This window comes from Bradyrhizobium sp. (assembly GCF_004799445.1).
Taxonomy (GTDB): domain Bacteria; phylum Pseudomonadota; class Alphaproteobacteria; order Rhizobiales; family Xanthobacteraceae; genus Bradyrhizobium.
Map to the genome: position 1 here is coordinate 1 of NZ_SSNA01000100.1, position 56,361 is coordinate 56,361.

A 56,361-nucleotide genomic window follows, 5' to 3' on the forward strand; every position below is an offset into this window, starting at 1 on the left:
GAAATCACGCGGCTCGCCACCAGCCTGTTCCAGATCAACAGCACCACCAGAGCGCCGATCGTCGAGGTGATGTAGCCGGCGCCCTGACCGGGGTCGTAGTGGCCGATGCTCTGGCCGACGGCGGTCGCCAGAAACGCTCCGGCGATGCCGAGCGCCGTGGTCAGGAGGAATCCACTGGGATTGTTCGGGCCCGGCGAAAGCAGCCGCGCGATAATCCCCGCGACGAAGCCGACGATAATGATATGCAACATCGCAGTCGTCCTTTTCTGAAAAAAGCAGGGTTTCAAAAAGCTGAAGTTGACCGCCTCAAAGCCGGCCCGCCAATTCGCTCTCGGTCGGCAGCCGTCCGTCCGGCGTCAAATGGTTGATCACCTCGGGCAGTTGCTGGCTGAGGCCGCTCAACAGTTCCTCGCGCGACAGGCCGCTTTGCGCCATCAAGCCGTTGATCTGATCGGCGCCGAGCGCGGTGGCGAGATCGCCGGGCGAAATTGGCTTGTTGGGGCCCGCGCTCACCCATGAATTGGCGGTGTCGCCGTGGCCGCTCTGCTGGAATTGCCTGAGCAGGTCGCCCAATCCGCCGCTGATGACGCTGCCGGCCGCGCCGCCCGCGAGCAGGCCGCCCAGTCCGCCCTTGAGAATATCACCCAGACCGCCGCCAACACCGCCGGCCATTCCGCCGCCGGGCGCCGGCGCTGGTGCTGCGCCGGGTTGGCTGCCGCCGAAGTGCTTGACCGCCTTGTAGGCCAGCAGTGCCAGGATCGCCATGGTCATCGGCGACATCCCGCCGCCCGATGACGGGCTCGGATTGCTGGGACCGCGCGGACCGTTCTGCATTCCGTTGAGTATATCGAGTAAGCCCATCGTCATCTCCTGCCGAGTGCTCGCCCCGCCTTCGCGAAACATATCGGCGCGGTATGACGCTTACAAGGCGAGCCGCCACAAGCTTGCGGTGCGTCGAGAGGCGGCGCGCGGTAAAGTCTGCTATCGAATGGCTTCTGGCAGAAGGATGGCGGGATGATGCTGGATCGACCGATCGGCGTGGCCGGGGCTGGCAGCATCGGCTGCTTTGTCGGCGGCATGTGTGCGGCGGCCGGTCGTCGCGTCGCGTTGCTGGCGCGTCCGCGCGTGATCGAGGAGATCGAAGGCCATGGGCTGACGCTGACCAGCTTCGAGGACTCGCAGCGGCACGTCGCGGCGAACCGGTTGACGCTGTCCGACGATCCCGCGGTTTTCGCCGACGCCGGGGTGGTGCTGGTCACCGTCAAGAGCGCCGATACGGCAGAGATCGCCGACGTGATTGCGCGGCATGCGCCGTCCGATGCCGTGGTCGTCAGCTTGCAGAACGGCATCGGCAATGCGGCGGTGCTGCGCCAGCGATTGCCCGGGCACGTCGTGCTGGCGGCGATGGTGCCGTTCAACGTGATCGCTGCCGGCGAGGGGCGATTTCACCGCGCCACCTCGGGCGATATCGTGATCGAAGCGGACGCTGCCGACAGCGCGGCCCGGCTTGCGGTGCCGGGACTGACGATGCGCGCCACGCGCGACATCGCCGGCGTGCAATGGGGCAAGCTGCTCCTCAATCTCAACAACGCGCTCAACGCGCTTTCCGGTTTGCCGCTGCGCCAGCAGCTCGCGCAGCGCCCGTGGCGCAGGCTGTTCGCCGACCAGATCGCCGAAGGGCTGACGGCGATCAGGGCCGAGGGCATCAGGCCAGTGTCGTTGACGCCGATCCCGGCAGGCTGGGCGCCGCATCTGCTGCGGCTGCCGGACGCGATGTTCGACATGGCGCTGGGGCGGGCGATGAAGATCGATCCGCAAGCGCGCTCGTCGATGTCAGAAGATCTGCAGCGCGGCCGGCGCACCGAGATCGATTATCTGCAGGGCGTCATCACCGAAATCGCCGACCGCAGGCAGCTGCAGGTGCCGCTGTCGCGCCGCATCGTCGCGCTGATCAAGCGCGCGGAAGCCGCGGGCCAGGGTTCGCCGGCGCTGACGCCGGAGCAAATTCGATCAGACACGGTCTGACACATAACCGGCGATCATCGCCGGCTTTGATTCCAACACTGCTGTCGAATCGGCGGTAGCGACCGCAAGCATCCGGGTTTCTTATTGTTGCGAACGGAGCGTTGCGGCGTGCTGCCCACTCGTCGGGCGATGGCGATCTTTGGGCAGCCGGTGCCTCAACGAAAGACCCGCCCGCCTCCAGTTCCGCTACGCGCCGTCTCTCGACTTGGCGAAGGTCCAGTTCCCGCGAGTTGGTATACAATATTTCTATTGGTATACATTATTCCTAATCGTTGCGAAAATGACACAATGTTTCCCGCGCAGCAACATGAGTGTTGCACCGCAGTATGTCATTGACATGCCATATCTTTAAGCAATCGACGTCCGAAGATCTTCGCACTTGCGATATTTTTGGCCCCTAGCTGATCACATTGACGGCATTAACCAACGCAGTCAGTTTGTTACCGGCTCTTTCCAGGGGTCGTTCTACGGGGGATGACGATGAAGAAGTTTGCACTGGGCGTGGCCATTGCGGCCGTGGGGGTCGCTACTCAATCCATTCCCGCATATGCGGACAAGCTCGACGACGTGTTGTCGCGGCTCGATGCGATCGAGCAGAACAACAAGAGGCTCGCCAAGGAAAATGCCGATCTCAGGGCGCGGCTGAACAAGGGTGAGTCTGCCAGGAGCACCGCGCCGGTTGCTAATACCCCCGCCGCGCGCGCCGCCAGCATGACGGCTACGCCCACCCCGCCGCGGTCGCTCACGGCGCCCGAAATCGACGTCAACGGCCACGGGTTTCTTGAGCACAAGAAAGGCAACCCGCTCACCTTCTACACCCCGGGCGGCGAGATCACGGGGTACGGCAACATCGACCTTTCTGTCGACGATACGACGAAAGCCTTCGGAGGAAATATTGACACCAACCCCGCCTTTACTGGTGGAAGCGAGCCTTTCCCGGCCGGAAATTTCGGCTGGATGCCGGCGATTTCGTCGAACAGCTCCTATCTCGGTGTCCGCGGCTTCCAGAATCTCCCCAACTTTCCGGCTAACTTCGTCTATCAGCTCGAAGTCGGCTTCGACGTTTCTTCGACGCCCGGCCTGAAGCAGACCAACAGCCAGGTCAGCGAAAACACCAACGGCTCCCTGTTCAACCGCAACACCTACATCGGCTTTGCATCGCCCGAGTTCGGCGCCATCAAGATCGGCAAGACCACCGCGCCCTACGAAAACTCCACCGGCGGCTTCAATCCGTTCGCGGGCCAGATCGGCGACATGCGTGTCGTCATGGGCAATACCGGCGGCGACAACCGCGTCGAATTCGGCGGCCGGCTCGATCACTCGATCTGGTACGAATCGCCGACGATCGCCGGATTCCAGTTCAATGCGTTGTTCTCGCCGGGCCAGAACCGCAGCACCATCAGCGACAATATCCCCGCAGGAGGATCCGATTGCGCCGGCGGCAACGATCCCACCAGCGGCGGACTTTTTCCGAATGGCTGTAACGACGGCGCGTTTAGCAACGCCTACAGCGCCAATTTGAGCTACACCAACGGACCGTTCTACGCCACCGTGGCCTACGAGCGGCACACCAACGTCAACCGGCAGAGCGACATCTCGGGCATCTACGCAGTCGGATCTTCCGCCCAAACGACCTTCCAGCTCGTCAATTGCCCGGTAGGGGGCGCGGGATGTTTCCCCAATGCCGCTCAGCTGGCCGCCTTCAACGCGGATGTCGCGGACGAAGACGCCTTCAAGGTGGCGGCGCTGTATACCTTCTCGACCAAGACCACGGTCGGCGGCATCTTCGAAATGATGCACCGCTATGTGAGCCCGCTCATTCAATTCCAGAACGAGCGCACCCGAAACGGCACCTGGGCGTTCCTGACCCAGGAATTGACGCCGCAAGACAGCGCCAGCTTCGGCTGGGCGCACGCGTTCAAGGGCAACGGCGATCCCGGACAGCATAATTCTGTGCCGACCGCCACTCCGATTCCCGGCTCGCTGGGCACCGACTGCGGCGCTGGCTGCGGCTTGACCGCTTTTGCAAACGACAACGCGGCAGACATGGTCACCTCGACCTATAAGCACAAATTCGGATCGAACCTGACCTGGTACACCGCGGTGGCGGCGACCATCAACGGACCGAACGCCCACTACGATCTGGGCGCCGGCGGACACGGCGTCACCACCGACTGTCACTCGGCCTTCGGCGCATCGGGCGGCCTGGTTTCCCAACCGCATTGCTGGGTCGGCCCCACCCTCGCCGGGGTCTCGACCGGCCTCCAGTGGAGATTCTAAGTCATGACAAAACATATTTTGCTGGGCGCAATCACTGCTTTGGTTCTCGCTCCGACGGCTGTTTCAGCGGCTGATTTGCCGATGAAGGCGGCGCCCATTCCCGTCGCGATCTACGACTGGACCGGCTTCTATATCGGTGTGGCCGGTGGCGGATCTTTGGGGACGAGCAACCACATCGATCCGTTCGGAGACGCCTATACGCGTGGTTACAATGTCAAGGGCGGTCTGGTCGGCGGCACGTTTGGTTATAACTGGCAGATGTCGAGCTTTGTCTTCGGCGTGGAAGGCGACGCGTCCTGGGTCAGCGAGATCGGCACCAACCCCGATGATGGACCGTTCGTTGGCAATCCGGCCTTCGCGAGTTCGACCAAGGAAAATTGGCTCGTAACGGCTCGGGCTCGCCTCGGATACGCCGTCAACAACCTGTTGTTCTACGGCACTGGCGGCTACGCCGGGGCAGGCGTAACGGCCAGCGTCAAGGACACTGGCACCAACGCGCTCATCGTCTCATCGTCCAGCACCCGCAGTGGCTGGACGGCCGGTGGCGGCCTCGAATGGGGTTTTTTGCCCAACTGGTCGGCCAAGTTCGAGTGGCTCTACATGAAGTTTGACAGCCCGGGTTTTAACACGCTGAATTTGGGACCCGGCACTCGCGGTTCGGTGCCGCTGGACGACAACGTGGTCCGCGCCGGCATCAATTATCGGTTCGGCGGTCCGGTGGTCGCGAGATACTGATTGCTCCAGCTCCAATGACTCAAGAAGCCCCGGCAGCGCCCGGGGCTTTTTCATGCAGCCATGTTCACGCAGCCTTCGCGGTTGCTTGAGACTGCGAAGGTCAACTTCCGATCATGAGCGGAAATGGCCGCCTGCTGTCTCGATAACTTCTATTACCCGTGATCCGACTGGTCCGGCCAATACGGCAAGCGAGGGATTTGATCGGACGCTGCTGGACCAAATCCCCGCACAGAATTTTCAGAAGGGGTGATTGGGGTTGGAGATAGTGTTGCCGGGGTAGCGGCCGTCGCCGTAGAGACCGCCCCAGCCCGAAGGGTAATTGCTGTATCCCTGGCTGTAACCCCATCGGAGAGCATCCTGGACGGGGAGGCGTGGGTCCGCCGATGCGTATGCATTGACAGGGGCGCTCTGCGTCGCGCCCTTGGCAGGGTGGATGTCGCGCGCCATAGCCGGGGCCGCGAGCGTGAGCGAAAGTGCCGTCGCTCCAATCAGCCCGAACTTGGTCATGATGTTCTCCTTTTGGGTTTCATGCATGAGATACGCGAAGGCGACACCCGTTCGTTCCGGAATATGCTCTCACGTTAACGTGCCAGGCCCTGCAAAGTCATCAACAATACGCAGCGGCAAAGCAGATCCGGCCACCCCCACCATGTAACCCCCCGGTCTGCAAATTAAACTCCTGCCGTTTCTAAAATTCGATTTATGCTTTGTCGGGCCATGCTCAGGGAAGACGCGACTATAGTCGCATCTTCCCGGATGATCCCTGAGTTGCTGCAGTGCCGTCGAAGAACATGGCCTTGCTCGCAGGCCAGACTGGCAGTCTGTGTGAGCGTCGTTCGCTTCGGTTTTGCAAACGGCAAAGGCGACCGTGCGGTCGATCCTCATCAGCCCCGAAGGAGCCGTTGAGGTGATCCCCGGCGTCATCAAACGCAGGTTCGCGATAAGAACTTATCCGCTCGCTATTCGAGGACGGCCACCGGAGGCAGCCCATGCTTCCCCGCAAGCGGCAGAGGTGAAATCGACCTAGCTTCGCTTGGCCTTGCTCGAAGAGGAGCCGAACAGCGCCTTCTTCAGGTCCTTGATTCCTTCGGAAAGCCGCGGCCATTCGCAGGAGAAGGAATGCGGCGCGCAGCTCGTGGTTTTCATCCGCTTGACGTCGCTCGACGCCGGCTGTGGCTTGCCGGTACTCCCGGTACTCCCGGTACTCCCGGTACTCCCGGTAATGCCGGTCGTCAGGGGCGCCCTTTCGGTTTCATTTTTCAGCGAAGCCTGAAGTTGCTGCTGTTGCTTCGCTGCGAACGCCGCCGCGATGCTGCTGCGCCGCTGACTGTCGAGGTAGGCGGTGTATTGTTCGTCGATATGCCTCTGCTCTTCGGGCGTCGGATTAGGCCCCGCGATATCGAAATTGCGGTTCTGCATGAAATCGAAATAGCTGTAGCCGCCGCCGGGCTTTCGCCGTCCGGCGAATTTCGCGTTGCACGCCGACAGCGCCGCGGTCCTGGCTTCTTTGGTCGCGGCCTTCTCGGCGATGTCGGCGCATTCCTCGAAATCGGCCGGCGCGCGCGAACCCCACCACTGCGCCTGCGCACGCGAAGGCTGCAGCACGACGCTTGCGGCGATCGCGGCCATCGTCAAGGCGAAGGTGCGTGATGCGATCACGAACAATTTTTCCCAAAGTGGATTCGAATGACACTGATTCCATGGATTGTCGCCATTATTGGCCGGCTTGTCACCCCGAAACCGGCGCTTTTTTCGCGCGGTCGCTGCGAGCCTATTCCTCAACCGTGGCGGGCGGGACACAGCGGAAGGCCGATCCAGAACAAAAGCAGTCTCAAACAGCACCGATCACGCCGGTCGCGAACGGGGCGGTCCACTCGGCCGCCTCGTTTGCCTGCTGCAAGGAATGCCATCGGCCACCATTTCCAGGAGATTCCGAAAGCCGGGTCACGCGGCCGGAATCGCCGGCGGGTCACTGCCGAGGCTAGTTGCCGAACACATTCCCGCCTTGCACCCGGCAGCTCTCGCCGCTGGTCTTGACCGAGTAGAATTCGTGTTCGCGACCCGTGATCATGCTGGTGACGCGGGTGGACTGGGCGCCGCCCGCCTTTCCCGTCACCACGCGTGCGCTGCAGCCCTGAAAGCCGGAGTCGAAGGTGACTGATATCTGCATCGCCCCGGCGTTGCCGCGCGGCATGCTCGCGCTCATCGTGTTGCCGTGAAAATTGACCGATCGGGACGAACTCTCGCCCTGAACCGCGTCGCGATTTCCCGATCTCGTTCCACGCCTGTTCGTCACCGACATGCTGACGCGGCTAAACGCATGTCCGGCCTCGCTAATATAGACGGAAAGCTGCCCCGATCCCGTGACCGCTGTCGGCTGTGCGTCCCTGTCGGTGGTTTGTATCCTGTCTTCCTGCCAACTCACGATCACCGACTTGCCGTAAAGTTGCGACGGTGCGGCCAGCGTGCCGGACGACGCCATTGGCAGCGCCACGATCGCGGCAATGACAGGGTATGACAGCCGGCGCAGGCTCCGGCGATTGGCGCGCAATTTCATCAATGATCTCCGTTTCACACAATGACTTTCCCACGCATCCCCTGAGGGATCGCAGAACGATTTATTCGCAATAATTCTTTCCGTTGAATGAGAAGCATTTTCCGCCGCCTGACGGAACGGCCCGGCGAGGCGCCGGGTCCTTTGTCGCGGTCCGCGCCTTCGGCGCCGGCTCCTGGCGTTTCTCGCATGCCCCGCCGGAGTTCAGGAAGAAGCCGCTGCCGCAACCGATCTGAACGCAGCGATCACCTTCCGCGCGCTGTCCCTTTGCGCAGTTCAGCGGGCACACGCGATCGGGCCTGTTGCGGACGGCATCCAGCGCATCGAGGCTGGCCAGCTTGATGTCGAACCGGGTTTGCGCGTTCTTGTTGAAGAGATCGAGCGCCTTGCTGGAGCTGTCATCCCAATTGCCGTCAACATTCCCCGCATTGCAGCCGACACGCTTCAAATGGGCCTGCAGCAATCGGGCGACGTCGGCCTGGTCGATCCGTGGCGCCGGCGGCGGCTGCTGCGGGATCGTCTGGTTCGGCGTCAGCGACGCGACCTTCTCGGCGTCTTCCCTGGCAGCGCGCCTGGCCTGCTCGACCTGGCGCTGGGCCTCCGCAATCGCCTGACGCTTGGCTTCCTCGACCTGCTGCCGGGCGGCTTCGGCCTGTTGCTGTGCCAGTTCGACCTGCTTTCGCGCTTCGTCCAGTTCCTTCTTGGCCTGTTCGGCCACCTGCTTGCGCGCTTCCTCGAGATCCTTCTTGGCCTGCTCGGAGAGCTTCTGCTTGGCCTCGGCGGTCTGGCGCGTGCTTTGCTCTTCGAGCTGCTTGCGCAGTTCCTCGGCTTTCAGCGCCGCCTGCTCTTCGGCCTCCCGCCGCGCATCGTCGGCCTTGCTGCGGGATTGTTGCGCGGCCGACAATTTACTGTTCTGCGCGCGGGCGAGGTTCGCATAGAGGCCGCTGGGGTGGCTTGCGAGAAACGAATCCCAGGCTTGTTTGGTCCCGATCTGCGCGGCGAGTTCGTAGTCGACACGCGCGCCGGCTTCGGGATCGACCGGTTTTGCGGTTTGCGGAACCAGCGCCATGGTTTCGCCGCCGAGCGATCCGTAGACGAATGGCTCCTGGTGATTGCCGGTACTCTTCAGCACGTCGTCGCGAACCCGGCCGAACGCCAGCCGCAGGTCAAGCCCGGGTTCGGTGATGTATTTCACCAGAGCGGTCGCGAACGGACTGTTGTCGCCGTCGCCGTCGCTCGCCACCGCGCCGGCCTTCGCCGCGTAGGCGATCAGCGTGTCCGACATCGCCGGCTCGATCTTCGCGAGCCCGCGCCCGATCGAGCGGCTGGCGACGCTGCGCTTCATGGTCTTGGCGAACGGATTGTCGCGGCAGGCGTCGAGGATGACCAGCTTGAGGCGCTTGGCCGGATCGAGCGCCTTGAGCACGCGGTCGAGCGAAACGGTTTCATCCTCGACGTCGAAATCGCTCAACAGCCTCGCGTCCGCCGGCACCAGATAGTTGGTGCCGTCGACCTCGATGCCATGGCCGGCGTAATAGACCACCGAGATATCGGCATCGCGCGATACTTCCGAGAATTCGCGGATGACACGGCGCAGGTCGGAGATGCCGAGATCGCGCTCATTGTCGACGATATCGAAGCCAGCCTTCCGAAACAGCGAAGTCATCGCGTCGGCGTCGCGCGCCGGGTTGGTGAGCTTCGGCACCTGCTGATATCTGGACATGCCGATGACGAGGGCGACCCGCTTGTCCGCGAGCGCCGGGTCGGCGGAAATGCACCAAAAAAATCCAAGAAAAAACAGCAATGCGGACCGCACCGCAGGCCCCCAATATTCCTATTGTCTATCCATACCAAGCACAGCCCTGGCCGGCAAGTTGCCGGTCCGGCCATTGACCATTTGGGATATCGGCCTCCTGCCCCCGTGTAAGTGAGATAGCTCACGGACGGCTGCCGGCCCATCCGTTTCATAGGCGCGTTGCGGCCGGGCGGTGCGCCAACGCCCGTCGTCGCAAGCCGAATACGGCGTCAGCCTGCTCGCAGGTGATCGGGATTCGCTGTAATCGTTCCGCTGTCCCACAACCCTCGCGGGTTGTCATCTTGGGGAGTGATCGAGATGATTCGCTATTTCGTTTGGATGTTGGTCTGCCTGGGCTGCTCGACAGCCGCCGTCGCCGCGCCGGAGCAGCGGCTGGGCGCTCCCCCGGCCTGCCTGTATCAAAGCAGGTCCTACAGCGACGGAGCCTATGTCTGCGTTCAGAAATCCCTGATGCAGGTCTGCTCCTCCGACGGGACCCACGCGACGTGGAAACCCGTTCCCGACAGAGATATCAATGAGCGGTGCACGGCCCCGATGACGCTCGATCATCCGCCCGAGCAGCGCGTTCACCGCACCCGGCGGCATGCCTTGCTTCGCAGGGTCCATCCGGTAGCGGATGGGTCTGCGAAGTGCTTCATGTTCAACGGCCGGCAGTATTGCGAGTAGCCGAGGCCCGGATGGGGCCGCCTTTTCGCCATCAGGCGGCTGGCCGGGATCCCATCCTTGCAATCTCGCCGGCGTCGGCAAGGCCCTCGACGTTCCAGCACAGCTCCATGACCTTCGCCGTCTGCTCCTTGGGCAGGATTCCTCCGGCGAGATCGGTGAATTTGCGATCGAGGTCCTTGTCGCTCATCGGCTTCTCCAGGCTGCCGATCGCGTGCTCGACGCGCTTCTTGAGCACGCGGCCGTCGTTGAGCTCTATCGCCATCTCGACCTGCTCCGGCTTGATCGACGGATCGATCACGGGCACGACCTTGCCACGAAGCTCGATGACGGCCGGATCGCGCACGGCGCGGTCGCTGAATTGTTTTTCGCCGCCGGCGCCTTCGATCAGCGCCACCGCAACCGCATGGTAGATGCTGAATTTGCCTTCCAGGCCTTCCTGGGGAGTCTTCTTGCCGGTCAATTCCAGCACCAGCGGATGCACCTTCAACTCGATCCGCTTCACCTGGTCGGCGGTGAATTTCTGCTCGACTCGAAGCTGGATCGCGGCGTCGATGGCCGGATGCAGCACGATCCCGCAGGCGAACGGCTTGTAGGTGTTGAGCGCCGCCTCGTAGCGCTGGCCGAGGCCCTCGGTGATTTCGCGATAGTCCTGCTTGGTGCTGATGGTATTGGCCCAGCCGCGTTTGGCCTCGATCATGCCGTCGGAGCTGGTGTAGTTCTTCGCGGCCAGTAAGGCTGCGAAAATGCCGTTGCTGGCCGCGCGGCCCGGATTGAAGCTCTTGTTCATCGAGCCGAAGGATTCCCGCAAGCCCACCGGCTGCGACGCCGCCAGCCCGAGCGCCCAGACCATCTGCTGCTCGTCGAGGCCGAGCAGCTTGCCGACCGCTGCGGCCGCGCCGAACACCCCGGCGGTGCCGGTGATGTGCCAGCCGACGTCATAGTGGTTCGGATAGACCGCGTTGCCGATCCGGCATTCGGTCTCGACGCCGAGCACCAGCGCGTTGAGAAAATCCTTGCCCGACACCGGCTGCATTTCCGACAGCGCCAGGATCGCGGATGCGACCGGGCCGGCCGGATGGATGATGGTCTTCAGGTGGGTGTCGTCATAATCGAAGATATGGCTCGAGACGCCGTTGATGAAGGCCGCATTCATGATGTCAAACCGCTCGCGGCGGCCGAACAGCGAAGCCTGATGCGGCCCCGAGAACGGCGCGAGCGCCGATGCGGCGATGTCGACCGTCTGGTGGCGCGAGCCGCCGATGGCGACGCCCACCCAGTTCAGCAGGGTCCGCACGCCTTCCTTGCGAACGTTGTCCGGCAACTCATCATATCGGGCGGTGACAATGTAATGGGCGAGGATCCGGGTCACATGCGGCGGCGCTGCCGAAGGCGCGGCGGCGGGCTTTTGAGGCTCGGTGGAGGTCGCCTGCGCCGACGCCGTCGCTGATGTCAATCCTGCGAAAACCGGAAGGGTCGCTGCGGCGCGCAAAATCGTCCTGCGGTCGGTGAACGGCATGATACGTCCTCTTGCTTCTTTGTTGAAAAGACCATTCTCTTGGTACAATCGAATAAGCAGGAAATATAGGGTCGAATTCGATGACGCGAAACCCGAACATGCGCGACGCCATCCTCAGCGCCGCCGAGGCGCTGTTCTCCAGCAGCGGCTTCAATGCCGTCTCGATTCGCGACATCGCGCAGGAAGCCGGCGCCAACCCCGGCAGCATCACCTATCACTTCAAGAGCAAGGATGGTCTGCTGCTGGAGATCTACAAGCGGCATTGCGGACCGATGAACAAGCGCCGCATCGAGCTATTGGTCGCGGCGATGCGGGTGCGCGATTTGCAGAACAGGCTCGAGGCGATCGTGCGCGCCTACGTCCAGCCGGCGTTTTCCTCGAGCAGCGATCTGGCGGGCGGCGGGGCGCGTTTCACGCGGCTGCGCGCCGTGATGTCGGCTGAAGGCAATCCGGTGGTGGGGCGCATCATCGCGGAAATCTTCGACGACACGACGCATGCCTTCATCGATGCCATCCAGCAAAGTCTGCCGCATCTGCCGCGCGCGACGATCGTCTGGCGCTGCCAGTTCCTGCTCGGGGCGCTGTACTACGCCCTGGTCAATCCGGAGCGGGTCTCGCGGCTTTCCCGCGGAGAATCCGACGGCTCCGACATCGCCGAAGGCATCGAGCAGCTGGTCTCCTCGACGGTGGCTTCGCTGCAGGCGCCCGACCCGAACGATCTGCGCGGTGAAGCCACCATGGGCGCGCGCCGGGCGCCGGTGCGCGCCAGACCGGCGAAGGCCAAACCGGACGTTTGAGACGCCTGGTTCCGGTCGGCGATCGCGCACCATGCTGGCGTGCCAGGGGGCTGGCGGGATAGGATATCGCTCACCAACATGGCGCGCCGCAGGCCGGATGGCGCCGGATGGCAGGGGAGAGCCGGACATGCTTCTCATATTTGTTCGTCACGGCAGTGTGGCGATGTTGCTGGTAGGCGTGGCGGCGGAAATACTGGCCTGGCTATCTGGCGCCATCTCGCTGCAGCCCGCCTTGATCCTGCTCGGCGCGCTGCTGTTCTATCTGAGCGAATACGGCATGCACCGTTTCGCCTTTCATGCGCCGCCGCTGTCATGGCCGCCGGCGCGCAAATTGCAGCACCGCCTGCATTACGACCACCACGTTGAGCCGAACCGGCTGGATCTGCTGTTTCTGCCGGCCTGGTTTCTGGTGCCGAACCTCGCGGTCGCCGCCGGGCTGTTCGGGTTTTTATTCGGGACGCAGGCCGCTTTCTCCGCGTTGCTCGGAATGACGCTGGCCATCCTGCATTATGAATGGGTGCATTACGTCGCGCACATTCCCTACCAGCCGCGAACGCGGCTCGGCCGCTGGATCAAGCAGTACCACCTGCGCCATCATTTCATCAGCGAGAAGCACTGGGTTGGCGTCAGCAATCCCGCGCTCGACGGCGTGTTCGGCACCCTGCACGGACCCGACGCCGCCGAAAAAAGCACCACGACGCGCCAGCTCTACTGAAGGCAGGCCCGGTGGCGGTTAGGCGCTGCCGAAAAATGGCATAGGAACAACCCGGCCGCGACGGGAACGTTCGCCGAGGACTGGCGATCCGGCGGTCGTTCTGGTATGGAGCGGGCAAGCGCCGCTTTTCGACAGCGCGCGCTTCGGTCCCGTAGCTCAGCCGGATAGAGCGACGGTTTCCTAAACCGTAGGTCGCATGTTCGAGTCATGCCGGGATCGCCAATCCAGCCGAACGTCGAGCCGGATTCAGTTCGGACCAAAGGCCGGGATCGAATTCGCAGCCGGATAACGCTTCCGTGACCGGACACGCGATCGCCTTTAAGATTAACGGCAGGTTTAAGAATTAGTGGCAGACAGATATTCCGGACGCGGAGTTATCGAATGCCGAGATTTGGAATTGGCGCTAAGCTGCTGGTGTTTTCCGTCGTCATCTTTGTCGGCTACGCTTTCCTCGCCGGGCTCGCGAGCCACAAGATTCACCAGACCATCAGCGCCGAACGCGTCGAGATGGTGCGCCGCCTCGACGAAACCGCGGTGTCCATGGTCAAGAGCGCCTATGCGCGCATGCAGAGCGGCGAGCTCACCGAGGACGCGGCCAAGACGCTGGTCAAGGACCAGCTGCGGAAGCTGCGCTACGGCAACGGCGAATATTACTACGTCCATGATTATGACGGGGTCAACGTCGTGCATGGCGCAAAGCCCGAACGCGAAGGGCAAAACTTCTACGGCTTCGTCGATCCGAACGGCAGGCAAATCATCAAAGAGCAGATCGAAGCCGCGCGCAGCGGCACCGGCGCCGTCATCGCGCTGAGCCCTCTGGCGCGCGCCGGCTCGAATGACCCGGTCACGAAGTTGAGCTATGCGATCGCCTTCGACCCCTGGCGCTGGGCGATCAGCACCAGCGTCTTCGTCGACGATATCGAAGCGCGCTTCGCCGAAGTGGCCTGGCAATTCTTCTCGATCGCGGTCGCCGTTGGCCTGTTCATGATAGGCTGTGCCTATTGGTTGTCGCGCCAGATCACCCGGCCACTCGGCCGTCTGGTGCAGTTTACCGAGCAGCCGCTGTCCGATGCGCCGTCGAGCGAATTCATGCGCGATTTGCGCCTCAAGGACGAAATCGGCACCGTGGCGCGGGCGCTCCAGGTGTTCAAGGAGAAATCGGCGGAAGCCGAACGCCTGCGCGCCGAGGTCGACGTTCAGAAGAGCCATGCCGAAGCGTCGCGCCGCGAAGCCCTGGTCGGCATGGTGACGACCGTCGAGACCGAAACCGACAGCGCGGTCGCCGGCTTCGACAGCCGGATGACGGCGATGACCGAAGCGGCGGCGGTGATGAGCCGGTCGGCGGGATTGGTCGGCGCCAGCTCCCAGACCGTCGCGGCGGCCTCCGCGCTGGCCCTCGCCAACGCGCAGACCGTCGCCAGCGCCACCGAACAATTGTCCAGCTCGATCCACGAGATCAGCCTCCAGGTCAGCAATGCGACCAAGGCCACCACCGTCGCGGTGGGCCGCAGCGACCAGGCGCGCACCACGATCGCCAGTCTGGCCGAGGCGGTTGCCCGGGTGAGCCAGGTCACCACGCTGATCTCCGAGATCGCGTCGCAAACCAATCTCCTGGCCCTCAATGCGACGATCGAGGCGGCGCGCGCCGGCGATGCCGGCAAGGGCTTTGCCGTGGTCGCCAGCGAGGTGAAGAATCTCGCGACCCAGACCGCCCGCTCGACGGAAGAGATCAACCGCCAGATCAACGAAATCCAGAGCATCACGCAGGAGACCGTGCGCGGCATGGATGAGGTCAGCGGTACCGTGCGCACGATCGACGAAATTGCCAATTCGATTGCCGCGGCGATCGAGCAGCAGCATGCCGCGACGAGCCAGATCGCCCGCAACGTCACCGAGACGGCCAACGGCGCGCGCGAGGTTTCAACCCGGATTGCCGAGGTGTCGGGCGAGGCGACGCGCTTGGGTGACGAGGCGGGGCGGGTTCACAGCTTCGCGGCCGATGTCACCGGCGCGGTATCGTCGCTGCGTCGGGTCATCGTCAACGCCGTGCGCAGCTCGGCAGCCGCCTAAAGCGGCCGTTGCAGACGAGATGAAAGCCGTCACCCCGCAGCCGCTCAGCATCGAGATTGCCAAGGCGGGCCAGGTCTCCGCGCTCCTGAACCGCCCCGCGCAAGCCCGCGCATGCTTTGTCTTCGCCCATGGCGCCGGCGCCGGGATGACGCATTCTTTCATGGAGACGGTCGCGCAAGGTCTTTGGGAACGCGGCATCGCGACCTTGCGCTATCAGTTTCCCTATATGGAGAAGGGCAGCAAGCGGCCGGATCCGCCGGCCATCGCGCACGCCGCCGTGCGCGCCGCGGTGGCGGAAGCCGGGCTGCGCTGTCCGGGCCTGCCCTTGATCGCGGGTGGCAAATCATTCGGCGGCCGCATGACCTCGCAGGCGCAGGCGGCCGCGCCGCTCGACGGCGTTGGTGGTCTTGCGTTCCTGGGCTTTCCGCTGCATCCAGCGGGCAAGCCATCCAGCGACCGGGCTAAGCACCTCGCCGACGTGCATATCCCGATGCTGTTCCTGCAGGGCACCCGCGACAATCTCGCCGAGGTGGCGCTGCTCGAACCCGTGGTCGAGCGCATCGGGCCATCGGCCAGGTTGCATCTGGTCGACGGCGCCGATCATTCCTTCCACGTGCTGGCGCGGTCGGGGCGCAATGACCGCGACGTCATGAATGAAATTCTGGACGCGTTCGCTGTGTGGGTTGGCGAGATTTGACGAAAAGGTCAGCCGCTCAGCAGCCGCGGCAGATGCTGTGCAGCTGCCGGTTCAGCGCTTCGTCCTCGTGCTTCATCTGCTCCAGCGATTGCATCGTCTTTGCTTGAGGAGCCATTTCAGGTTTCCGCTTCGCGGCGAGCGCCGCCTCCTGACGCGCGTAACACGCCTCGCGCTCCGGCTTGGCCTGGATGAACCGGCATTGCTCCACGGCAACAGCGGGAGCGGTGACGAGCATGAGCACGGCGCACGCCAGAAGGGATATCATCACGCCCATCTCCGGCGAGACCTTGTTCCTGACGTGCATGGTGCGGCATCCTGTGTGGCGATGATCCTGCTTTTGCACGGTCGTTCAGCCCTGGTACAGCCCCTTGTCGCGGGCCTGACGGATGGCAAGCGCCGCCAGCATGTCGAGCATCGGCGTCGACAGTCCCGCCGCCCTGGCGAACGCCGCCGGTGCCCGCACCAGCGCATCGATTTCCATCGCCCGGCCGCGTTCGTAATCCTGCAGCAGCGACGGCTTGTGGTCGGGTGCGGGTCCGGAGCGGGTAACGCGCTTGACCTCGGGGAAACAGCTTTGACTGACGCTGTTGGCTTCATCGAGCAGGCGCGGCACGATATCGCCCAGCGCGGGATCCTCGCGGACCGCTTTTGCGGTTTGCCCGGTCACCAGGCACAGCACCGACATCGACATGTTGGTCAAGAGCTTGGACCAGATCGCCTCCCTGATCCGCGGCGTCACGGGTGACTGGATGGAGGCTTCATTAAGCACCGCCCTCACGCCTTCGATCCGCGCGCTGGCGCGGTCGTCGCATTCCCCTGCCAGCAGCATGTTGCGCTCGGGCGAGAGGTTCATGACGATGCCGGGCGCGATCACCTCGTTGGCCGAAAAGATCACGCCGCCGATGATCCGCTGCCGCGCCACCGCCTGGCGCTACCGGCCGCCGGGATCGAGAAAGCCGAGCTCCGGCACCGGCCGATGACCGGGTGAAATTCCGATGTTGTACCACCAGGGAATGCCGTTCTGGGCGAACACCACAGCCGTATCGTCGCGCAGCAGCGGCGGCAGCCCGGCGACCAGGCTTTCGAGCGCGTTGGCCTTCAGCGTGCTAATGACGAGCTGCTGCGGACCCAGCGCCGCCGGATCGTCCGAAGCCTTCACCCGCGCGGAAAATTCGGTCGCCCCGACCCGCAGCGTCAGGCCGTTGGCCTTCGTTGCCTCCAGATGCGGCCCGCGCATCACGCAGGAAACCTCATGCCCTGCCAGCGCCAGCCGGACCGCAAAATGACTGCCGACGGCGCCCGCGCCGAAAATGCAGATGCGCATGGGAGGAGGGTGTCCTGTTGAAGACGAGCAGCCCGGGATTCCAGTTTCCACAAGCGCGGCCCACAGCGCAACCGGTTCCTTGATCGGGTCATACGGCCGGTGCTGGTGTCGCCAAGATAGCCAAATCTCCTCAGCCAAGGCATGATCGCCGACCCATCATCCGGGAACCCACTTTGCCCGCCAATACAATCGAAGAACCCGCGCGCCGCGTGCCGCTCTACGGCGAATATGACGTCGCCGTGCTCGGCGGCGGGCCGGCGGGGATCGCCGCTAGCGTGGCAGCGGCGCGCGCGGGACGGCGCACGTTGTTGATCGAGCGCTATGGCTTTCACGGCGGCATGGGCACCGCCGCCGGTGTCACCAATTTCTGCGGGCTTCACGCCAATGTGTACGGCCAGATGCATCGGGTGGTGCAGGGCGTCGCTTCCGAACTGTTGGCGCGGATCGACCGGCTCGGCGGCCTCAACGCGCCGCATCTGATATTGGGAAAAATCCTGGCGCAGGCCTATGACACCGCGGCCTACAAGATCGCGGCCGACGATCTCCTGGCCGTCCACAAGGTCGACATGCTGTTTCACGCGCTTGGCGCCGGCGTCGTCATGCATGACGCGACGCGCATCCATGCGCTGATGGTCGAGACCAAGGCCGGCCGTCAGGCGATCACGTCGGACATCTTCATCGATTGCTCCGGCGATGGCGATCTTGCGGCCTGGGCCGGTGCGCCCTATGAGATCGGCGACAACCACGGCAGCATGCTCTATCCCTCGATGATGTTCCGGCTCAACGGCATCGATCCCGACAAGGCCGGCGAAGCCTGGCGCACGATCCCGGCGCTGATGGAAAAAGCCGAAGCCGCGGGCACGCATCGTTTCCCGCGCAAGGCCGCGATCGTGCGGCCGCAGCGCTCGCCAATCGAATGGCGGGTGAATTTCACGCAATTGGCACGCCAGGACGGCAGCGCGATCAACGGGCTCGATCCCGACGATCTCACGCGCGGCGAGATCGAGGGCCGCCGCCAGGCGGTGGCCGCGTTCGAATTCCTGCGCACGGTGCCCGGGTTCGAGCAATCCTACATCGTCGACCTGCCGCCGCAGCTCGGTATCCGCGAAACCAGGCGCATTGTTGGCGGCTATCTGCTGTCGGGCGAGGACGTGCACGGCTGCGCGTCGTTCGACGACAGCATCGGCGTCAACGGCTGGCCGATGGAATCCCATGTCGCGGGCGATGTGATCTTCACCTTCCCGCCGATCCCGGACTCGCGCGGCTTCAACGAGCTGCCGTATCGCATGCTGATTCCCGAAGGCCTCGACAATCTGCTGGTGGCCGGGCGCTGCGCGTCGATGACCCATGACGGCCAATCCGCGGCACGCGTCTCCGGCGCCTGCTTTGCGATGGGTGAGGCCGCCGGCACCGCCGCCGCCCTGGCGCTGGATGGCAATGCAAGCCCTCGCGATATCGCGGTGAGCAAATTCCAGGACCGGTTGAAACAACAGGGGGCTTTCATCGGGCGGGATCAGGCCGTGCCGGAGGGGCTCTGATCAGCGAGTTCCGAAATGACCAATCACGTTTTCGTCGTCCCCGCGAAAGCGGCACCCATACACCGCGATTTGTCTTTGGGGCAGGATGGCAGCGACCAACTTTCATGATAGCCGACGGTGGTTATGGGTCCCGGCGTTCGCCGGGACGACCCCGGCGGGTTTGGAACAAGACGAAGGAAGCTAGATGGTATGGTTTTCACGGGTCCCTTTGGCCGTCCTTCTGTTGCTCGCAGCCGCGGGAGTCACGCGGGCCGACGATGTGCTGAAGGCCAAGGTCGGCGTGCTCAGGCTGTCGTCGTCGGCGCCGGTGTTCATCGCGCAGGACAAGGGCTATTTCCGCGACGCCGGCCTTGCTGTCGACTTGAAGTTCTTTGACGCCGCGCAGCCGATCGCGGTCGCGACCACGTCGGGTGACGTTGATTTCGGCGTCACCGCCTTCACCGCGGGACTCTATAACCTCGCCGGCAAGGGCACGCTGAAGGTGATCGGCGGCATGAGCCGGGAGAAGGCGGGCTATCCCCTGATCGGCTATTTCGCCAGCAACAACGCCTATGCTGGCGGCCTCAAGACGCCCAAAGATCTCGCGGGGAAACGCATCGCGGTCACACAGGTCGGTTCCAGTTTTCACTATTCGCTCGGCCTGCTCGCCGACAAATACGGCTTCCGGCTTGCCGACATCAAGGTGCTGCCGATGCAGTCGCTGTCGAACGCCGCGGCGGCGCTGAGAGGCGAAACCGTCGATGCCGCGCTGCTGCCGGCCTCGACCGCGCGCAAGCTGATCGACGATGGCGGAGCCAAATTACTGGGCTGGGTCGGCGACGAGACGCCGTGGCAGCTCGGTGCGGTGTTCGCTTCGCCGAAGACACTCGCCAACAAGCCACTGGTGGCGAAACTTCTGGGCGCACTGGAGCGCGCCGACCGCGAATATCATGACGTGATCCTCGCCTCCGTCACCGATGGCAGGGCGGCGGTCAACGACACGACCAGGCCGCTCCTGGAGATCATCGCGAAATACACCAATTTGCCGCTTGAACAGGTGGTCGGCAACTGTGCCTATATCGATCCCGACGGCAAGCTCGATGTGAAAAACGTCGCCAACCAGATCGAATGGCTGCAGGCGCAGGGTTTTGTCGACAAGGGATTTGCTGTCGACGCGATCATCGCCAGGGACTATGTGAAGCCGGATTGATGTACCACGTCATTGCGAGCCAACGGGTCGTGCGAAATGCGCGCCCGATGATAAGCTCCGCGAAGCAATCCATGCGCCGGATAAAGAATGGATTGCTTCGTCGCTTCGCTCCTCGCAATGACGCCAAGTAAGGCCGGATACGGGACGAGCGCCGCAAACGGAACACATATGGACCTCATCGCCGACCACATCACCCACCGCTTCGGCGCGCTCGAGGTACTCGACGACGTATCGTTCACGGTCGGCGCGGGCGAGGTGGTCGCGGTCGTCGGCCCGTCCGGCTGCGGCAAGAGCACGCTGCTGTCGATCCTGGGCGGGTTGCTGCAGCCGAGCGCGGGGGCCGCGGAATTGCGCGGCGCGCCGCCACCCGAAAGCCTCAATCCGCTGACCTTCGTGTTCCAGGATTTTGCGCTGTTGCCCTGGTGCACGGTGGAAGAGAATGTCGAATTCCCGCTGCTGGACAGCGGCCCGACGCCGGGCGAACGCAAGACGATCGTCGACGACGCCCTGCGCCGCACCGGCCTTTCCGATTTCCGCGGCACGCTTCCAAAACAACTCTCGGGCGGCATGCGCCAGCGGGTCGGCATCGCCCGGGCGCTGGCCGTGCGGCCCGCGATCCTTTTGATGGACGAGCCGCTGTCGGCGCTGGATTCGCAGACCCGCGAATTGCTGATGGAGGATTTTGTCAGGCTGCTCGCCGATGGTTCGATGGGCGCGGTCTATGTGACGCACAATCTGGAGGAAGCGGTGCGGCTGGCGGACCGCATCGTCGTGCTGTCGCGGCGGCCCGGCCGCGTCCGCGAGGTGGTGAACATCCCGCTGACGCGCACCGAGCGCGGCGACATCCAGGCATGGGAAAAGCTGCTCGCGCTGCAAAGCGAGCTGTGGTCGCTGATCCGCGAGGAGGCGATCGACGCCGAGCGCGAGGTCCAGCATGCTTGACCGCGCCCATGACCAGGCCGGCCCTGCGCCAGCCGGTAAGGCCGAGCTGCGGCCGGTCGCCTTTCGCGGCGCGGGTTTTTCGCCCAAGGCGGGCCGCCATGCAGGCTGGATTGCGCTGCTATTGGCAATCGGGCTCTGGCAAGCGGCTGGCAGCGCCGGCATCGTCAATCCGCTGTTCCTGCCGACGCCCGTTGCGACCCTGCGCGCGATCTGGCAGCTCGCGGTCTCGGGCGCGCTGTGGCAGCACCTTTCCTATTCCGTCATGCGCATCGTCACGGGCTGGATTCTGGGGACGGTCGCCGGCATTATTGTCGGCTTCGGCATTGGGCTGTCGAGTCTCGCGCGCTCCGTCGGCATCACCTTCATCTCGGCGCTGTTTCCGATCCCGAAGATCGCGCTGCTGCCGCTGCTGATCCTGTGGCTCGGGATCGGCGAGGAGCCAAAGATCGCCACCATCGCGCTCGGGGTGTTCTTTTCCACCGCGATCTCGGTCTATAGCGGCGTCGACGCGGTGCCGCGCAACCTGATCCGGATGGCGCAGAGTTTCAATGTGCCGTTCCACGCCATCGTGCGCCGGGTGATCTGGCCGGGCGCATTGCCGTCGATCCTCGCAGGCTTCCGCATCACCGCCTCGATCGCGCTGCTGCTGGTGGTGAGCGCCGAAATGATCGGCGCCGAATACGGCATCGGCGCCTTCGTGCTGCAGGCCGGCAATCTGATGCAGACCGATCAGCTGCTCGCCGGCGTCGTCGTCCTGTCGCTGTTCGGCCTGGCGGTCGGGCGGCTGATCAACTGGGCGGAGACGCGGTTACTGCACTGGCGGTGACTTTTGCTCCCTCTCCCCGCTTGCGGGGAGAGGGTTGGGGTGAGGGGGATTCTCCGCAAAGCCGGACTCGCGGAGAGTCCCCCTCACCCGGAGACTTCGCTATCGCTTCGTCTCCGACCTCTCCCCGCAAGCGGGGCGAGGTGAAGCGACTCTGACCTTGCGAGGCCCGTCTCACGCATTGCCGCGGTCTTCGCGGAACAGATCGAGCTTCTGCTGCACCGGGCGGTCGGAGAAACTGAACAGCACGGAGTCGGTGTCGGCCTCGTGGGTGACCCACTGCCAGCTCGGCACCACGAACAGGTCGCGCGGGCCCCATTCGAAACTCTGCTCGCCGATCCGCGAACGTCCCTTGCCCTCGATTGCCGCGAACACCGTGGCATCGGTGGCGCGATAGCGCGCCGTCTTGAAGCCCTTCGGCAATAGCTGGATGAAGGTGCCGATCGTCGGCATCGCGAAATCGCCGGTCTCGGGATTGGAGAATTTTAGCTTCAGGCCGTGGCAGGCGTCCCATTCGTCGCGCAGCTTGGCCTGTTCCAGCGCCTCGCGGGTGTAGGCATAGGGATAGTTGAAGATCGGCGAGGTCTTCGATTTGCGCTTCTCGTCGACCGGCAGCAGGTTGTGGCCATAGCGGGCGAAACTGTCGCCGGCCGGGCGGGTGATCTTCTGCTGATCTTCGCCGGCGGTTTCCGCGAACGAGGCGTCGAAGAACTGCACCATCGGAATGTCGAGGCCATCCAGCCAGAACATCGGTTCGGAGGTCTCGTTGGAATGGTCATGCCAGGTCATCGACGGCGTAATGACGAAGTCGCCGGGCTCCATCGCGGTGCGCTCGCCATCGACCGAGGTGTAGGCGCCCTTGCCCTCTAGCACGAAGCGCAGCGCCGACTGGCTGTGCCGGTGTGCCGGCGCGACGTCGCCGGGAATCACCATCTGCACGCCGGCAAACAGCGACGTCGTGATTTTCGATTGCCCGCGCAGCCCGGGGTTTTCCAGTACCAGCACCCGCCGCTCGGCTTCCTTGGCGGTGATCAGCTTGCCGGCTTCGGTCATGTAGTCGCGGATCGCGTCGAATTTCCACAAGTGAGGGCGGCAGGCGCTTCTCGGCTCCGGCGTCACCAGATCGCCGAGCACGTTCCACAGCGCGGAAAGATTTTCGCCGTCGATCTTCTTGTAGAACGCCTCGCGTTCCGGCGTCTTGGTTACGGCTTCCATGGCCAGCCTCCCTGCGGTTCTTGTTGCGTCGCTTGATTGACAGCATACTTACAATATGGCTAGCGTCAATCACGGCCACGCCAAGGCCGGCGAGAAAATTCCAGGGAGGTTTGAGATGAAGCTGCACGGCTATTTCCGCAGCAGCGCGTCCTACCGGGTCAGAATTGCATTGAACCTGAAGGGGTTAAATGCGGAACATTTGCCGCATCACCTGCGCAAGGGCGAACAGCGCGAGCCGAGCTATCTGGCGATCAACCCGCAGGGGCTGGTGCCGACACTGCAGGACGACCGCGGCACGATCCTGACCCAGTCGCTCGCCATCATCGAATGGCTGGATGAAACCCACCCGAAACCCCGGCTGTTGCCGAAGGACCCGCTGCGCCGCGCCCGCGTCCGCGCCTTTGCGCAAGTGATCGCCTGCGACACCCATCCGCTGCAAAATCTCAAAGTGCTGTCGCGGCTGCGCGAGCTCGGTGTGGGCGATGAACAGGTGACGGGCTGGGCGGCATGGGCCAACCGCGAAGGTCTTGCGGCCTGCGAACAGCTGATCGCCGGTGAACCCGGTCCGTTCTGCTTTGGTGCGGCGCCCACGATCGCCGATCTCTGCCTGGTGCCGCAACTGGCCAATGCGCGACGCTTCGGCGTCGATCTGGCCGCCTTTCCGCGCCTGCTCAGGGCCGAGGACGCCGCCAAAGACCTCAAGGCGTTCGCCGACGCCGCGCCGGAGCGACAGCCCGATGCCGAGTAAGCCAGCCACCGTCACCATGGACGCGGTCTACTCCGCGCCGGGCTATCTGTTTCGCCGGATGCAGCAGATCGCGGTCGCGTTGTTCATGGAGGAGTGCAGGCCCTTCGATCTGACGCCGGTGCAATATGCCGCGCTGGTCGCGATCCGCACCCATCCGGGGATCGACGCGACGCGGCTCTCCGCGGTGATCGCCTTCGACCGCTCGACGCTGGGCAGCGTGATCGAGCGGCTGGAGGCGAAGAACTATGTCGAGCGAAAGCCGGCGCGTGAGGACAAGCGGGTCAAGCTGCTGCACCTGACCCGGATCGGCGCCAGCGTGCTGCGCGAGATCATGCCGTCGGTCGACCGCGCGCAGGCGCGCATGCTGCAGCCGTTGAAGCCGGCCGACCGCAAGGCGCTATTGGCGCTGCTGGCGCAACTGGTCGATCTCAACAACGAGGCGTCGCGGGTGCCGTTGCGCGCCGAAGACGCGCTCGAACATCTCGGCAAGGCGAGCTGATGGCATCCGGAGGCGCGCGGCCGGTATTAATCGCGGGCGGCGGCATCGGCGGTCTCGCCGCGGCGCTGGGCCTCGCGCAAAAGGGCATTGCGTCAATCCTGCTGGAAAAATCGGCGACGCTGGGCGAGATCGGCGCCGGCATCCAGCTCGGTCCCAACGCCTTCCACGCCTTCGATTATCTCGGCGTCGGCGAGGCCGCGCGCGGCATGGCGGTTTATGTCGACCAGATGCGGCTGATGGATGCGCTCACCGCCGAAGAGATCACCCATGTCGATCTGGGCGAGGCCTTTCGCGCGCGATTCGGCAATCCATACGCGGTGGTGCATCGCGGCGATCTGCATGGCGTGTTCCTGCGGGCATGCCGGGGCCACGCGCTGATCGATCTGCGCGTCAGTTCCGAGGTTCTGGGTTACGATCAGGACGGATCGTCGGTGACGGCGCATCTCGCCACCGGCGATCGCGTCACCGGTTCGCTTCTGATCGGCGCCGACGGGCTGTGGTCGAATATCCGCAAGCAGGTCACCGCCGATGGTCCGCCGCGGGTGTCCGGCCACACCACCTATCGTTCGGTGATCCCGACCGAAGAGATGCCGGAAGACCTGCGCTGGAACGCGGCCACGCTGTGGGCCGGCCCGAAATGCCACCTCGTGCACTATCCGCTGTCGGGCTGGAAGGTGTTCAACCTCGTCGTCACCTATCACAACGATGCGCCAAAGCCGGTGGCCGGGCAACCGGTTTCCGAAGCAGAAGTCATGAAGGGTTTTACCCATATCCATCCGCGCGCGCAGAAACTCATCCGCCACGGCAAGAACTGGAAGCTGTGGGTGTTGTGCGATCGTGATCCGACCGAGCGCTGGATCGACGGTCGCGTCGCGCTGCTCGGCGATGCCGCCCACCCGATGCTGCAATATTTCGCGCAAGGCGCCTGCCAGGCGATGGAAGATGCGGTGTGCCTGTCGCACATGCTGGGCAGCCACCCCGGCGATCACGCCAGCGCGCTGGAGCAATACCGCGCGCAGCGCTTCCCGCGCACCGCGCGCGTGCAACTGATGTCCCGCGCCATCGGCGAGCACATCTACCACCCGGCCGGCGAACACGCCCGCCTGCGCAACGCCATCATGGGCGCGAAGACCTCCGAGGATTGGTACCGCGACCTCGCCTGGCTCTATGGCGGCACGGGGCTGGAGGGGTAGGATTCGTCATGCAGGCACGACTTTGAATCGTCATTCCGGGGCGCGAGCGTAGCGAGCGAGCCTGGAATCCATAACCACCATCGTGAGTATGGATTCCGGGCCTGCGCCAAGAGGCGCATCCCGGAATGACGAAAAATAGGTTGAGCTCTAAACCCTTAGCAGCGCCTGGCGGTCGATCTTGCCCGTTCCGGTTTTCGGCAGCTCGTCGAGGAATTTCACCTCGCGCGGATATTTGTAAGGCAACAGCTTTGCCTTGACGAAATCCTGCAGCATCTTGGTCGCGTCGCCCTCGTCGAAGCTGCGGCTGTTCATCACGACCACGGCCTTCAGGGTCATGCGCCGGTCCGGCAGTTCGAGCGCGAACACCGCGCATTCGCGCACTTGCGGATGTTCGGCGAGGCAAAGCTCGACCTCGAGCGGATAGACCCATTGGCCGGAGATCTTGATCAGGTCGTCGGCACGGCCGCGGAAGAAGTGAAAGCCGTCGGCATCGCGCACGAAACGGTCGCCGGTGTAGATCCACCCCTTCTCGCGGATGGTCTCGGCGGACTTGTCCGGCCGGTTCCAGTACAGCGGCGTGTTGGAATCGCCGCGCACCCACAGAATGCCTTCCTCGTTGTCGCCGACCTCGCGGCCGTCGCTGCTTTTCAAGGCAATTTCATAGCCGGGCACCCGAAGCCCGGCGGCGCCGAGTTTCTTCTTTTCCGGCCGGTTGCACAGATAGATGTGCAGCACTTCCGTGGAGCCGAGGCCTTCGATGATCTCAAGGCCAGTCAGCGCCTTCCAGCCGTTGAATACCTCGACGGACAGCACCTCGGCGGCGGACAGCGCCATGCGCAGCGAGGAAAAATCGGTATCCGCCGCGCCTTCGGCTTTGGTCAGGGACGTATAGAGCGTCGGCAGTCCGAAAAACACGCTGGGACGATAACGCTCGATCGCCTCGAAGATCGCCTGGGGTTTCGGCTGGCCAGGCAGCAGCAGGGTCGCCGCCCCCGCGGCGAACGGAAAGGTGATGGAATTGCCGAAACCATAGGCGAAGAACATCTTCGGTACGGAAAAGCAGATGTCGCTGGATTCGAGCTTCAGAACGTTCTGCGCGAAGGCCAGATCGCTATAGGCCATGTCGTGCTGCAGATGGACGATGCCCTTGGGCCGGCCGGTCGAGCCCGACGAATACATCCAGAACGCCATCTCGTTGCGATCGGTAGCAGCCTCGGCCAGATCGGCGGGAAATGCCGGCAGCCATCGCTCCGCGACGATGATGTTCGGCACCGCCTGCTCGCTCGCCGTGCCGTTGACCACGATCAGGGTGCGCAAGGCGGTATCCGCGCAGGCCGTGCGGTCGAAACGTGCGCAAAACTCGGCGTCGGCAACGGCGACCGTGGCGGCGGAATCCGACAGGTAAAACTGCAGCAGGTCCGGCGGCGTCAGCGTGTTGATCAAAAGCGGCACCAAGCCGGCGCGAACCGCGCCGAAAAACGCCGCCGGATAGGCCGGCGTATCGTCCAGAAACATCAGAATACGGTCGCCGCGCTTGAGCCCGAGCGAGAGAAAGCCGTGGCCCCATTGCGAGGCCTCGGCGCAAAGCTCACAATAGCTGCGCGTCCCGGCAGGCCCGGTAAGTGCCAGCCGGTCGCTGCGGCCGTTGCCGAGATTGTCGAACAGGATGCGGCTCGCATTATAGGTTTGCGGAATCGAAAAGCCGATTTCGCGCGCGCCGGGACTGTCGGCTGCGACCTGATCGATGATCTCAGGCGGCCTGGACGACATCATGCCTTGCCTCCGCCTGCGGAAAGCCGCCGCGATGCCTCGTAGCCCGCCATGAAGCCGGGCGACATCGCGCGCAGGCGCGCGTCATCGATCCGCCCGGAGCGGGTGATGTAGCTATAGGCGAAATCCATCAGCTCGAGCTGCATGTGCTCGGGGAATTGCGCATACCAGTCGGCGCTGGTGCGCGCCGCGGTTACCAGCTTCTTGACGATCGGCTGGCGCTCGCGCATGTAGCGGCCAAGTGCTGCGGCCACGTCGAGCTCCGCTTCCAACGCCTTGGTGAGCGCGATCGCGTCCTCGATGGCGAGCCGCGTTCCCGATCCGATCGAGAAATGCGCCGAGTGCAGGGCGTCGCCGATCAGCACCATATTTTTGAATGACCAGCGCTCGTTCCAGATCCACGGAAAATTGCGCCAGACCGATTTGTTCGACACCAGTTCATGGCCGTCGAGGGTGGCGGCGAACACCTGCTCGCAAATAGCTTTGGATTGATCGACCGTCTTGTCGGCAAAGCCGTAACGCTGCCAGGTCGGCAAATCGCATTCGACCAGGAACGTGCTCATGCCGGGCGAATAGCGGTAGTGATGGGCGTTGAAGGTGCCGAGGTCGGTTTTCACGAAGGTCTGCGACAGCGTTTCGAACCGCTTCGTGGTGCCATACCAGGCGAATTTGTTGGCCGAGTAGGACAGCGAGGTGCCGAAATCGCCCTCGAAGGCGCGGCGCACCAGCGAGTTCAGGCCATCGGCCGCGACGATCAGGTCGTAGCCGGCCAGCTGGTCGACGGAGGTGATCGGCGTGCCGTAGCGCGGTGCGACCCCGACCGAAGCCGCGCGCGCCTGCAGGATACCGAGCAGCTCGAGCCGGCCGATCGAGGAAAAGCCGACGCCGTCGATCTCGACGCTTTCGCCGCGCAAATGGAGCGTGATGTTCCGCCAGCTCTCCATCCTTGGCGTGATCGCATCGACCGTGTCGGGATCATCGGCGCGCAGGAATTCGAGCGCCTGCTCGGAGAACACCACGCCGAAGCCCCAGGTGGCGCCGGCAGCGTTCTGTTCGAACAGATCGATCTGCGCGTCGGGGTGGCGCTTCTTCCAGAGATAGCTGAAGTAGAGGCCGCCGGGGCCTCCGCCGATGACGGCGATGCGCACGCCTTCCCTCCCTGATCGACAGTATACTGACGAATTGGCCCGAGAATAATCCGTGCCGGGCGACCGCGCCAGAGGAATTATTCGACGAATGCGGCATCTCGCAGCCTCTCCGGCATACACGCCCGTCTGGCGAGACTGGTGCCACAGCCGATCGGGTTCGCACCCGAAGCAGATTTTTCGCAACGCCGTGCCGCATCAATCGGATCGAAGCGTTGAAAGGTCGACTAAAATCCAGCGAACGGCATCATTTTCTTTCGAGTTTCGCCGTGAGCGGATTGTTGCTATCCTTGGATGGCGGAAGCGCCCCTCTGAGCGAGACAGTTGGAGGCCGGGATGAAGCCGATGCGGTTGCCAGCAGGCTCCAGGCTGAATGGTCGCACAAGGCCTGCAGCCGTCGCTATCGGCCAGATTGCGCTCGCGATACCGTTATTCGCCGCGTTAGGCGCCTGCGAACAAAATACCTTCGTGCCGCCGCCGCCGCCGAAGGTCGACGTCGGCCAGCCGCTGCGGCAGAACATCACGCGTTTTCTCGAGGCCACCGGCAACACCGCACCCATTCAGACGGTCGATCTCGTGGCCAGGGTGCAGGGCATCCTGCAATCGATCAACTACAAGGATGGCACCTTCGTGAAGGAAGGCGCGACGCTGTTCACGATCGAGCCCGAAACCTACAAGCTCAAGGTGGAGCAGGCGCAAGCGGCCGAGGCCGGCGCGCAGGCATCGCTGAAGCAGGCCGAAGCCGACTACAAGCGTCAGGTTGATCTGGTCGCCCGGCAAGCCGTCTCGCAGGCGACGCTGGATACGTCGACGTCTTCACGCGATAATGCCCAGGCCAACCTGCAGCAAGCTCAGGCCAATACCAAGATCGCGCAGGTCAATTTCGGCTATACCAATGTGGTCGCGCCATTCGACGGCATTGTCAGCGCGCACCTGGTCTCGGTGGGAGAACTCGTCGGCGCGGCGTCGCCGACCCAGCTCGCGACCATCGTGCAGCTTGACCCGATCTACGTGAACTTCACCGTCAACGAACAGGATGTGCTGCGAATCCGGGCTGAGGCCAAGCGGCGGGGACTGACGACGAACGATCTCACGCAGTTGCCGATCGAGATCGGGCTGCAGACCGAGAGCGGCTATCCGCACACTGGCAAGCTCGATTATGCCGCGCCGACGATCAACCAGTCGACCGGCACGCTTGCGGTGCGCGGCGTTCTGCCGAATGCCGACCGTATATTGCTGCCCGGCTATTACGTTCGTGTCCGTGTTCCCCTTGATCAGCAGCCAAACGCGCTGCTCGTGCCGGACGCGGCGTTGGGCAGCGATCAGGCCGGACGCTATCTGCTCGTGGTGAACGGCGACAATGTCGTTGAGCAGCGCAAGGTCCGGACCGGGCCGGTCGAGGGTGACTTGCGCGTCATCGAAAGCGGTCTCAATGCCGAGGACCGTGTCGTCATCGCCGGGCTGCTGCGTGCAATCCCCGGACAAAAGGTCGATCCGCAACTGCAGAAAATCGAGCCGAGCCAAGCGACATCGAATTAGGGCCGAGCATGATTTCGAAATTCTTCATCGAGCGGCCGGTTCTTTCCAACGTGATCGCGATCCTGATGATCCTGATCGGCGGCGTGGCATTGTTCAGCCTTGCCGTCGCGCAGTATCCGGACGTTGTGCCGCCGACGGTGCAGGTCACGACGCGTTATCCTGGCGCCAGCGCCAAGACCGTCATCGATACCGTGGCGCTGCCGATCGAGCAGCAAGTCAACGGTGTCGAGGACATGATCTATATGCAGTCCTATAGCGGCGCCGACGGCACCTACACGCTCACGGTCACTTTCAAGATCGGCACCGACCTCAACTTCGCGCAGGTGCTGGTGCAGAACCGGGTGTCGAGCGCGCTGTCGTCGCTGCCGCAGTCGGTTCAGAACCAGGGCGTCACCGTGCAGAAGAAGTCGACGGCGATCCTGCTGTTCGTGACGCTGACTTCCCCGAACGCGACCTACGACGGTCTTTTCCTCAGCAATTACGCCACCATCAGTATCCGGGACGAGCTATCGCGGTTGCCGGGGGTCGGCAATGTGACGGTGTTCGGCGCCGGCCAGTATTCGATGCGGGTGTGGCTCGATCCGAACAAGCTGCAGGCGCGCGGGCTGATGCCGCAGGACGTCATCCAGGCGATCCAGCAGCAGAGCCAGCAGGTGACCGCGGGGCAGGTCGGCATGCCGCCGACGCCCCCCGGACAGGCGTTCCAATATACGCTGAACGTCAACGGCCAGCTCGACGACGCGAGCCAGTTCGAAGCTATCGTCGTCAAGACCGGCAACAATGGCGACGTGACCCGGGTCCGCGACGTTGGCCATGTCGAGCTCGGTGCGCAGACCTACAGCCAGATATTCTCGCTCAACAAGAAGCCGGCCACCGGCATCGGCGTGTTCCAGTCTCCCGGCGCCAACGCGCTTGAAGTCGAGAAGGCGGTGAAGAAAAAGATGGCCGAGCTGGCGGCGCAGTTTCCGCAGGACGTCAGATACGACACGCCGTTCGACACCACCAAGTTCGTCTCGGAGTCGATCAACGAGGTCTACAAGACGCTGATCGAAGCCGGCTTGCTGGTTCTCGTCGTGATCCTTGTCTTCCTGCAGGACTGGCGCGCGATGCTGGTCCCGGCGACCACCGTGCCGGTGACCATCATCGGTGCGTTCGCGGCGATGGCGGCGCTCGGGTTCACCATCAACCTGTCGACATTGTTTGCGATAGTGCTCGCGATCGGCATCGTGGTGGACGACGCCATCGTCGTCGTCGAAGGTGCCGCCCACAACATCGAAAAGGGAATGTCCGGTCATGACGCCGCGATCAGCGCGATGGACGCCCTGTTCGCGCCGATCATCGGGATCACGCTGGTTTTGATATCGGTGTTTCTGCCGGCGGCGTTCCTGCCGGGACTGACCGGCCGCATGTATGCGCAGTTCGCGCTGGTGATCGCCGCGACCGCGCTACTCAGCGCCGTCAACGCGGCCACGCTGAAACCGACCCAATGCGCGCTGTGGCTGCGCCGGCCGGTGCCAATGGGCCAGCGCAACTGGTTCTACCGCGGCTTCAACTCGGTTTATAACCGCCTCGAGCGCGGCTACGCCGGGTTGATCGGCCGGATGTCCGCGCACAGCAATCTGTCGGTGATCATTGCCCTGGTCCTGATCGGCATCGGCGGCTACGGCCTGTCGCGGGTGCCGACCGGCTTCATTCCGATCGAGGATCAAGGCTATCTGCTGGTCGCCGTGCAGTTGCCCGATGGCGCGGCGCTCGATCGCACCCAGCGTGTGCTGGACCAGGTCAGCGAAATCGCCGGTAAGACCCCCGGGGTCGAGCAGGTGATCAGCATCGCCGGCCTGTCGGCCCTCGACGGCAGTTCAAGCCTCGCCAATGCCGGGGTCGCCTATTTGATCCTGAAGGAATGGAGTGCACGCGGACCCGGCCAGGATCTGCGGTCGCTGTTCGTTGGCCTGAACGCGAAGCTGGCGGAGATCCAGCAAGCGCGGATCCTGGTGATCCCGCCACCGCCGATTCAGGGCATCGGCAACGCCGCGGGCTTCGCCATGCAGGTTGAATTGCGCGACGGCAATTCCGACTTCGCCAAGCTGCAAGCCATCACCGACGCGGTCGTGGCCAATGCGCAGACACAAAGCGCGCTGCAGCGCGTCAGTTCGCCGTTTCGTTCGTCGGTTCCGCAGTTCGACGTCGAGGTCGACCGCGTCAAGACCCAGACCCTGCATGTCACCACCGATCAGGTGTTCTCGACGCTGGCCTCCTATCTGGGATCGTCCTACGTCAACCAGTTCACCAGGTTCGGCCGCACCTTCCAGGTCTACACCCAGGCGGATTCGCAATTTCGCCTGGCGCTGCGGGATATTGAAAATCTGATGGTCCGCAACCAGCAGGGCGACATGGTCCCACTGGGCACGCTGGCGACCATCACGCCGTCGGTAGGTCCTTCGCTGATCAGCCTGTATAACCTCTATCCGTCCGCGACCATCATCGGCCTGCCGGCCCAGGGCTACAGCTCCGGTCAGTCGATGGCGCTGATGGAACAGATCGCGGCCAAGACCTTGCCGCCGGGCACGGGCTACGAGTGGACGGCGATGTCGTATCAGGAGAAGTCCGTCGGCAACCAGATCTACTATACGTTCGGCCTTGCGTTGCTGCTGGTCTATCTGGTGCTGGCCGGGCAATATGAAAGCTGGCTCGCGCCGATCTCGGTCATTTTGGCCGTGCCGCTGTCACTGCTCGGCCCGATGGCCGTGCTCACCGGACTAAGAATCGAGAACAATCTCTATACGCAAATCGGGCTGATCTTGCTGATCGCGCTGTCGGCGAAGAACGCCATTCTCATCGTCGAAGTCGCCCTGGAGCTGCATGTGCGCGACCGCAAGCCGTTGCTGGAATCCGCGGTCGAGGCGGCGCGGGCGCGCTTCCGGCCGATCCTCATGACATCGTTCGCCTTCATTCTCGGCGTGCTGCCGCTGGTCACCGCCAGCGGCGCCGGCGCCAGCGCCCGCAAGTCGATCGGTATCACCGTGTTTTCAGGAATGATCGCTTCGACCTGCCTCGCCGTGCTGTTCGTCCCGACGTTTTTTATCGTGGTTCAGCGCTTCGAGAATTGGCTCGCGGAGCGAAAGAGAAAAACACCGGCGACGCAACCGATTCCGCAGTCGCCGGGCGCCACGTCTACACCCTGATCATCCGCTTGCCGCGGTTTTCGCCGGCGAGTAGTCCGATCAGCGCCTTCGGCGTGTTCTCCAGGCCCTCGATGACGTCCTCCTGCACCTTGAGCTTGCCGGAGGCGACCCATGATTGCAGGTCGCGCAGCGCCTCGTTGCGCCGATCCATGAAGTCCATCACGATGAAGCCCTGCATGGTCAGGCGCTTGACCACGATCAGGCCGGGCACGCCGCGTGGCCCGGTGGCTGACGGCGCGCCGTCATATTGCGAGATCGCGCCGCAGCAGGCGATGCGGCCGCGATTGTTCATCTGCGCCAGGCAGGCTTCGAGAATGTCGCCGCCGACATTGTCGAAATAGACATCGATGCCATTGGGCGCCGCGGCCTTGAGCGCCTTGAACACCGCACCGTCCTTGTAATCGACCGCGGCATCGAAGCCGAGTTCGGACGTCAGCCAGTGACATTTGTCCTTGCCGCCGGCAATGCCGACGACGCGGCAGCCCTTGATCTTGGCGATCTGGCCGACGATCGAGCCCACCGAGCCGGCGGCAGCCGAGACCACCACGGTCTCCCCGGCCTTCGGCTTGCCGACGTCGAGCAGTCCGAAATAGGCGGTGAGGCCGGCGACGCCGTAGACGCTGAGCAAATGCGTCATCGGTTCGATCTTCGGCATTTTCGCCAAATGCTTTGCCGGCACCGCCGCGTAATCCTGCCAGCCGGTATCGCCGAACACGATGTCGCCGGGCGAAAGTCCCGGCGCCTTTGATGAGACGACTTCGGCGATGCCGCCGCCGGCCATGACCGTATTGGGCTCGACGGCCGCGCGATAGGTCGCGCCATGCATCCACGCCCGGTTGGCGGCATCAAGCGAGATATAACGCACCCGCAGCAACGCCTCGCCATCGCCGGGTTCGGGGATAGCGCCTTCAGTCATTTTGAAATGCTCGGGTCCAAGTTTTCCGGTCGGCTTTTCCTTGAGCAGGACCTGGCGATTGACACCGTCACTCATGACAATTCCCTCCCGTTGAGATGGCTGTTCTTGATGCAGTCGGCGCGCAATAAACGCGCAGCCGCCGATTGTGCGTTGCGTAGAACGCTAAACGGCGGCCCCAAATTCCACAACGAGAACATTGTGGCAAACCGGCCTTGGGTTCAAGCGTGTTGCGTCGGCGGCGAAATCTGCCAAACTCGTGCCGCTGGGAACTTACGGGGGTAAGAAATGTCGAACAGGTTTACGCAGTATATTCTGATCGCGATGGTGCTTGGCATCGTGATGGGGACGCTGGTCTTCAATTATCTGCCGGACATCCGGGCCGATATTGCATCAAGCGTAAACCTGATCGCGATGCTGTTCCTGCGCCTGATCAAGATGATCATCGCGCCGCTGGTTTTCGCAACCCTGGTCGGCGGCATCGCCCACATGGGCAGCGGCTCCAAGCTGGGACGGATTTTCGCCAAGACCATGGGCTGGTTCGTCAGCGCTTCGTTCGTCTCCCTGCTGCTCGGCCTGGTGATGGTCAACCTGCTGCAGCCGGGGGCCAATTTCCCGGGCACCCTGCCGGACAAGGCGCAATCGACCGGATTGCCGGTGTCGGCCTTCTCGATCGAGAAATTCCTGACCCATCTGATTCCGACATCGATCGCGGATGCGATGGCGCAGAACGAGATCCTGCAGATCGTGGTTTTCGCGGTGTTCTTCTCGGTCGCGCTGGGCGCGATGCCGGAGCGCTCCAAGCAGATGCTCTCGCTGATCGACGACCTCGGTCACATCATGCTGAAGGTCACGGGCTATGTCATGCTGTTCGCGCCGATCGCGGTATGGGCAGCGATCATGGCGACGGTATCGAAGAACGGCCTTGCCGTGTTGTGGAAGCTGATCGTCTTCATGGGCGGCTTCTATCTCTCGCTGCTGATCCTGTGGGGCATCCTCGTCGTCGTCGGCTTCATCGTCATCGGGCCCAGATACGGCCATCTGTTGCGGCTGATCCGCGAACCGCTGATGATCGCGTTCTCGACGGCGAGTTCGGAAGCCGCCTATCCGAAGACGCTCGAGGGCCTCAACCGCTTCGGTGCTTCGTCGCGGATCTCGAGCTTCGTGCTGCCGCTGGGGTATTCCTTCAATCTCGACGGCACGATGATGTACTGCACGTTCGCCAGCATCTTCATCGCGCAGACCTACAAGATCGAGATGTCGCTCGGCACCCAATTGGCGATGTTGGCGACGCTGATGATTACCTCGAAGGGCGTTGCCGGCGTTCCCCGCGCCTCGCTGGTGGTGATCGCCTCGACGCTGAGCCAGTTCGGCATTCCAGAGGCGGGCCTATTGATGATCATGGGCATCGATACCTTCCTCGACATGGGACGCAGCGCCACCAATGTGATCGGCAACTCGCTCGCCACCTCCGTGGTGGCGAAGTGGGAGGGCGAACTCGCGCCCGAACACGCGCTCGGCCCCGACGACGTGGTGCCCCCGGACATGATTCCCGGCGAAATCCCTGCCATGGCCGGGCATTGACGGGAGCGATGCATGCGCCAAACTCCGGGGAGATCGGCCCTCGCCTGCGGCCTGTTGCTGGCAGGATGTCTGCTGACGACGGCGGCAGGCGCCCAGACCGGCGGCGAAGGGCTCAGCCCGACGCTCGCTAAAATCAAGAGCAGCCATGTCGTGCATCTCGGCTATCGCGAAAGCTCGCCGCCGTTCTCGTTTCTCGATCAGGCCAACCGGCCGATCGGCTACAGCCTGGAGCTCTGCGAAGCGGTCGTCGACGAGATCGGCGTCGAGGTCGACGACCCCGGTCTCAAGATCGAATACGTCAAGGTCACCTCCGATGACCGCATTCCGGCTGTGGTGCAAGGCAAGATAGATCTGGAATGCGGATCGACCACGGCCAACGCCGAGCGCGCCAGGCAGGTGGCGTTCTCGCCGCTGATGTTCGTGGCCGGCACCAAGCTGATGGTGCCGAAGGCCTCGACCATCTCGGCGCCGGCGGACCTCAAGGGCAAGACCGTGGTGGTGACCAAGGGCACCACCAATGAGCAGGCCATGCATGCGGTCGACAAGAAGCTCGCGCTCGGCCTCAATATCGTGGCGGCCGCGGATCACGAGCAATCCTATCAGATGCTCGTCGACGGCAAGGCCGATGCATTCGCGACCGACGATATTCTGCTGTACGGCCTGATTGCGCGGCACAAGTCGCAGGACAAGTTCCGCGTCACCGGCGACTATTTGTCCTACGATCCCTACGGCATCATGTTCCCCAGGGCGGAGCCGCAACTGGCCGCGGTGGTGGAGCGAACCTTCCGCAAGCTCGGCACCAACCATGATCTGGTGCCGCTCTACAACAAATGGTTCGTCTCCCGCCTGCCCACCGGCGAGAAACTCAACGTTGCGATCTCGCCGCAGCTTGAGGACGCCTTCAAGGCGCTCGACGATTCCGAGGGCGCGAACAATTAGTTTTCAGGGCTTGACCTTGATGTGCAGCGCGGTTGCAGTTGCGTCCAGCGCGCTGTTGAAAACCGCCTTGGTTCGGCCGGCCAGGGTGCCGGCCTCGTAGGTGGGTCCGGCGGTAAAGCCCGTTTTCGGCCTCAGTCCGACGGAGTTTTGCACCTTGGACAGCGCGCTCGCAAAGCTTGCCGTTGCCGCGCCCGTGGCCTTGTTCAGGTCGGACGTCTGCTTGGCGATGAAGGCTGTGGCCGACGATGATATGGACGATATATCGGTCATGCGAGGCTCCGTGCTTTGGGAAAACATCGGTCGGTTATGGTTAACGGATCGTTAACGGGCGGGTTCTGGCGGGGCACGGCGTCAATTTTCGTGTGGCGCGTTTTCGACACGCAAACCGGGCCCGCGCCGGATCAGGTCCAGGGCAGCCGGTTGCTCATAAGCGCTCTAGAAAAATTCCAGATCCTTGGCGCGGCCACCGCGGGCAACAGCAACGAATTCGATCGCGGTGAACAACCCGCCGGCCACGTAGATTTTCCGGTTCAGCGAAACGGCGAGGGCCTGGCTTGTGCTGAAAGCATCCTCGATCGTCGCGGCGATGCGGACATCCGCCTGCGGATTGATTTTTCGCACGGCGGCGGCGATCGCCGCCGCGTCGCCGCCCTTGTGGTGCGCCGCGGTGCAGATGATCGTGTCGAACGACGGCGCCAGCGCGCCTGCGATCTCGCTGGCCTTCTTGTCGAAGGACACGCCGACCACGAGAATCCAGCCTTGCGCGCCGTAAGCCGCCTTGAGGCCGGCGAGCGATTGCCTGATGCCGTCGGGCGTGTGGCCGACGTCGATGACGGTGAGCGGCTCCAGGCGGATGATTTCGAGGCGGCCGGGCCAGCGCGTGTCGCGCAGGCCGGATCTCACGGCGGCCTCGATCCGGGCGGATGGCTCTCCGGGCTGCATTTGCCTGCGCCACAGCAGGAACAGCGCGATCGCGATGGCGGCGTTGTTGAACTGGAATACACCGATCAGGGATGTATCGAGGGAGCGGAATTCGCAATCCTCGAATCCGAAATCGAACCGCTGTCCCGACGGCTGGACGGTTTCGCCGCCAATCCGGATCTCGTCGCGGACAAACAGGCTCGCGACCCCGCGATTGCGATTATATTCGAGGATATGCGGCCGCAGGCTCCGGCAATTATCGCCATAGATGAGGGTGCCGCCGCAGGCGCAGGCGTCGCTCTTGTCGGAGACGATCAACTGTAACGAATTTCCGAGCAGTTCGACATGTTCGTAATCGACTGACGTCACAGCGGTCACGGGGCTGCCCACCAGACGAACCGGATCAAAGCGACCGCCGATGCCGGCCTCGAACACCGCGAATTCGCATTGGCTTTCCTGAAAGTGAAGGCAGGCCGATGCGAACATCGCTTCAAAGGCGCCGAATTGCTCTCCCCTGACCGCCGAAACATCGGCGATGGCGGTTTTGATTCGCGCCACCAGCCGCACCAGCGGGTCATCGCCGATCGGCACGCCGTCGATCTGAAATCGTTCGTTGACGCGAAACAGGTGCGGCGAGGTGAACAATCCAGTTCGCAAGCCATGGGCGTGGGCGATGCGCGCGCAGAATGCGGCGGTGGAGCCCTTGCCGTTGGAGCCCGTCACCACGACCGAGCCGCGCTGCAGCCTGGCACGGTCGATCGCAAGGCGGTCAAGCAACGCCGCCATCCGCGCCAGACAAACCCCATCGCCGTATTTCGGCAGGTCAAACATCCAGCAAGCCCATCGCCGAGAATGTGTGGCGCCAGATTTTCAGGATCAGGTCGTCCCGATTGGATTCCTCCAGCAGCCGGATCGATGGATTGGAATTCACTTCGATGATCCGCACGGCGTCCGGATCTCCTCCGGTGTCGGCAAAGACGTCGACGGCGGCAACGCGCAAACCGAGCGTTTGCGCCGCCTTCCTCGCCGCCGTGAACGCCGCCTCGGAGCGGGGCGCCTCGAACACCATTGTTCCGCCGGCACTCAAATTCATCCGCCCGCGCATCGCCCAACGTTCGCCGGCGGCCAGCACGGTGTCGAGCGAAGTTTCTGATATCGCCGTTACCGCGGTCGGTGAGAGGCCGCGCGCCTGCAAGGCCGCGTTGTGCGCGATCAGCAGATCGCGGACGGTGCGCACGCCATCGCCCGACACAAACGGCGGATATTTCCTGACCGAATAGGCGACCTCGCCGTCGATCAGAAAAATCCGGTATTCGAGGCCCGCAATGATGGGCTGGATCAACACCGCATCATAGTATTGTGAAACCGAAAGCAAATATCGATCGAGCGCCGCTTCGCCGTGAACGACTTGTGCAAAATCGCCGCGCGATCCCTGCAAGGGTTTGATGAATGCCGCGGCGTGCAGTTTCCTGAAATACCCGAACGCATCTTCGCGCTCATGCCCGGCGGGACGATGCGCGCGGTGCCGGTCATGCAGGAAGAAATAGTCGCCGCCGAGCGTCGCTACACCGGCGCTTTCGAGGACACGGTTGGTGAAATACTTGTCGGATGCGAGCGTGGCGGCGGTGGAATTGTTTTGCGGATACCAGGAGCATCTTCCGGCGCCGAAATGAAGGCTCTTTGCCTTTGAAGCAACCCTGAAAAGCAGGCCGGTTCCGCCATCGATATCCTGAAACGCAAGCCCGAATTCGGCGCAGGCATATTCCGCATAGACCGCCTGGTCCGGATAGAAGGCGGCCTTTCCCGCTCGAAACTCCCGCAAGTGGCGCATGCATTATCCGGCGGTCTGGCATTCCAGTTTTTTGATGTTTTATCTCTAACGAATTTTTCGCTCCCCCGCGGCAATTAACTGCTGGATCGGCGTGAATTTCAGCAAGTTAATTGCGTGTTACTGCCTTGGCGGAGAAGGTTCTTAACCGGCATTCGGTTCGTTGAATCCCTTGCGATTTTTGACCCCCTGACGGCGCGTCAGGGCGTGTTGACTATCGCTGATATTGGGGTAGGTGAAGCGTAGTTCCTCAATCCTTGCAGGGGTTTTTCGCCTCACTTGGGCGAGACCAATCCGTTCGTTCTGCGGCCCACCAATCGGAAAATAACATCACATGAGCGCGTTCTATCGAGAGAAGGTTCTTTCCGTCCGGCACTGGACCGATACGCTTTTCAGCTTCACCGCCACCCGCGATACCGGCTTTCGATTTCAGAACGGGCAATTCGCGATGATCGGGCTCGAGGTCGAAGGGCGTCCCTTGCTGCGCGCCTACTCGATGGCGAGCGCCAATCACGAAGAGGCGCTTGAGTTCTTCTCGATCAAGGTCGCCGACGGGCCGCTGACCTCGAGACTTCAGCGGATCAAGGAAGGCGATACCATCCTGGTCGGACGCAAGGCGACGGGTACGCTGATTGCCGACAATCTGATTCCGGGCAAACGTCTGCTGCTGCTGTCGACCGGCACCGGGCTGGCCCCGTTCGCGAGCCTGATCAAGGATCCCGACGTGTATGAGAAGTTCGAGAGCATTGTCCTGGTGCACGGCTGCCGGCAGGTCTCGGAACTGGCCTATGGCGAAGAGGTGGTGGCGAAATTGCGGGAGGACGAATTGTTCGGGCCGCTGCTCGCCGAGAAGCTCGTATACTATCCGACGGTCACCCGCGAGCCGTTCCGTAACCGCGGCCGCATCACCGATCTGATCACCTCGGAGCAATTGTTCAACGATATCGGCCAGCCGCCGCTCGATATCGCTGGCGACCGGATCATGATGTGCGGCAGCCCAGCCATGCTTGAGGAATTGCGCCAGATGTTCCAGGCCCGCGGCTTTGTCGAGGGCAGCCACAGTGAGCCCGGCCATTTCGTGATCGAGAAGGCGTTCGTCGAGCGCTAAGGGACTCGATAGTCATTCCGGGGCGCGTCGGAGACGCGAACCCGGAATCGCGAGATTCCCCGATGCGCAATTGCGCATCTGAGATCTGGTCCTTCGGACCATCCCGGAATGACGGACAACAACAACCAGCCCGCACTCAATCGACGATGAAGAGCTTTGCCCCCGACTTCGTCGACGACCGGTGTGCGGCGTCGCCGAAGTCAGACACCTGGTAGCTCATGCCCGGCAGAAGTGTGAACCTGCGGCCGTCGCGCAACTCGGTGTCGAGCACGCCTTCCAGCACGTAGAGGACATGGCCTCGGTCGCACCAGTGGTCGGCGACATAGCCTGGCGTGTACTCGACCATCCGGACACGTAAATCACCCATATTCAGCGTGCGCCAGAACGCCTGGCCGGTTTCACCCGGATGGGTCGTGGCGGCAACCTGGCTCCAGTCCGTGACGGTGAAGGGCAACGGTGGAATTTTCATTCGGCAAAATCCTGATTGATTCCACGGCAGCGGGCATCCCGGCCATGACGGTGTCGCCGCGCTGCGAAACGTCCAGCAATCTATTCACCGATGCTGTGGCCGCCAACAACCAATGTTGATGATGTGATCCGACTGCCGCCTGCTATAAAAACCGCCCAACGTCGTGCGGCTTGTCGTCAACGCGGCGATGGCGGGAGCGCCTGAGGTTTTGTTCTTATCCAACCACGTTGCGCCAGCGAAAACGGCCTTCGTCTTCGCGGGCGGGGGCAGTTACGGGGCCATTCAGGTGGGCATGATGCATGCGCTCGCCGCCCACGGAATCTCCGCCGATATGGTGGTCGGCTCGAGCGTCGGCGCCCTCAACGGGGCTTACTATGCCGGCGATCCCACGCTGCGCGGCGTCCTGCAGCTGGAAACCATCTGGCGCGGCTTGACCCGCCACGACGTTTTCCCGGTGACCTGGCACACCATGCTCGGGTTTCTCTGGCGCCGGGATTTCCTGATCCCGCATGACGGCATTCAGAAGCTGATCGACGATCATCTGCCCTATCGTAATCTCGAGGATGCGGAACTCCCGCTTCATATCGTCACCACCGACATCGTGTCCGGCGACAGCATCGTGCTGTCGGAGGGGCCGGCCGCGCGGGCGATTATCGCCTCCACCGCGATCCCGGGTGCTTTCGCGCCGGTCCGCTACAAGGATCTTTATCTGGCCGATGGCGCGATCTCCTCCAACACGCCGATCAAGGTCGCGGTTGCGAAGGGAGCGCGGCGGTTGATCATTTTGCCGACCGGCTACGCCTGCGCCACGCAGGCGCCGCCGCTCGGCGCGGTCGCCAATGCGCTGCACGCGCTGACCCTGCTGATCGCCCGGCAATTGGTGAGCGAGCTGGAAGATATCGCTCCCGACATCGAATACTTCGTGGTGCCGCCATTGTGTCCGCTGGTGGGATCGCCCTACGACTTCTCGCGAACGTCGGATCATATCGAGCGCGCGATCCGCAGCACCGATGCCTGGCTGGCGCAAAACGGTCTGGAGAAAGGCGGCATTCCCGGCGAGATGCGCCCGCACCGCCATTGAAGAACGCTGTCTGCCGCGCCTTGGGCGCACGACGGCCTTGCCGCGCGCAAGGGAATAAATCGACAAGGTCTCCGGTCTTATGGCCGGGCGGCGCAGGCGCTCTCGCGCTGACGAGCCGCTCAGGTTGAGCCAGGGTGCACTGCGAAAGGCGCGGGATGGGCGATCAACCCTTCCATCGGACGGATTGATTCCTCGCCGGATGGCTCGCTAGCTTCGCCGCCGTCAATTGTCATAACTGTGACCTTTGCCACCGATATCGTATACGGGTTGTTTGGACAATCGAGCTAGACTGTGATGACAAAGAATAACACGGCGAAAACGGCCTGAGGGATTCCATGGAAACGTTGATGCTTCCGTTCTCGCCACGCTTCATCGTGCTGACGATATGTGCCGTCGTCACGGCGTTGCTTCTCGGCCTCGGGATCGTCGACCACAAGGCGTTCGATCTGGTTCTCATTCCGCTGGTGATTTTCGGCGCGCTTACCTTGCTCGGCATTCGCGATCTCACGCAAAAGAGTCACGCGGTCCTGCGCAATTATCCGATCTCGGCGCATCTGCGGTTCCTGCTGGAAGAAATCAGGCCGGAGATGCGCCAGTATTTCTTCGAGAGCGAGAAGGACGGCATGCCGTTTTCCCGCGACACCCGCGCGGTGATCTATCAGCGCGCGAAGATGGCGCTCGACAAGCGGCCCTTCGGCACCCAGGAGGACGTCTATCGCGAGGGCTACGAATGGATTCATCATTCGGTGGCGCCAAAGGTTCGCGCCGACGAGAAGTTTCGCATCACCATCGGCGGCCCGGATTGCACCAGGCCGTATTCGGCTTCGGTGTTCAATATCTCGGCCATGAGCTTTGGCGCGCTCAGTCCGAACGCGGTGCGCGCGCTGAACGCCGGCGCCAGGAAGGGCGGTTTTGCGCATGATACCGGCGAGGGCGGCTTCAGCCCGTATCACCGCGAGAATGGCGGTGACATCATCTGGGAAATCGGCTCCGGCTATTTCGGTTGCCGCAACCATGACGGCAGCTTCAATCCGGAGGAATTCGCCCGCGTCGCCGCGGATGACCAGATCAAGATGGTCGAACTCAAGGTCAGCCAGGGCGCCAAGCCCGGCCATGGCGGCGTGTTGCCGGCGGCCAAGGTCTCGGAAGAGATATCCAGGATCAGGGGCGTGGCGATGGGCGAGGATTGCATCTCGCCCGCCTATCACCGGGCATTTTCGACTCCGCTGGAGATGATGGCCTTCATCGGCGAGATGCGGCGGCTGTCCGGCGGCAAGCCGGCCGGGTTCAAGCTTTGCATTGGCCATCCCTGGGAATTCCTCGCGATCTGCAAGGCGATGATCCAGACCGGAATCTATCCCGACTTCATCGTGGTCGACGGCAACGAGGGCGGCACCGGTGCTGCGCCGCTCGAATTCATGGACCATATGGGCATGCCGATGCGCGAGGGCGTCAATTTCGTCCACAATGCGCTGATCGGCATCAATGCGCGGGATCGCATCCGCATCGGCGCCGCCGGAAAGATCGCGACCGCCTTCGACATGGCGCGCGCGATGGCGATCGGCGCCGACTGGTGCAATTCGGCGCGCGGCTTCATGTTCGCTCTGGGCTGTATCCAGTCGCTGAGCTGCCACACCGACCGATGTCCGACCGGCGTGACGACGCAGGATCCGTCGCGCAATCGCGCGCTGGTGGTGCCGCACAAGATCGAGCGGGTTTACAATTATCACCACGCCACCCTGCACGCGCTGGCGGAACTGCTCGCCGCCGCGGGGCTGGAGCATCCGCAGCAATTGCGGCCGATCCATTTCTCGCAGCGGACGTCCACGACCGAGGTCAGGACATTCGCCAAGCTCTATCCGTCGCTGCGGTCGGGCGAACTGATCGACGGCACCAGCGATCCGCGCTTCCGCGAAGCATGGGCCATGGCGAGGGCAGAGACGTTCGCGGCGGCGGGGTGAGGCAAGGCCGCCGCAATCTTTCCGTCAGAGATTGATGCTGAATTTGGAAAGAACCCAAGCCGTGATGAAGTAGAGCGCCATCGTCAGGATGCAACTTGCCGCCATGCTCGGCCAGAAGCCGACGCCGGCACGCAGCATAGCGGGTAGGGCCAGAAACATCGGCAGCGATGGCAGGACGTACCAGAACGTCGATTCCGCGTGACTGGCGATCCGCTCGATGTCGCCGGTGTCACGCCAGAGCCAAAGAATTCCGAGCAGAGACACCAAGGGCAACGAGACGATCAGCGCCCCGAGCGCCGGGCTGCGCTTTGCAATTTCCGATACCGCCGCAATGATGATACCCGACAAAACACATTTGATGACGAAATACAGCATGTTACCCGCCCAGCCGACCTTACGCGAACTACGGTGCAACACCAGAAGGCTCAGCCCGGCGCTGCGAACGCCTCGCCCAGCCGCTAGTGCGGGTTTTCCAGGCTGAAGGTTTCCGACTGTTCGTCATAGGCAAACAGCTCGGCATAGCGCGCCCACGACACGATGGTCTTGAGCGTCTCATCCGCCTGATCTTCCGCCATATAGTCCTCGAGTTCGTTGCGGAAGCGCGCCGCTGGCGCGGTGTGCGATGGCCGCTCGTCAAGCACCCGGCGGATCAAACCCATGACCGGGACATAATTGATGAGATGTTCGGCGAACAGCCGCTTGCGCGCATCGGTTTCGAGGTTGGCGAAGCGTTTGCCGGCATCCGTCAGCATCAGATCGCCCTCGCTCAACTGGGCGAACCTCAGCAATTGCAGGGATTCGCCGAGGTGGAAGATATCGTCGGCCTCGAGCTGCAGGTGGCCCGCGAGGACCGGCAAATCTGCGTGCCCGTTATAGGGCGGCCCCGCCAACGTCTCGAGCAGACCCGACAGCACGTTGGACGAAACGTGGTTGAGGATCATGCCGACGCCGGTGCCCTGGATGCCCTCGATCGCAGGCGTTTTGGTTTCCGGACGCTGCGTCATGCGGGCATAGATGCTGTCGACGAGTTGCCGGAATGTCGGGTCAAGACGGTTGCGCGGGTGCGGCAGGTCGATCTTGATCTCAGCGGCAACGCGGCCGGGATTGGATGAAAACACCAGGATGCGGTCGCACATCAGAACCGCCTCCTCGATGTTGTGGGTCACCATCAGCACCGATTTGATCGGCAACCGGCCTTCGACCCACAGATCGATCAGGTCGGTACGCAAGGTCTCGGCGGTCAGCACGTCCAGCGCCGAAAACGGTTCGTCCATCAGGAGCAGGTCGGGATGCACGACCAGCGCGCGGGCGAAGCCGACGCGCTGGCGCATCCCGCCGGACAGCTCTTTGGGATAAGCGGACTCAAATCCGTCGAGACCGATCAGATCGATCGCCGCGAGTGCCCGCGTGCGGCGTTCGGCGCTTTCGACGCCGAGCGCTTCCAAACCCAGTTCGACGTTCTGCAGCACCGTCAGCCACGGAAACAGCGCGAAGGATTGAAACACCATGGAGACGCCGTTCGGCGGTCCTGCGATTGTCTCGCCACGGCATTTGGCATTGCCTGAGGACGGCGCGATCAGGCCGGCGATGATGCGCAGCAGCGTCGATTTTCCCGATCCGGACCGGCCGAGCAGACCGACGATTTCGCCGGAATGGATCGTCAGGTCGACGTTTTCGAGGACCAGCAGTTCCTCGCCGCTGCCCTTCGGAAACGACCGGCAGACGCCGCGGATGTCGAGCAGGTTGGCCTGGTTGGCAAGATCGAGCATGGGATTTTCCTTAGAGCATGATCCGGAAAAGTGGGAACCGGTTTTCTGGAAGGATCATGCGTAAACAATAGAGACGAGAATCAGCCGAGGCGAAGACGGCGCTCGCCGAAGGCGTAGAGCGGTCGCCAGAGCAGCCGGTTGAACAGCGTTACCAGTATGCACATCACGGCGATGCCGAGCACGACCCGCGGGAAGTCACCGGCTTCCGTCGCATCGGCTATATAGGCACCAAGGCCGCTGGCCGTCAGATGGGTATCGCCCCAGCTTGCCACTTCCGCAACGATGGAGGCATTCCATGACCCGCCCGAGGCGGTGATCGCCCCGGTGATGTAATAGGGGAAAATGCCGGGCAGGATGACCTTGACCCACCACCGCCAGCCGCTGAGGTGGAAGCTGCCGGCCGCCTCGCGAAGATCGGTCGGAAACGCGCTGGCGCCGGCGATGACGTTGAACAGGATGTACCACTGGGTGCCCAGGATCATCAGCGGGCTGAGCCAGATATTCGGGTCAAGGCTGTAGCGCACGATAATCACCACGAACACCGGGAATGCGAGATTGGCGGGGAACGCGGCCAGGAACTGCGCCAGCGGCTGGATGCGCTCGGCCAGCTTTGGCCTTAGCCCGATCCAGACGCCGACGGGGACCCATATCAGTGAGGCCAGCGTAATCAGCACGATGACGCGCGCCAGCGTGATAAAACCATAGCCCAACGCGGCGAGGACGTCCGACGGGGTCAGCGTCGCCGAGAGATATCGATAGGCCCTCCAGGCGGCGTAGCCGGTGCTGGCGAGAATGAGGGCGAGCCACACGGCATCGATCACGCGTGACGGCGGGCCGCGTTTGACGGGTATCCTCAACTTGCCCGGGATCGCCAGATGCAGGTTCGAAAAGGCTTTGTTCAAGGCGGCAAACGGATAGGTCAGCGCCCGCAAGGCCCGCGTACGGCGGAACAGATCGAGCATCCACGACGTCGGCTCGGTGGCCGAGGCGGTCTGCTCGAACCGGAACTTGTCGGCCCAGGCCACCACCGGGCGAAACAACAGCTGGTCGTAGGCGATGATCACCAGCAGCATGGTCAGGATGGCGTAGCCGATCGCGGGCAGGTTCTGCTTTTGAATGCCGAGCGCGACGTAGGAGCCGATGCCGGGCAGCGTCACCGTGGTATTGCCGACCGTGATCGCCTCCGACGCCACCACGAAGAACCAGCCGCCGGACATCGACATCATCGTGTTCCAGATCAGGCCCGGCATGGCGAACGGCACGTCAAGCCGCCAGAAGCGCTGCCATCCGCTCAGATGGAAACTCTGCGAGGCTTCTTCCAGATCCTTCGGCACGTTGCGGATCGACTGGTACATGCTGAAAGTCATGTTCCAGGCCTGGCTGGTGAAGATCGCGAACACGCAGGCGAGTTCGGCGCCCAACACCTCGCCGGGGAAGAGATTCAGGAAGAAGACCACCGTGAAGGTCAGAAAGCCGAGGATCGGCACCGATTGCAGGATGTCGAGCAGCGGGATCAGCACCATCTCGGCCCGCCGGCTCTTGGCGGCCAGCGCAGCGTAGATGAAGGTGAAAATGATCGAGCAGACGATAGCCAGCAGCATCCGCATCGTCGTTCGCAACGCATAGGCCGGCAGGTTGGTCGGATCGAGCGACACCGGAGAAACGTCAAGCGCGGACAAGGGCAGCGTGGTCTGCTCGCCGCCATAGACGATCAGCACCATCGCGCCGATCACGAGAATCAGCGCGACGGCATCCCAGATGTTGGGCCGCAGCGCCTGCCCCAGTCTTGGCGTCAGAATATCGTCAAGCGTCATGCGTGCCGCCTTGTCTCGAACCCGCTGCGCGACCGGCCTTTGGAAGATCGAGACCTGTCCCCGATCCTGATATTGATAGGCGGGATTTGTGATGAGTTTATAGCCGATGGAGAGCGTGAAAGGCGCAGTGGATTCCGAAAGAGCGAGGGAAGGCTGGATTTCATTTCAGAGGTTGAAGGCGGATGGAACCAGCACGCTAGACCCCCGTTTCGATTGAATCGAAACGGGGCTCCGGATTCTTGATTTGACGCGTTTTCTTGACGCGAACCGGTCTCCACTTCGCTCGAAAACGTTTTAGTATTGCGTGTGGACCCGGAGGCCGAGCACCGAGACCGGGCCGCGGTCGCGATTGTAGGCCGGATTGATGATGAGCTGATAGTCCAGTGTGACCTTCGCAGCAAACACTGGAAAGCTATAGTAGGTCTCGAGGATCTCCTCGTTGCCGGGATGAGGTAGCATACCGTCGCCGACCAGAATGCCGAGCCCGCCGGCATTGAGGAAGGCTTGGTGCACGTTGGAAATGCCGTTGACGACGCCGGCGATGCCGAACGTGTCGTCATCCCGCCCCCATTGCTTTCCCGACACCGAGAGCCCGGCAGCGATGGTGCGGTCAACGTCGGTGAATTCATAGGGTTCTTTATCGCCATCCGCCAAACCGGCGCGGGCGAAGAAGCCGACATTGGGAATCAGTTGCTGCTCGAGGTTCATGCTGACGCCGCCGCGGCTCTGGTATTGCCGAACGGCCGCGATATTGGCAGGTCCTCCGGTCAGCGCGGCGAACTGGATGGCGTCCTCGAAGCTCCCCATCCGGCCCCGCGTCAGAAAGCCGGTGACCGCCAGCTTGCCGGGCTGATCTCCGATGGAATATCGCCGCTCGATTTCACCGACCCACTGGAACTGACTGAACGTCGGATCGAGCGCCGTTTGATTGGGCGCAATTGAAAGATCGAACAGGCCGGCGCGCAGGGTCCACGGCCCCTGGTACCATTCCGCGGCGGCGCCGACCGTATAGGCCCAGGCATCCGCCGCGTAATCGAACGTGCCGGTGTCGGCAATGGTCCAGTTCATGAAATCGCTGCGCGGGTCGTGGGCGTACTTGTTGGTATCGAAGATATCGACCACGGCGAATTTTCCGACCGTGAACACCAGCCGGTCCGAGGTTTGCGATCCGGAGAACTGGTTGAGCCCGGCATCGACCTTCTGGACGTCGCCGCCGAGATCGATAGTCTGTCGTACGAACGCCCGTTGCAGGCGCGTATAGGGAAAATCCGCGCCGACCTTGTAGGCTTCGCCACTCGGGAATCCGGCCACGCCGACCGATCCGCTAAGACCAAAACCCTGATCGATTTCCGGATTGATCCAGGCTTCGGCGCCCTGCCAGAGCCGGACGCCGGCATACAACGTCGCGTCGGCGGTCTCGCGGGCAGTGTTCGGCGTCAGGCTGTTCGTGCCGCTGTAGGGAGCGCGAAAGGGCGGATCATATTGGCCAAGAAAGGTAGCCTGGCCATGGAACGCGAAGCGATCCGTCTCCAGTGCGGAGGGTCCCTTGATCAGGAAGTCCGGGACCTGCGTGCTATCGCCAATGTGGTAGTTCAGCCCGACCCGGATGCTCTGCATGGTAAGGTCGGAATCGAAAGTCTGAGCACCCAACGGGAACACCACGCTCTGGTGGCCGAACCCGGTCCAGAGATACTCCGCCTTTGCGGACCAGCTTGCGGTGACCGGAATTTCCACGCCGGCGCCGGCCGCCCATCCCAATCGCCATGGTTGCACCAGGTCAACGGCCCCGGGCGTTACGGGGACACCGGCAATCTGGGTGCGCGTCACCTGATCGAAGGTCCAGGCCAAGCCGCCGGTGCCGTAGAGCAGGAAATGGTCGAATGCATAGCCGACGCGCGCGCGCAGAGTGCCGGAATAAATCTCGGCCTCGCCATAGCTCACCTGGCCGGCGAGCGGAGAACTGACCGTCTGGCTGCCGCGCACGGAGAAGGGGATCACCACATCCGAGTTCGGGAATGAAAGATCGGTCTCGAACCCGATCATCCAGTGCGACTTGAAGACATGATTGTATCCGCCCTGCAGCCCGGCGACGTAGCTGCCGGTCCCGGCCATGAAATCGAAATGGTAGGGAAGATCGAACGACCCGTTCAAACCGGGCGCGCCGGGCTGCGTAGCGGACCAGTTCGAGGAGCCCGTGGTTACGCCGACATGGGCGCCGATATACCAGCCGTTCCAGTCATAGCCGTTCGCGGCCGGCGCCTGCGGGGCGCTCGTGACATAGGCGACCGGCGCCTTGACCGGAAGGTTCGGGGGTACGTCGCCCGCCATCGCAGCGGACCACGTTGCCAGCACCACGCCGGTGCCACCTCCGAATTTGCAAATCCCCTTCATCACGCGTCCCATTACCCACAATAAATGCCAGATCAAAAAAATCTGGCATTTATTCCCAAGTCTTATTGCAACTCAATATTATTGCGACTCATTCGCAATTGCAAGTACGTCTCGCTCCCGCTTGTCGTTCCAGGATGGGTCCGACGCTCCAGCTTGCGGCCAAGACAGTCGGCTCGAGACTGAGACGCTGGCCGGCCATCCGTTGACGCCATTGGCGCTTGAATCCGATGCATGTGCCCATCAGGGTGGCCATGCCGAGACTGATCGCGGCCTGATCAATCGATGCGTTCACGGTGAAATTCCTGCTCGATTTGCGGTGGCGGCCCGGAGCCAGCGATGCTCCACACCGCTTAAGCCGGCGCGCTCCTGATAAGACAGTTCGAAGACCGTTATGTGAAATCCGGCGCTAGCCCCGCGCCTATCCGGACATGACAGCCGAGCGCGCCGACTCAAGCGGCAGTCTGGATGATCTGGTCTTGGTAGCTGTCGCCGTCGGGCTCCTCGACGATCCATCGGCATTCGATCCGGTTGGTGCCAGTCAAGACCCAATGACACACCAGCTTCGGCCGTGGAGACCGGCGCAAACCTGCGGCGCGGCGGCCCCGCCGATTGTCATTGGCATGGGTCGCCTCCGGCCAATGCGGCACCACCTGCCGCAGCCCGGGACCCCGGAGTCTTGCATCCAGGAATTTTGCGTGTCTTGTGAACATCGCTCACCTCCACATCCGCGTTTTGCGCGGCGGGCCGATGAGCGAGACGGTCAGCGGCCAGGCGCGACCATCACCCTCACGCGGCAATTGCCGGCGCGATCAATCTTTATGTCTTGTGGTAGCGCTGTTCCGGTCAACGTTGCCGGACAGGCGTTACCATCGGGAGTACTGCCCATGTGCTCTTCATCGGGGTTGAAATGCCTGTCACGAACAGATGCGCTCGCAAACAGAAGTTGGCGCATACGCCCGCGCCAAAACGGTGTCAAGCGCTTTTCCATATCCTCCCGGGAGGATCGCTGATATCCTGCCGGGAGGATAGGAGAGCAGAATGCCGGACCACCCACATTCCGCGATTGCCCGGCGTCTCAAGCGCGCCAACGGCCATCTCGAAACCATCATCGAGATGATCGAGCAGGACCGGCCATGCGCGCAGATCGCCCAACAGCTGCAGGCCGTGGAGAGCGCGATCGAGAGCGCCAAAAAGGCTCTGATCCACGACCACATCAGCCACGGCCTCGAACGATCGCTCAAGGCGTCCGGCTCAAAAGGCCAGGCGGCGCTGCGGGACTTCAAGCTGATCGCGAAGTATCTGTGAAGCCTGATCGCGCGCGATCTCCTGTGCGCGGATGGGCCGTGGCCTCAGGCGCTCGACGAAACGCGCTGAACCTCCACGGTGACATGCGACAGGTCGGCGAATTTGGCCAATCGCTGCCGGTAGTGCGCCGGATCGCGCGACCCCGATGTCGCAACCGAGACGATGGCGCCGAGATGTCCCGGTCCAAGCCGCCACAAATGCAGGTCGGTGACCCGGTCGCCCTCGCTTTCGATCGCGATACGGACTTTCTCCGCCATGCGCGGATCCGGATTGCGATCGAGCAGGATGGCGCCGGTATCGCGCAGCAGCCCGACCGACCAGTTGGCGATGACCAGGGCGCCGATGAAGCCCGCCAGCGGATCCATCCAGAGCCAGCCGAATGCGCGCGCCAGCAGCAAGCCGACAATGACCAGAACCGACACGGCGGCGTCGGCCATGACGTGAACGACGGCGGCGCGCATATTGTTGTCGCGGTGATGCGTGCCACCAGCGTGATCGTGCTCCTCGAATTCCAACTCGTGCATCTCGGCCTCGCCCGCCCGCGTCAGGCGAATCCTGGCAAGGAAGGCATGCGGCTCCGGAATTTCGTCGCGCGATTCCAGGTATCCGCGGCTCTCCTTGAACGAAAACAGCTGCCGGCTGCCGTCCGGCCGGATGGTTTCGATGGTGACGTCCGAGGCCGCCGGCAAAGCGCCGGTATCCGCCCTGACGCGAAACCGCGGCGGCACATTGTCTTCGAAGACTTCGACTTCCAGCGTACCCTGGCCCACTGCAATGCGACGCGATTCCGCGCCGTGATCATGGCCATGGCCATGAGAGTGACCGTGGCCGTGGTGATGGCCGCCGGACAATAGCCAGGCGCTGGCGACGTTGACGGCAAGACCAAGGACCGCAATGGGGATGGCTTCGTTGAAGCTGATCTGAACCGGGTCGAGCAGTCGCGCCACCGCTTCATAGCCGATCAGCAGCGCGATCATGGCCAGAACGATGGCGCTGGAATACCCGGCGAGATCGCCGAACTTGCCGGTGCCGAAGGTGAAACGGCGATCGCCGGCATATTTCCGGGCATAGGTATAGGCCAGCGCGGCGAGCAGCAGCGCGCCGGCATGCGTCGACATATGCAAGCCATCGGCAATCAGTGCGAGCGAGCCGAACAACGCCCCTCCGATGATCTCGGCGATCATCATGATGGTACAGAGCACGATCACCGCCCAGGTGCGCCGCTCGGCCTTATCGTGATCGCGGCCCAGGAACACGTGGTCGTGCGGCGGAATCTGAAAGATCGATTCGGTGTCGGTCATGATCTTCTCACTTCAAATAGGTATGGACCACATCGATCAGCTGATCCGCGGCGTCGGCGTTGAGCGCGCCGGGATTCTTCTCGGGATCGACGAGATGGGTGCGGATATGGTCCTCGACCACCTCGGCCATCAGGCCGGCGACGCTGCCGCGAACCCCGGCGATCATGTGCATGATGCGCTCGCATTCCACCTCGGCGGTCAAAGCGCGCTCGATCGCCTCGACCTGGCCGCGGATCCGGCCGACGCGGGCCAGAAGCTTCTTTTTCTCTTTGATCGTGTGTGCCATGATTGATCTAGGTAGGATACCCCCCTATGCTATGTCAACCGCGACGAGTGGAGCCGTGTGCGGCCTCGGTTGCCGAACCCGGTCAAGCGGGCCGATAAAGGCTGACTTTGCGGATGGATCGCGACCGAGCGTTTTCACGGCAGGGGAATGGACTCATGAAGCTGTTTAATTCGATGCCTGTCCTGTTGCTTGCCGGCCTGATCGCAGCGCCGGGGCACGTCCTCGCCGGCGAGCATCCGGACGACGATCACCACGGCGCGGTGCTGGAAATCGGCAGCGCGGGCGAACGGGGTCTCAACGACGGAAAAACCAGTTTTGGCCCGAGCCTTGCGGTCGAGGTGACGCCGATCGAGCATTGGCTGGAGATCGAGGCCGGCATCACGTCGCTGTTCAGCAAGGGCGGCACGGAATGGGAAGCGGACCTCGTTTTCAAGAAGCCGTTTCAATTGTCGAAGAACGTCGAGTTCATGGCCGGTGTCGGTCCGCAATGGTCGTCCACCAGTTCCTTCGGCGCCGTCGCGGTGCTCGATTTCATGATCTGGACCACGCCGCAGTTCGGTTGGTTTGTCGAACCCAGTTACAGTTACGCCTTTACCCGCGGCCACGACCAGAATCTGGCTGTCAATGTCGGGCTTCTGATCGCGCTGCCGTCGCGGTGACTCTCCCGTCCGCCTGGTGAATCGTTCCCGATGCAAAAAGGTGACCCGCCCGGCGGGACAACCGGGCGGGTCGGGTGCGGCACGGGGTGGATGAGGCGCCCGTGCCGGACGCGGGATCCACGATCAGAATGTTTTGAGGCAAGCCGGCCGCGCGGTTGATGCGGCGCGAATCTCGCTTAGCCGATCATCAGTAATTGCAGTTGCGAACGCGGCCCAAATAGTTGCCGTAGGCGTCGAACTGGGGAACCCAGCCGCAGCGGCGATAGCCGTCATAATAGTAGCCGTCGTTGGCGGCGATGGCGCTGCCGACGACCGCGGCGCCGACGATGCCGGCTCCGATGCCCCAGCCCAGGCCGAACGGCTTGGCTTCAGCCTGGGTGGTGGTTGATGCGATGGTGCCGGTAACGGCGAGCGTGGCAAGGGCGAGCGCGGCGATTTTCGTCTTGATCGACATCTGGAAACTCCATCCGGTGCGAGGCGGCCCGTTGTGGTCCGCATGCCAGTTGGACGAAGCGTCTTCAAATCCGGTTCGAAGCCGTTGGATTAAATCCCGGTAAGGCTAATTTTGCTGGAATTGCGCAGGGATCTGCAAACCGTCAGACTTTCGGAACGTTCGACAGCATCTGCGGATCGAACCTGTCGACGTCGGCGAGCAACTCGCAGAACGCCCGCGCGCCCTGTTCGATCAACTGCTCGCCCTTCTCCGCGGAGGCCTCTCTGGCATCGCCGACGGCGCCGCTGGGGTGAAGGTCCTGGGCCTGCCAGGCGAACGGCGCCGGGCGATGGGTGGAGAGCCAGCGATGATCCTTCGCCATCGCGATTCCGGCGCTGCGAAAATCGGCGATCGCATCGACGCGAACTTGCTCTCGGTAACGTGCCAGCATGATGGAGGTCTCGGCGGCACCGCCATGGATGCCGTGACTGACCTCTTGTGCGGAGAACAATCCCTCCGTCCCGCTGAGACGGGACCAGCCCGTGGTGACGACGAGAAGCCCATGTTGCGCGCGCAGGTCCTGCGCGACAAGGCTCATGGCGGCGCTGTTGCCGCCGTGGCTCGTCACCATGACCAGCTTTTTGAGGCCAGCGCGCGCGACGCTTTCGCCGAGCGCCAGCCAACTCTTCAGCGCCACTTCGGTCGGCAGCGTCAGCGTGCCCGGATAGTCGAGGTGCTCGGTGGAAATCCCGACCGGCTGAATGGGGAGGAATGTCACGGGTGCGGCGTCAGAAAGCAGCTCGCGCACCCGCGCCAGATAAGCCTGCGCAATCATGACGTCGGTGCCGACCGGCAGATGCGGCCCGTGCTGCTCGGTTGCCGCCAGCGGCAGCACCGCAATCCAGCGCCCGGGTCCACTGCCCGCGAAATCAGGCCAATGGATGTCGATCCAATCCCGGGGCGGAGCGGCTGAGGTCATCGAGCGAAAGGTTTCATTAGGCGGATTTGCAAGGTAGTTTGGATCGGCTACGAGGACGCCATCGGCGTCGATTTCTTACCTATCATGGGCCAGAAATACCAACGGAGTCCAACCATGAACCCGGTTCTTTTGCCGCGAGCGTTAACGGCCGTGCTGGCGGCCCTTATCCTGACCCTGTCGCCGGCCGGCGCCCAGACCGCCCTCGACAAGGTTTCGTTCGGAACCAACTGGGTTGCCGAGGCTGAACATGGCGGATTTTTCCAGGCCCTCGCCGACGGCACCTACAAGAACTATGGGCTTGACGTCACCATCGTGCCGGGCGGCCCAAACGACAACAACCGCATGCTCCTGATTGCCGGCAAGCTCGATTTCTTCATGGCCGCGAACACGCTGATGTCGTTCGACGCGGTCGCCAACAACGTGCCGGTGGTCACCGTCGCCGCCATCTTCCAGAAAGATCCGCAGGTCTTGCTGACGCATCCGGAGTCGAAGATCGCCAGGCTCGAGGAGCTCAAGCCGCTGACGCTGTTCGTCTCCAAGGAAGGCATTTCAAGCTACTTTCAATGGCTGAAATCCGAATTTGGCTTCAGCGAGGAGAAGGTCAGGCCGTACACATTCAACCCGCAGCCGTTCCTTGCCGACAAGCAAAGCGCGATGCAGGGCTATGTCACCTCCGAGCCCTACGCGATCGAAAAGAGCGCCGGATTCAAGCCGGGGATCATCCTGCTGGCGGATTATGGCTTCAACACCTATTCGACCCTGATCGAGACGCGCGCTGACGTGATCGACAAGAAGCCGGACCTGGTCCAGCGCTTCGTCGATGCCTCCATCGTCGGCTGGTACCATTATCTGTATGGCGACAACGCGCCCGCGAACGCGATGATCAAGAAACTCAATCCAGAGATGACCGACGAGTTGCTCGCCTTCTCCGTCGCCAGGATGAAGGAATATGGTATCGTCGATTCCGGCGATACATTGCGCGATGGCATCGGCGCCATGACCGACGCGCGGATGGCGAGCTTCTTCGACAAGATGGTTCGGGCCCATGTCGTCCGCCCCGACATCGACTATCGCAAGGCCTACACGCTTCGCTTCATCAACAAGGGCGTCGGTCTCGACCTGCGGCCGAAGAACTAGGACGCCGAGATGGCCGAGCCCGCAGCCTTGACCGAGACGGGGCCCGATCCGTCGGGCCCTGCGGTCAGCCTGCGCGGCGTCACCAAGGTCTATGACAGCGGCGTGGCCGCGCTGGGGCCGATCGATCTTGAAGTGCGCAAGGGCGAGTTCGTGTCCCTGCTTGGGCCGTCCGGCTGCGGCAAGTCGACCGCGCTGCGCCTGATCGCGGGCCTGAACGCGCCGACGTCGGGCACCGTCCGCGTTTTCCGGCCGGTCGTCGGGGTGCGGGGAAGACACTCCGTCGGCTTCGTGTTTCAGGAGCCGACCCTGATGCCGTGGACCAGCGTGCGGGAGAATGTCCGGCTGCCGTTGAAACTGGCGCATGCGCCGGCCAGGGAAGCCGATGCCCGCATCGATCAAGCCTTGGCGCAAATGGGACTTGCGGAATTTGCCGACGCCTATCCGCGCGAATTATCGGGTGGCATGAAGATGCGGGTCTCGCTGGCGCGCGCGCTGGTCACCG

Annotated in this window: 53 protein-coding genes and 1 tRNA gene (1 of these 54 only partly in view); 27 read left to right on the top strand and 27 right to left on the bottom strand. The window is 63.0% G+C overall.

Going from position 1 to position 56,361, the window contains the following annotated elements:
- A partial coding sequence (locus E8A46_RS13510) for a GlsB/YeaQ/YmgE family stress response membrane protein (RefSeq protein WP_291561380.1) occupies positions 1-251 on the bottom strand: 251 nt, incomplete at its 3' end.
- A 55-nt stretch (positions 252-306) separates the two neighbouring features.
- Positions 307-861: a YidB family protein gene (locus E8A46_RS13515; RefSeq protein WP_291561382.1), complete on the bottom strand. Its 555-nt coding sequence runs from the start codon at positions 859-861 to the stop codon at positions 307-309.
- Between the two features lie 153 nt (positions 862-1,014).
- Between E8A46_RS13515 and E8A46_RS13520 the strand changes: the two genes are divergently transcribed.
- From E8A46_RS13520 to E8A46_RS13530, 3 genes are all read left to right on the top strand, one after another.
- Positions 1,015-2,025 carry a 2-dehydropantoate 2-reductase gene (locus tag E8A46_RS13520; RefSeq protein ID WP_291561384.1) on the top strand — a complete coding sequence of 337 codons (1,011 nt, stop codon included), beginning with the start codon at positions 1,015-1,017 and terminating at the stop codon, positions 2,023-2,025.
- A 480-nt stretch (positions 2,026-2,505) separates the two neighbouring features.
- Positions 2,506-4,305, top strand: a complete 1,800-nt coding sequence (locus E8A46_RS13525) for a porin (protein WP_291561385.1) — start codon at positions 2,506-2,508, stop codon at positions 4,303-4,305.
- Between the two features lie 3 nt (positions 4,306-4,308).
- Positions 4,309-5,040, top strand: a complete 732-nt coding sequence (locus E8A46_RS13530; RefSeq protein ID WP_291561388.1) for an outer membrane beta-barrel protein — start codon at positions 4,309-4,311, stop codon at positions 5,038-5,040.
- Positions 5,041-5,277: 237 nt separating this feature from the next.
- Here E8A46_RS13530 and E8A46_RS13535 read toward each other — a convergent pair whose 3' ends face one another.
- The 4 genes from E8A46_RS13535 to E8A46_RS13550 form a co-directional block, all read right to left on the bottom strand.
- Positions 5,278-5,547, bottom strand: a complete 270-nt coding sequence (locus E8A46_RS13535; protein ID WP_291561390.1) for a hypothetical protein — start codon at positions 5,545-5,547, stop codon at positions 5,278-5,280.
- A 516-nt stretch (positions 5,548-6,063) separates the two neighbouring features.
- On the bottom strand, positions 6,064-6,699 hold the full coding sequence (locus E8A46_RS13540; RefSeq protein ID WP_363251712.1) for a hypothetical protein: 636 nt from the start codon (positions 6,697-6,699) through the stop codon (positions 6,064-6,066).
- A gap of 322 nt (positions 6,700-7,021) precedes the next feature.
- Complete coding sequence (locus tag E8A46_RS13545) at positions 7,022-7,597, bottom strand: hypothetical protein (protein WP_291561392.1); 576 nt, start codon at positions 7,595-7,597, stop codon at positions 7,022-7,024.
- 61 nt (positions 7,598-7,658) lie between these two features.
- Complete coding sequence (locus tag E8A46_RS13550) at positions 7,659-9,410, bottom strand: caspase family protein (RefSeq protein WP_291561394.1); 1,752 nt, start codon at positions 9,408-9,410, stop codon at positions 7,659-7,661.
- Between the two features lie 297 nt (positions 9,411-9,707).
- Between E8A46_RS13550 and E8A46_RS13555 the strand changes: the two genes are divergently transcribed.
- Complete coding sequence (locus E8A46_RS13555; RefSeq protein ID WP_291561396.1) at positions 9,708-10,076, top strand: DUF1496 domain-containing protein; 369 nt, start codon at positions 9,708-9,710, stop codon at positions 10,074-10,076.
- A gap of 31 nt (positions 10,077-10,107) precedes the next feature.
- On the opposite strand, the gene E8A46_RS13560 is transcribed toward E8A46_RS13555, so the two are convergent.
- Positions 10,108-11,592, bottom strand: a complete 1,485-nt coding sequence (locus E8A46_RS13560; protein WP_291561397.1) for an MmgE/PrpD family protein — start codon at positions 11,590-11,592, stop codon at positions 10,108-10,110.
- Between the two features lie 80 nt (positions 11,593-11,672).
- Between E8A46_RS13560 and E8A46_RS13565 the strand changes: the two genes are divergently transcribed.
- From E8A46_RS13565 to E8A46_RS13585, 5 genes are all read left to right on the top strand, one after another.
- Positions 11,673-12,389 (top strand): TetR/AcrR family transcriptional regulator, encoded by a 717-nt coding sequence (locus tag E8A46_RS13565; RefSeq protein WP_291561398.1) that lies wholly within the window; start codon positions 11,673-11,675, stop codon positions 12,387-12,389.
- Positions 12,390-12,516: 127 nt separating this feature from the next.
- The gene (locus E8A46_RS13570; RefSeq protein ID WP_291561400.1) at positions 12,517-13,104 is read left to right on the top strand and encodes a sterol desaturase family protein; all 588 of its coding nucleotides are present in this window, start codon (positions 12,517-12,519) and stop codon (positions 13,102-13,104) included.
- 145 nt (positions 13,105-13,249) lie between these two features.
- Positions 13,250-13,326 (top strand) — tRNA-Arg (locus E8A46_RS13575).
- 159 nt (positions 13,327-13,485) lie between these two features.
- Positions 13,486-15,174 (top strand): cache domain-containing protein, encoded by a 1,689-nt coding sequence (locus E8A46_RS13580; protein ID WP_291561402.1) that lies wholly within the window; start codon positions 13,486-13,488, stop codon positions 15,172-15,174.
- A 19-nt stretch (positions 15,175-15,193) separates the two neighbouring features.
- A complete protein-coding gene (locus E8A46_RS13585) occupies positions 15,194-15,871 on the top strand; it encodes an alpha/beta family hydrolase (protein ID WP_291561404.1) in 678 nt (225 codons plus the stop codon).
- Positions 15,872-15,887: 16 nt separating this feature from the next.
- Here E8A46_RS13585 and E8A46_RS13590 read toward each other — a convergent pair whose 3' ends face one another.
- The 3 genes from E8A46_RS13590 to E8A46_RS13600 are packed head-to-tail and all read right to left on the bottom strand — an operon-like array spanning position 15,888 to position 17,195.
- Positions 15,888-16,175 (bottom strand): hypothetical protein, encoded by a 288-nt coding sequence (locus tag E8A46_RS13590; protein ID WP_291561407.1) that lies wholly within the window; start codon positions 16,173-16,175, stop codon positions 15,888-15,890.
- Between the two features lie 45 nt (positions 16,176-16,220).
- On the bottom strand, positions 16,221-16,793 hold the full coding sequence (locus E8A46_RS13595; protein ID WP_291561409.1) for a ketopantoate reductase C-terminal domain-containing protein: 573 nt from the start codon (positions 16,791-16,793) through the stop codon (positions 16,221-16,223).
- 9 nt (positions 16,794-16,802) lie between these two features.
- Complete coding sequence (locus E8A46_RS13600) at positions 16,803-17,195, bottom strand: 2-dehydropantoate 2-reductase N-terminal domain-containing protein (protein ID WP_291561411.1); 393 nt, start codon at positions 17,193-17,195, stop codon at positions 16,803-16,805.
- Positions 17,196-17,368: 173 nt separating this feature from the next.
- Between E8A46_RS13600 and E8A46_RS13605 the strand changes: the two genes are divergently transcribed.
- The 4 genes from E8A46_RS13605 to E8A46_RS13620 all read left to right on the top strand — a co-directional run bounded on the left by E8A46_RS13605 (position 17,369) and on the right by E8A46_RS13620 (position 21,690).
- The gene (locus tag E8A46_RS13605) at positions 17,369-18,733 is read left to right on the top strand and encodes an FAD-dependent oxidoreductase (protein WP_291561413.1); all 1,365 of its coding nucleotides are present in this window, start codon (positions 17,369-17,371) and stop codon (positions 18,731-18,733) included.
- Positions 18,734-18,917: 184 nt separating this feature from the next.
- A complete protein-coding gene (locus E8A46_RS13610; RefSeq protein WP_291561415.1) occupies positions 18,918-19,922 on the top strand; it encodes an ABC transporter substrate-binding protein in 1,005 nt (334 codons plus the stop codon).
- A gap of 168 nt (positions 19,923-20,090) precedes the next feature.
- Positions 20,091-20,864, top strand: a complete 774-nt coding sequence (locus E8A46_RS13615; protein ID WP_291561417.1) for an ATP-binding cassette domain-containing protein — start codon at positions 20,091-20,093, stop codon at positions 20,862-20,864.
- On the top strand, positions 20,857-21,690 hold the full coding sequence (locus E8A46_RS13620) for an ABC transporter permease (RefSeq protein WP_291561419.1): 834 nt from the start codon (positions 20,857-20,859) through the stop codon (positions 21,688-21,690). Before E8A46_RS13615 ends, E8A46_RS13620 begins: the two co-directional genes overlap by 8 nt.
- Positions 21,691-21,861: 171 nt before the next feature.
- Here the strand turns inward: E8A46_RS13620 and gtdA are convergent, their stop codons facing one another.
- The gene (gene gtdA / locus E8A46_RS13625) at positions 21,862-22,902 is read right to left on the bottom strand and encodes a gentisate 1,2-dioxygenase (RefSeq protein WP_291561422.1); all 1,041 of its coding nucleotides are present in this window, start codon (positions 22,900-22,902) and stop codon (positions 21,862-21,864) included.
- 115 nt (positions 22,903-23,017) lie between these two features.
- Between gtdA and maiA the strand changes: the two genes are divergently transcribed.
- Genes maiA through E8A46_RS13640 form a run of 3 tightly spaced genes read left to right on the top strand, consistent with a single transcriptional unit; the run spans position 23,018 to position 25,342 of the window.
- Positions 23,018-23,650 carry a maleylacetoacetate isomerase gene (gene maiA, locus E8A46_RS13630; RefSeq protein WP_291561546.1) on the top strand — a complete coding sequence of 211 codons (633 nt, stop codon included), beginning with the start codon at positions 23,018-23,020 and terminating at the stop codon, positions 23,648-23,650.
- Positions 23,640-24,149 (top strand): MarR family transcriptional regulator, encoded by a 510-nt coding sequence (locus E8A46_RS13635; protein WP_291561424.1) that lies wholly within the window; start codon positions 23,640-23,642, stop codon positions 24,147-24,149. The genes maiA and E8A46_RS13635 overlap by 11 nt, the downstream gene beginning before the upstream one ends.
- Positions 24,149-25,342, top strand: a complete 1,194-nt coding sequence (locus E8A46_RS13640; protein WP_291561426.1) for a 3-hydroxybenzoate 6-monooxygenase — start codon at positions 24,149-24,151, stop codon at positions 25,340-25,342. The genes E8A46_RS13635 and E8A46_RS13640 overlap by 1 nt, the downstream gene beginning before the upstream one ends.
- Positions 25,343-25,489: 147 nt before the next feature.
- Here E8A46_RS13640 and E8A46_RS13645 read toward each other — a convergent pair whose 3' ends face one another.
- Both E8A46_RS13645 and E8A46_RS13650 read right to left on the bottom strand, forming a co-directional pair.
- A complete protein-coding gene (locus E8A46_RS13645; RefSeq protein ID WP_291561548.1) occupies positions 25,490-27,112 on the bottom strand; it encodes a benzoate-CoA ligase family protein in 1,623 nt (540 codons plus the stop codon).
- Positions 27,112-28,260, bottom strand: coding sequence for an FAD-dependent monooxygenase (locus E8A46_RS13650; protein WP_291561428.1), 1,149 nt, complete (start codon positions 28,258-28,260; stop codon positions 27,112-27,114). Before E8A46_RS13650 ends, E8A46_RS13645 begins: the two co-directional genes overlap by 1 nt.
- Positions 28,261-28,602: 342 nt before the next feature.
- Here E8A46_RS13650 and E8A46_RS13655 point away from each other — a divergent pair, with 342 nt between their 5' ends.
- On the top strand, positions 28,603-29,796 hold the full coding sequence (locus tag E8A46_RS13655; protein ID WP_291561430.1) for an efflux RND transporter periplasmic adaptor subunit: 1,194 nt from the start codon (positions 28,603-28,605) through the stop codon (positions 29,794-29,796).
- A gap of 8 nt (positions 29,797-29,804) precedes the next feature.
- Entirely contained in the window at positions 29,805-32,981 is a 3,177-nt protein-coding gene (locus tag E8A46_RS13660) for an efflux RND transporter permease subunit (RefSeq protein WP_291561433.1), read from the top strand.
- On the opposite strand, the gene E8A46_RS13665 is transcribed toward E8A46_RS13660, so the two are convergent.
- The gene (locus E8A46_RS13665) at positions 32,971-33,972 is read right to left on the bottom strand and encodes an NADP-dependent oxidoreductase (RefSeq protein WP_291561435.1); all 1,002 of its coding nucleotides are present in this window, start codon (positions 33,970-33,972) and stop codon (positions 32,971-32,973) included. The genes E8A46_RS13660 and E8A46_RS13665 overlap by 11 nt on opposite strands.
- A gap of 210 nt (positions 33,973-34,182) precedes the next feature.
- On the opposite strand from E8A46_RS13665, the gene E8A46_RS13670 reads away from it, so the two are divergent.
- On the top strand, positions 34,183-35,478 hold the full coding sequence (locus tag E8A46_RS13670; protein WP_291561436.1) for a dicarboxylate/amino acid:cation symporter: 1,296 nt from the start codon (positions 34,183-34,185) through the stop codon (positions 35,476-35,478).
- A 12-nt stretch (positions 35,479-35,490) separates the two neighbouring features.
- Positions 35,491-36,417: an amino acid ABC transporter substrate-binding protein gene (locus tag E8A46_RS13675; protein WP_291561438.1), complete on the top strand. Its 927-nt coding sequence runs from the start codon at positions 35,491-35,493 to the stop codon at positions 36,415-36,417.
- A 3-nt stretch (positions 36,418-36,420) separates the two neighbouring features.
- On the opposite strand, the gene E8A46_RS13680 is transcribed toward E8A46_RS13675, so the two are convergent.
- From E8A46_RS13680 to E8A46_RS13690, 3 genes are all read right to left on the bottom strand, one after another.
- Positions 36,421-36,687, bottom strand: a complete 267-nt coding sequence (locus E8A46_RS13680; RefSeq protein ID WP_291561441.1) for a hypothetical protein — start codon at positions 36,685-36,687, stop codon at positions 36,421-36,423.
- A gap of 165 nt (positions 36,688-36,852) precedes the next feature.
- Positions 36,853-38,169 (bottom strand): cyanophycin synthetase, encoded by a 1,317-nt coding sequence (locus E8A46_RS13685; RefSeq protein WP_291561443.1) that lies wholly within the window; start codon positions 38,167-38,169, stop codon positions 36,853-36,855.
- A complete protein-coding gene (locus E8A46_RS13690; protein ID WP_291561444.1) occupies positions 38,162-39,169 on the bottom strand; it encodes a hypothetical protein in 1,008 nt (335 codons plus the stop codon). Before E8A46_RS13690 ends, E8A46_RS13685 begins: the two co-directional genes overlap by 8 nt.
- A 331-nt stretch (positions 39,170-39,500) precedes the next feature.
- Between E8A46_RS13690 and E8A46_RS13695 the strand changes: the two genes are divergently transcribed.
- The gene (locus E8A46_RS13695) at positions 39,501-40,274 is read left to right on the top strand and encodes a ferredoxin--NADP reductase (RefSeq protein ID WP_291561446.1); all 774 of its coding nucleotides are present in this window, start codon (positions 39,501-39,503) and stop codon (positions 40,272-40,274) included.
- A 136-nt stretch (positions 40,275-40,410) separates the two neighbouring features.
- Here the strand turns inward: E8A46_RS13695 and E8A46_RS13700 are convergent, their stop codons facing one another.
- A complete protein-coding gene (locus E8A46_RS13700; protein WP_291561447.1) occupies positions 40,411-40,743 on the bottom strand; it encodes a DHCW motif cupin fold protein in 333 nt (110 codons plus the stop codon).
- 187 nt (positions 40,744-40,930) lie between these two features.
- Between E8A46_RS13700 and E8A46_RS13705 the strand changes: the two genes are divergently transcribed.
- Together E8A46_RS13705 and E8A46_RS13710 are read left to right on the top strand one after the other, a co-directional pair.
- Positions 40,931-41,824: a patatin-like phospholipase family protein gene (locus E8A46_RS13705; RefSeq protein WP_291561550.1), complete on the top strand. Its 894-nt coding sequence runs from the start codon at positions 40,931-40,933 to the stop codon at positions 41,822-41,824.
- Between the two features lie 335 nt (positions 41,825-42,159).
- Positions 42,160-43,785, top strand: coding sequence for an FMN-binding glutamate synthase family protein (locus tag E8A46_RS13710; RefSeq protein ID WP_291561448.1), 1,626 nt, complete (start codon positions 42,160-42,162; stop codon positions 43,783-43,785).
- Positions 43,786-43,809: 24 nt separating this feature from the next.
- Here E8A46_RS13710 and E8A46_RS13715 read toward each other — a convergent pair whose 3' ends face one another.
- From E8A46_RS13715 to E8A46_RS13735, 5 genes are all read right to left on the bottom strand, one after another.
- Entirely contained in the window at positions 43,810-44,160 is a 351-nt protein-coding gene (locus E8A46_RS13715) for a DUF3147 family protein (protein WP_291561449.1), read from the bottom strand.
- 83 nt (positions 44,161-44,243) lie between these two features.
- Positions 44,244-45,554, bottom strand: a complete 1,311-nt coding sequence (locus tag E8A46_RS13720) for a nitrate/sulfonate/bicarbonate ABC transporter ATP-binding protein (protein WP_291561450.1) — start codon at positions 45,552-45,554, stop codon at positions 44,244-44,246.
- A gap of 80 nt (positions 45,555-45,634) precedes the next feature.
- Positions 45,635-47,368, bottom strand: a complete 1,734-nt coding sequence (locus tag E8A46_RS13725; RefSeq protein ID WP_291561454.1) for an ABC transporter permease subunit — start codon at positions 47,366-47,368, stop codon at positions 45,635-45,637.
- Between the two features lie 294 nt (positions 47,369-47,662).
- Complete coding sequence (locus tag E8A46_RS13730; RefSeq protein WP_291561455.1) at positions 47,663-49,759, bottom strand: carbohydrate porin; 2,097 nt, start codon at positions 49,757-49,759, stop codon at positions 47,663-47,665.
- 449 nt (positions 49,760-50,208) lie between these two features.
- Positions 50,209-50,469, bottom strand: coding sequence for a hypothetical protein (locus E8A46_RS13735; protein WP_291561456.1), 261 nt, complete (start codon positions 50,467-50,469; stop codon positions 50,209-50,211).
- A 328-nt stretch (positions 50,470-50,797) separates the two neighbouring features.
- On the opposite strand from E8A46_RS13735, the gene E8A46_RS13740 reads away from it, so the two are divergent.
- The gene (locus E8A46_RS13740) at positions 50,798-51,064 is read left to right on the top strand and encodes a metal-sensing transcriptional repressor (protein WP_291561458.1); all 267 of its coding nucleotides are present in this window, start codon (positions 50,798-50,800) and stop codon (positions 51,062-51,064) included.
- A gap of 44 nt (positions 51,065-51,108) precedes the next feature.
- Here E8A46_RS13740 and dmeF read toward each other — a convergent pair whose 3' ends face one another.
- On the bottom strand, positions 51,109-52,365 hold the full coding sequence (dmeF, locus tag E8A46_RS13745; RefSeq protein ID WP_291561460.1) for a CDF family Co(II)/Ni(II) efflux transporter DmeF: 1,257 nt from the start codon (positions 52,363-52,365) through the stop codon (positions 51,109-51,111).
- Between the two features lie 7 nt (positions 52,366-52,372).
- Positions 52,373-52,651: a metal/formaldehyde-sensitive transcriptional repressor gene (locus tag E8A46_RS13750; protein ID WP_291561462.1), complete on the bottom strand. Its 279-nt coding sequence runs from the start codon at positions 52,649-52,651 to the stop codon at positions 52,373-52,375.
- A gap of 155 nt (positions 52,652-52,806) precedes the next feature.
- Between E8A46_RS13750 and E8A46_RS13755 the strand changes: the two genes are divergently transcribed.
- Positions 52,807-53,310 (top strand): hypothetical protein, encoded by a 504-nt coding sequence (locus E8A46_RS13755; protein ID WP_291561465.1) that lies wholly within the window; start codon positions 52,807-52,809, stop codon positions 53,308-53,310.
- Between the two features lie 187 nt (positions 53,311-53,497).
- On the opposite strand, the gene E8A46_RS13760 is transcribed toward E8A46_RS13755, so the two are convergent.
- Together E8A46_RS13760 and E8A46_RS13765 are read right to left on the bottom strand one after the other, a co-directional pair.
- On the bottom strand, positions 53,498-53,764 hold the full coding sequence (locus tag E8A46_RS13760; RefSeq protein ID WP_291561467.1) for a hypothetical protein: 267 nt from the start codon (positions 53,762-53,764) through the stop codon (positions 53,498-53,500).
- Positions 53,765-53,906: 142 nt separating this feature from the next.
- The gene (locus E8A46_RS13765) at positions 53,907-54,722 is read right to left on the bottom strand and encodes a creatininase family protein (protein WP_291561470.1); all 816 of its coding nucleotides are present in this window, start codon (positions 54,720-54,722) and stop codon (positions 53,907-53,909) included.
- 114 nt (positions 54,723-54,836) lie between these two features.
- Between E8A46_RS13765 and E8A46_RS13770 the strand changes: the two genes are divergently transcribed.
- Together E8A46_RS13770 and E8A46_RS13775 are read left to right on the top strand one after the other, a co-directional pair.
- A complete protein-coding gene (locus tag E8A46_RS13770; protein ID WP_291561471.1) occupies positions 54,837-55,859 on the top strand; it encodes an ABC transporter substrate-binding protein in 1,023 nt (340 codons plus the stop codon).
- Between the two features lie 9 nt (positions 55,860-55,868).
- Positions 55,869-56,361, top strand: partial view of an ABC transporter ATP-binding protein gene (locus tag E8A46_RS13775; protein WP_291561472.1) — the 5' portion only. It continues 323 nt past the right edge of the window; 493 of the gene's 816 nt are visible here — the first part of the coding sequence; its start codon is at positions 55,869-55,871; the stop codon falls past the right edge of the window.

Bases quoted from the DNA above. Each gene is read 5' to 3' on its own strand.
- E8A46_RS13755 (WP_291561465.1), top strand. From the start codon at position 52,807: ATGAAGCTGTTTAATTCGATGCCTGTCCTGTTGCTTGCCGGCCTGATC.
- gtdA (WP_291561422.1), bottom strand. From the start codon at position 22,902: ATGGAAGCCGTAACCAAGACGCCGGAACGCGAGGCGTTCTACAAGAAG.
- E8A46_RS13750 (WP_291561462.1), bottom strand. From the start codon at position 52,651: ATGGCACACACGATCAAAGAGAAAAAGAAGCTTCTGGCCCGCGTCGGC.
- E8A46_RS13525 (WP_291561385.1), top strand. From the start codon at position 2,506: ATGAAGAAGTTTGCACTGGGCGTGGCCATTGCGGCCGTGGGGGTCGCT.
- E8A46_RS13710 (WP_291561448.1), top strand. From the start codon at position 42,160: ATGGAAACGTTGATGCTTCCGTTCTCGCCACGCTTCATCGTGCTGACG.
- E8A46_RS13585 (WP_291561404.1), top strand. From the start codon at position 15,194: ATGAAAGCCGTCACCCCGCAGCCGCTCAGCATCGAGATTGCCAAGGCG.
- E8A46_RS13680 (WP_291561441.1), bottom strand. From the start codon at position 36,687: ATGACCGATATATCGTCCATATCATCGTCGGCCACAGCCTTCATCGCC.
- E8A46_RS13655 (WP_291561430.1), top strand. From the start codon at position 28,603: ATGCGGTTGCCAGCAGGCTCCAGGCTGAATGGTCGCACAAGGCCTGCA.
- E8A46_RS13520 (WP_291561384.1), top strand. From the start codon at position 1,015: ATGATGCTGGATCGACCGATCGGCGTGGCCGGGGCTGGCAGCATCGGC.
- E8A46_RS13535 (WP_291561390.1), bottom strand. From the start codon at position 5,547: ATGACCAAGTTCGGGCTGATTGGAGCGACGGCACTTTCGCTCACGCTC.
- E8A46_RS13740 (WP_291561458.1), top strand. From the start codon at position 50,798: ATGCCGGACCACCCACATTCCGCGATTGCCCGGCGTCTCAAGCGCGCC.
- E8A46_RS13590 (WP_291561407.1), bottom strand. From the start codon at position 16,175: ATGCACGTCAGGAACAAGGTCTCGCCGGAGATGGGCGTGATGATATCC.
- E8A46_RS13765 (WP_291561470.1), bottom strand. From the start codon at position 54,722: ATGACCTCAGCCGCTCCGCCCCGGGATTGGATCGACATCCATTGGCCT.
- E8A46_RS13690 (WP_291561444.1), bottom strand. From the start codon at position 39,169: ATGCGCCACTTGCGGGAGTTTCGAGCGGGAAAGGCCGCCTTCTATCCG.
- E8A46_RS13560 (WP_291561397.1), bottom strand. From the start codon at position 11,592: ATGCCGTTCACCGACCGCAGGACGATTTTGCGCGCCGCAGCGACCCTT.
- E8A46_RS13770 (WP_291561471.1), top strand. From the start codon at position 54,837: ATGAACCCGGTTCTTTTGCCGCGAGCGTTAACGGCCGTGCTGGCGGCC.
- E8A46_RS13545 (WP_291561392.1), bottom strand. From the start codon at position 7,597: ATGAAATTGCGCGCCAATCGCCGGAGCCTGCGCCGGCTGTCATACCCT.
- E8A46_RS13515 (WP_291561382.1), bottom strand. From the start codon at position 861: ATGGGCTTACTCGATATACTCAACGGAATGCAGAACGGTCCGCGCGGT.
- E8A46_RS13675 (WP_291561438.1), top strand. From the start codon at position 35,491: ATGCGCCAAACTCCGGGGAGATCGGCCCTCGCCTGCGGCCTGTTGCTG.
- E8A46_RS13715 (WP_291561449.1), bottom strand. From the start codon at position 44,160: ATGCTGTATTTCGTCATCAAATGTGTTTTGTCGGGTATCATCATTGCG.
- E8A46_RS13620 (WP_291561419.1), top strand. From the start codon at position 20,857: ATGCTTGACCGCGCCCATGACCAGGCCGGCCCTGCGCCAGCCGGTAAG.
- E8A46_RS13660 (WP_291561433.1), top strand. From the start codon at position 29,805: ATGATTTCGAAATTCTTCATCGAGCGGCCGGTTCTTTCCAACGTGATC.
- E8A46_RS13565 (WP_291561398.1), top strand. From the start codon at position 11,673: ATGACGCGAAACCCGAACATGCGCGACGCCATCCTCAGCGCCGCCGAG.
- E8A46_RS13720 (WP_291561450.1), bottom strand. From the start codon at position 45,554: ATGCTCGATCTTGCCAACCAGGCCAACCTGCTCGACATCCGCGGCGTC.
- E8A46_RS13695 (WP_291561446.1), top strand. From the start codon at position 39,501: ATGAGCGCGTTCTATCGAGAGAAGGTTCTTTCCGTCCGGCACTGGACC.
- E8A46_RS13645 (WP_291561548.1), bottom strand. From the start codon at position 27,112: ATGTCGTCCAGGCCGCCTGAGATCATCGATCAGGTCGCAGCCGACAGT.
- E8A46_RS13700 (WP_291561447.1), bottom strand. From the start codon at position 40,743: ATGAAAATTCCACCGTTGCCCTTCACCGTCACGGACTGGAGCCAGGTT.
- E8A46_RS13530 (WP_291561388.1), top strand. From the start codon at position 4,309: ATGACAAAACATATTTTGCTGGGCGCAATCACTGCTTTGGTTCTCGCT.
- maiA (WP_291561546.1), top strand. From the start codon at position 23,018: ATGAAGCTGCACGGCTATTTCCGCAGCAGCGCGTCCTACCGGGTCAGA.
- E8A46_RS13555 (WP_291561396.1), top strand. From the start codon at position 9,708: ATGATTCGCTATTTCGTTTGGATGTTGGTCTGCCTGGGCTGCTCGACA.
- E8A46_RS13615 (WP_291561417.1), top strand. From the start codon at position 20,091: ATGGACCTCATCGCCGACCACATCACCCACCGCTTCGGCGCGCTCGAG.
- E8A46_RS13600 (WP_291561411.1), bottom strand. From the start codon at position 17,195: ATGCGCATCTGCATTTTCGGCGCGGGCGCCGTCGGCAGTCATTTTGCG.
- E8A46_RS13580 (WP_291561402.1), top strand. From the start codon at position 13,486: ATGCCGAGATTTGGAATTGGCGCTAAGCTGCTGGTGTTTTCCGTCGTC.
- E8A46_RS13725 (WP_291561454.1), bottom strand. From the start codon at position 47,368: ATGACGCTTGACGATATTCTGACGCCAAGACTGGGGCAGGCGCTGCGG.
- E8A46_RS13635 (WP_291561424.1), top strand. From the start codon at position 23,640: ATGCCGAGTAAGCCAGCCACCGTCACCATGGACGCGGTCTACTCCGCG.
- E8A46_RS13570 (WP_291561400.1), top strand. From the start codon at position 12,517: ATGCTTCTCATATTTGTTCGTCACGGCAGTGTGGCGATGTTGCTGGTA.
- E8A46_RS13610 (WP_291561415.1), top strand. From the start codon at position 18,918: ATGGTATGGTTTTCACGGGTCCCTTTGGCCGTCCTTCTGTTGCTCGCA.
- E8A46_RS13705 (WP_291561550.1), top strand. From the start codon at position 40,931: ATGGCGGGAGCGCCTGAGGTTTTGTTCTTATCCAACCACGTTGCGCCA.
- E8A46_RS13735 (WP_291561456.1), bottom strand. From the start codon at position 50,469: ATGTTCACAAGACACGCAAAATTCCTGGATGCAAGACTCCGGGGTCCC.
- E8A46_RS13760 (WP_291561467.1), bottom strand. From the start codon at position 53,764: ATGTCGATCAAGACGAAAATCGCCGCGCTCGCCCTTGCCACGCTCGCC.
- E8A46_RS13670 (WP_291561436.1), top strand. From the start codon at position 34,183: ATGTCGAACAGGTTTACGCAGTATATTCTGATCGCGATGGTGCTTGGC.
- E8A46_RS13640 (WP_291561426.1), top strand. From the start codon at position 24,149: ATGGCATCCGGAGGCGCGCGGCCGGTATTAATCGCGGGCGGCGGCATC.
- E8A46_RS13665 (WP_291561435.1), bottom strand. From the start codon at position 33,972: ATGAGTGACGGTGTCAATCGCCAGGTCCTGCTCAAGGAAAAGCCGACC.
- dmeF (WP_291561460.1), bottom strand. From the start codon at position 52,365: ATGACCGACACCGAATCGATCTTTCAGATTCCGCCGCACGACCACGTG.
- E8A46_RS13730 (WP_291561455.1), bottom strand. From the start codon at position 49,759: ATGAAGGGGATTTGCAAATTCGGAGGTGGCACCGGCGTGGTGCTGGCA.
- E8A46_RS13685 (WP_291561443.1), bottom strand. From the start codon at position 38,169: ATGTTTGACCTGCCGAAATACGGCGATGGGGTTTGTCTGGCGCGGATG.